At 61.2% G+C, this 55145-nt stretch carries 61 protein-coding genes and 1 pseudogene (1 of these 62 only partly in view); 8 read left to right on the top strand and 54 right to left on the bottom strand.

Annotation, left to right across the window (positions count from 1 at the left end; all coding sequences use genetic code 11):
• On the bottom strand, nucleotides 1–259 hold the beginning of the coding sequence (locus KBZ13_RS04805) for a DUF1643 domain-containing protein (RefSeq protein WP_255006967.1). Its footprint begins 326 nt before the window's first position; 259 of the gene's 585 nt are visible here — the first part of the coding sequence; its start codon is at nucleotides 257–259; its stop codon lies beyond the left edge, outside the window.
• Between the two features lie 14 nt (nucleotides 260–273).
• Between KBZ13_RS04805 and polA the strand changes: the two genes are divergently transcribed.
• Nucleotides 274–3261, top strand: a complete 2988-nt coding sequence (polA, locus tag KBZ13_RS04810; RefSeq protein WP_255006968.1) for a DNA polymerase I — start codon at nucleotides 274–276, stop codon at nucleotides 3259–3261.
• Here polA and KBZ13_RS04815 read toward each other — a convergent pair.
• The 3 genes from KBZ13_RS04815 to KBZ13_RS04825 are packed head-to-tail and all read right to left on the bottom strand — an operon-like array spanning nucleotide 3203 to nucleotide 5448.
• Entirely contained in the window at nucleotides 3203–3805 is a 603-nt protein-coding gene (locus KBZ13_RS04815; protein ID WP_255006970.1) for a hypothetical protein, read from the bottom strand. The genes polA and KBZ13_RS04815 overlap by 59 nt on opposite strands.
• A 1-nt stretch (nucleotide 3806) precedes the next feature.
• Complete coding sequence (locus KBZ13_RS04820; RefSeq protein WP_255006972.1) at nucleotides 3807–4661, bottom strand: archaeosortase/exosortase family protein; 855 nt, start codon at nucleotides 4659–4661, stop codon at nucleotides 3807–3809.
• Complete coding sequence (locus tag KBZ13_RS04825; protein WP_255006974.1) at nucleotides 4648–5448, bottom strand: hypothetical protein; 801 nt, start codon at nucleotides 5446–5448, stop codon at nucleotides 4648–4650. Before KBZ13_RS04825 ends, KBZ13_RS04820 begins: the two co-directional genes overlap by 14 nt.
• A gap of 78 nt (nucleotides 5449–5526) precedes the next feature.
• On the opposite strand from KBZ13_RS04825, the gene KBZ13_RS04830 reads away from it, so the two are divergent.
• Nucleotides 5527–7977, top strand: a complete 2451-nt coding sequence (locus KBZ13_RS04830; protein WP_255006979.1) for a polysaccharide biosynthesis tyrosine autokinase — start codon at nucleotides 5527–5529, stop codon at nucleotides 7975–7977.
• Nucleotides 7978–7992: 15 nt separating this feature from the next.
• Here KBZ13_RS04830 and KBZ13_RS04835 read toward each other — a convergent pair whose 3' ends face one another.
• From KBZ13_RS04835 to KBZ13_RS04850, 4 genes are read right to left on the bottom strand one after another with little or no spacing between them, the layout of a single operon-like run.
• A complete protein-coding gene (locus KBZ13_RS04835; RefSeq protein WP_255006981.1) occupies nucleotides 7993–8403 on the bottom strand; it encodes a type II toxin-antitoxin system tRNA(fMet)-specific endonuclease VapC in 411 nt (136 codons plus the stop codon).
• Nucleotides 8400–8690, bottom strand: coding sequence for an antitoxin (locus tag KBZ13_RS04840; RefSeq protein ID WP_255006983.1), 291 nt, complete (start codon nucleotides 8688–8690; stop codon nucleotides 8400–8402). The genes KBZ13_RS04835 and KBZ13_RS04840 overlap by 4 nt, the downstream gene beginning before the upstream one ends.
• A gap of 6 nt (nucleotides 8691–8696) precedes the next feature.
• On the bottom strand, nucleotides 8697–9086 hold the full coding sequence (locus KBZ13_RS04845; protein ID WP_255006988.1) for a PIN domain-containing protein: 390 nt from the start codon (nucleotides 9084–9086) through the stop codon (nucleotides 8697–8699).
• Nucleotides 9086–9319 carry an AbrB/MazE/SpoVT family DNA-binding domain-containing protein gene (locus KBZ13_RS04850; protein ID WP_255006990.1) on the bottom strand — a complete coding sequence of 78 codons (234 nt, stop codon included), beginning with the start codon at nucleotides 9317–9319 and terminating at the stop codon, nucleotides 9086–9088. Before KBZ13_RS04850 ends, KBZ13_RS04845 begins: the two co-directional genes overlap by 1 nt.
• Nucleotides 9320–9585: 266 nt before the next feature.
• Here KBZ13_RS04850 and KBZ13_RS04855 point away from each other — a divergent pair, with 266 nt between their 5' ends.
• From KBZ13_RS04855 to KBZ13_RS04865, 3 genes are all read left to right on the top strand, one after another.
• Entirely contained in the window at nucleotides 9586–10263 is a 678-nt protein-coding gene (locus KBZ13_RS04855) for a hypothetical protein (RefSeq protein ID WP_255006992.1), read from the top strand.
• Between the two features lie 758 nt (nucleotides 10264–11021).
• Nucleotides 11022–11261 carry an AbrB/MazE/SpoVT family DNA-binding domain-containing protein gene (locus KBZ13_RS04860; RefSeq protein WP_255006993.1) on the top strand — a complete coding sequence of 80 codons (240 nt, stop codon included), beginning with the start codon at nucleotides 11022–11024 and terminating at the stop codon, nucleotides 11259–11261.
• Nucleotides 11249–11590 (top strand): type II toxin-antitoxin system PemK/MazF family toxin, encoded by a 342-nt coding sequence (locus KBZ13_RS04865; protein ID WP_255006995.1) that lies wholly within the window; start codon nucleotides 11249–11251, stop codon nucleotides 11588–11590. Before KBZ13_RS04860 ends, KBZ13_RS04865 begins: the two co-directional genes overlap by 13 nt.
• A gap of 38 nt (nucleotides 11591–11628) precedes the next feature.
• Here KBZ13_RS04865 and KBZ13_RS04870 read toward each other — a convergent pair whose 3' ends face one another.
• Nucleotides 11629–11811, bottom strand: coding sequence for a hypothetical protein (locus KBZ13_RS04870; protein WP_255006996.1), 183 nt, complete (start codon nucleotides 11809–11811; stop codon nucleotides 11629–11631).
• A gap of 54 nt (nucleotides 11812–11865) precedes the next feature.
• Here KBZ13_RS04870 and KBZ13_RS04875 point away from each other — a divergent pair, with 54 nt between their 5' ends.
• Nucleotides 11866–12660 carry a peptidoglycan-binding protein gene (locus tag KBZ13_RS04875; protein ID WP_255007005.1) on the top strand — a complete coding sequence of 265 codons (795 nt, stop codon included), beginning with the start codon at nucleotides 11866–11868 and terminating at the stop codon, nucleotides 12658–12660.
• 16 nt (nucleotides 12661–12676) lie between these two features.
• Here the strand turns inward: KBZ13_RS04875 and KBZ13_RS04880 are convergent, their stop codons facing one another.
• From KBZ13_RS04880 to KBZ13_RS04900, 5 genes are all read right to left on the bottom strand, one after another.
• Nucleotides 12677–13069, bottom strand: a complete 393-nt coding sequence (locus KBZ13_RS04880) for a type II toxin-antitoxin system VapC family toxin (protein WP_255007007.1) — start codon at nucleotides 13067–13069, stop codon at nucleotides 12677–12679.
• Entirely contained in the window at nucleotides 13069–13326 is a 258-nt protein-coding gene (locus KBZ13_RS04885) for a type II toxin-antitoxin system Phd/YefM family antitoxin (protein ID WP_255007008.1), read from the bottom strand. Before KBZ13_RS04885 ends, KBZ13_RS04880 begins: the two co-directional genes overlap by 1 nt.
• Nucleotides 13327–13394: 68 nt before the next feature.
• Nucleotides 13395–14822: a glycosyltransferase family 4 protein gene (locus KBZ13_RS04890; RefSeq protein WP_255007010.1), complete on the bottom strand. Its 1428-nt coding sequence runs from the start codon at nucleotides 14820–14822 to the stop codon at nucleotides 13395–13397.
• A gap of 119 nt (nucleotides 14823–14941) precedes the next feature.
• Nucleotides 14942–15484, bottom strand: coding sequence for a WcaF family extracellular polysaccharide biosynthesis acetyltransferase (locus KBZ13_RS04895; RefSeq protein WP_255007011.1), 543 nt, complete (start codon nucleotides 15482–15484; stop codon nucleotides 14942–14944).
• Nucleotides 15485–15556: 72 nt separating this feature from the next.
• Nucleotides 15557–15898 (bottom strand): hypothetical protein, encoded by a 342-nt coding sequence (locus KBZ13_RS04900; RefSeq protein WP_255007013.1) that lies wholly within the window; start codon nucleotides 15896–15898, stop codon nucleotides 15557–15559.
• Between the two features lie 185 nt (nucleotides 15899–16083).
• On the opposite strand from KBZ13_RS04900, the gene KBZ13_RS04905 reads away from it, so the two are divergent.
• Entirely contained in the window at nucleotides 16084–16491 is a 408-nt protein-coding gene (locus KBZ13_RS04905; RefSeq protein WP_255007014.1) for a nucleotidyltransferase family protein, read from the top strand.
• Between the two features lie 36 nt (nucleotides 16492–16527).
• Here the strand turns inward: KBZ13_RS04905 and KBZ13_RS04910 are convergent, their stop codons facing one another.
• The 34 genes and pseudogenes from KBZ13_RS04910 to KBZ13_RS15785 form a co-directional block, all read right to left on the bottom strand.
• Complete coding sequence (locus tag KBZ13_RS04910) at nucleotides 16528–17226, bottom strand: class I SAM-dependent methyltransferase (RefSeq protein WP_255007016.1); 699 nt, start codon at nucleotides 17224–17226, stop codon at nucleotides 16528–16530.
• Entirely contained in the window at nucleotides 17223–18005 is a 783-nt protein-coding gene (locus tag KBZ13_RS04915; RefSeq protein WP_255007017.1) for a glycosyltransferase family 2 protein, read from the bottom strand. Before KBZ13_RS04915 ends, KBZ13_RS04910 begins: the two co-directional genes overlap by 4 nt.
• Nucleotides 17998–18936, bottom strand: coding sequence for a hypothetical protein (locus tag KBZ13_RS04920; RefSeq protein ID WP_255007019.1), 939 nt, complete (start codon nucleotides 18934–18936; stop codon nucleotides 17998–18000). Before KBZ13_RS04920 ends, KBZ13_RS04915 begins: the two co-directional genes overlap by 8 nt.
• A 106-nt stretch (nucleotides 18937–19042) precedes the next feature.
• Complete coding sequence (locus KBZ13_RS04925; protein WP_255007024.1) at nucleotides 19043–20275, bottom strand: glycosyltransferase; 1233 nt, start codon at nucleotides 20273–20275, stop codon at nucleotides 19043–19045.
• Nucleotides 20276–20312: 37 nt separating this feature from the next.
• Nucleotides 20313–21419, bottom strand: coding sequence for an acyltransferase family protein (locus KBZ13_RS04930; RefSeq protein ID WP_255007026.1), 1107 nt, complete (start codon nucleotides 21417–21419; stop codon nucleotides 20313–20315).
• A 25-nt stretch (nucleotides 21420–21444) separates the two neighbouring features.
• On the bottom strand, nucleotides 21445–21576 hold the full coding sequence (locus KBZ13_RS04935) for a hypothetical protein (protein ID WP_255007027.1): 132 nt from the start codon (nucleotides 21574–21576) through the stop codon (nucleotides 21445–21447).
• A 7-nt stretch (nucleotides 21577–21583) separates the two neighbouring features.
• Nucleotides 21584–22435 carry an FkbM family methyltransferase gene (locus tag KBZ13_RS04940; RefSeq protein WP_255007033.1) on the bottom strand — a complete coding sequence of 284 codons (852 nt, stop codon included), beginning with the start codon at nucleotides 22433–22435 and terminating at the stop codon, nucleotides 21584–21586.
• Nucleotides 22435–24237 (bottom strand): asparagine synthase (glutamine-hydrolyzing), encoded by a 1803-nt coding sequence (gene asnB / locus KBZ13_RS04945; RefSeq protein ID WP_255007035.1) that lies wholly within the window; start codon nucleotides 24235–24237, stop codon nucleotides 22435–22437. Before asnB ends, KBZ13_RS04940 begins: the two co-directional genes overlap by 1 nt.
• A gap of 3 nt (nucleotides 24238–24240) precedes the next feature.
• Nucleotides 24241–25413: a glycosyltransferase gene (locus KBZ13_RS04950; RefSeq protein ID WP_255007036.1), complete on the bottom strand. Its 1173-nt coding sequence runs from the start codon at nucleotides 25411–25413 to the stop codon at nucleotides 24241–24243.
• Nucleotides 25413–26597, bottom strand: coding sequence for a glycosyltransferase family 4 protein (locus tag KBZ13_RS15710; protein WP_255007037.1), 1185 nt, complete (start codon nucleotides 26595–26597; stop codon nucleotides 25413–25415). Before KBZ13_RS15710 ends, KBZ13_RS04950 begins: the two co-directional genes overlap by 1 nt.
• Nucleotides 26594–28030, bottom strand: coding sequence for a hypothetical protein (locus tag KBZ13_RS04960; RefSeq protein ID WP_255007039.1), 1437 nt, complete (start codon nucleotides 28028–28030; stop codon nucleotides 26594–26596). Before KBZ13_RS04960 ends, KBZ13_RS15710 begins: the two co-directional genes overlap by 4 nt.
• Nucleotides 28027–29310, bottom strand: a complete 1284-nt coding sequence (locus KBZ13_RS04965) for a glycosyltransferase (RefSeq protein WP_255007040.1) — start codon at nucleotides 29308–29310, stop codon at nucleotides 28027–28029. Before KBZ13_RS04965 ends, KBZ13_RS04960 begins: the two co-directional genes overlap by 4 nt.
• 238 nt (nucleotides 29311–29548) lie before the next feature.
• Nucleotides 29549–30163: a class I SAM-dependent methyltransferase gene (locus KBZ13_RS04970; protein ID WP_255007042.1), complete on the bottom strand. Its 615-nt coding sequence runs from the start codon at nucleotides 30161–30163 to the stop codon at nucleotides 29549–29551.
• A 322-nt stretch (nucleotides 30164–30485) separates the two neighbouring features.
• A complete protein-coding gene (locus KBZ13_RS04975) occupies nucleotides 30486–30764 on the bottom strand; it encodes a type II toxin-antitoxin system VapC family toxin (protein ID WP_255007044.1) in 279 nt (92 codons plus the stop codon).
• A gap of 122 nt (nucleotides 30765–30886) precedes the next feature.
• Nucleotides 30887–31123, bottom strand: a complete 237-nt coding sequence (locus tag KBZ13_RS04980) for an AbrB/MazE/SpoVT family DNA-binding domain-containing protein (RefSeq protein WP_255007045.1) — start codon at nucleotides 31121–31123, stop codon at nucleotides 30887–30889.
• Between the two features lie 40 nt (nucleotides 31124–31163).
• On the bottom strand, nucleotides 31164–32213 hold the full coding sequence (locus tag KBZ13_RS04985; protein ID WP_255007055.1) for an acyltransferase family protein: 1050 nt from the start codon (nucleotides 32211–32213) through the stop codon (nucleotides 31164–31166).
• 64 nt (nucleotides 32214–32277) lie between these two features.
• Nucleotides 32278–32991: an FkbM family methyltransferase gene (locus KBZ13_RS04990; RefSeq protein ID WP_255007056.1), complete on the bottom strand. Its 714-nt coding sequence runs from the start codon at nucleotides 32989–32991 to the stop codon at nucleotides 32278–32280.
• A 47-nt stretch (nucleotides 32992–33038) separates the two neighbouring features.
• Nucleotides 33039–33788 (bottom strand): FkbM family methyltransferase, encoded by a 750-nt coding sequence (locus tag KBZ13_RS04995; RefSeq protein ID WP_255007058.1) that lies wholly within the window; start codon nucleotides 33786–33788, stop codon nucleotides 33039–33041.
• A 144-nt stretch (nucleotides 33789–33932) separates the two neighbouring features.
• The gene (locus tag KBZ13_RS15715) at nucleotides 33933–35021 is read right to left on the bottom strand and encodes an exostosin family protein (protein WP_255007059.1); all 1089 of its coding nucleotides are present in this window, start codon (nucleotides 35019–35021) and stop codon (nucleotides 33933–33935) included.
• Nucleotides 35018–35452 carry a glycosyltransferase gene (locus KBZ13_RS05005; RefSeq protein ID WP_255007061.1) on the bottom strand — a complete coding sequence of 145 codons (435 nt, stop codon included), beginning with the start codon at nucleotides 35450–35452 and terminating at the stop codon, nucleotides 35018–35020. Before KBZ13_RS05005 ends, KBZ13_RS15715 begins: the two co-directional genes overlap by 4 nt.
• 1033 nt (nucleotides 35453–36485) lie before the next feature.
• Nucleotides 36486–37097 (bottom strand): hypothetical protein, encoded by a 612-nt coding sequence (locus tag KBZ13_RS05010; RefSeq protein WP_255007063.1) that lies wholly within the window; start codon nucleotides 37095–37097, stop codon nucleotides 36486–36488.
• Between the two features lie 380 nt (nucleotides 37098–37477).
• The gene (locus KBZ13_RS05015) at nucleotides 37478–38431 is read right to left on the bottom strand and encodes a hypothetical protein (protein ID WP_255007064.1); all 954 of its coding nucleotides are present in this window, start codon (nucleotides 38429–38431) and stop codon (nucleotides 37478–37480) included.
• Nucleotides 38432–38567: 136 nt separating this feature from the next.
• Nucleotides 38568–39461, bottom strand: coding sequence for a glycosyltransferase (locus KBZ13_RS05020; RefSeq protein ID WP_255007066.1), 894 nt, complete (start codon nucleotides 39459–39461; stop codon nucleotides 38568–38570).
• A gap of 450 nt (nucleotides 39462–39911) precedes the next feature.
• A complete protein-coding gene (locus KBZ13_RS05025) occupies nucleotides 39912–41186 on the bottom strand; it encodes a glycosyltransferase family 4 protein (RefSeq protein ID WP_255007068.1) in 1275 nt (424 codons plus the stop codon).
• On the bottom strand, nucleotides 41183–42226 hold the full coding sequence (locus tag KBZ13_RS05030) for a glycosyltransferase family 4 protein (protein ID WP_255007139.1): 1044 nt from the start codon (nucleotides 42224–42226) through the stop codon (nucleotides 41183–41185). Before KBZ13_RS05030 ends, KBZ13_RS05025 begins: the two co-directional genes overlap by 4 nt.
• A gap of 99 nt (nucleotides 42227–42325) precedes the next feature.
• Nucleotides 42326–43087 carry a class I SAM-dependent methyltransferase gene (locus tag KBZ13_RS05035; protein WP_255007070.1) on the bottom strand — a complete coding sequence of 254 codons (762 nt, stop codon included), beginning with the start codon at nucleotides 43085–43087 and terminating at the stop codon, nucleotides 42326–42328.
• Entirely contained in the window at nucleotides 43084–44070 is a 987-nt protein-coding gene (locus tag KBZ13_RS05040) for a glycosyltransferase family 2 protein (protein ID WP_255007072.1), read from the bottom strand. The genes KBZ13_RS05035 and KBZ13_RS05040 overlap by 4 nt, the downstream gene beginning before the upstream one ends.
• Nucleotides 44049–45017 carry a hypothetical protein gene (locus KBZ13_RS05045; protein ID WP_255007073.1) on the bottom strand — a complete coding sequence of 323 codons (969 nt, stop codon included), beginning with the start codon at nucleotides 45015–45017 and terminating at the stop codon, nucleotides 44049–44051. Before KBZ13_RS05045 ends, KBZ13_RS05040 begins: the two co-directional genes overlap by 22 nt.
• Nucleotides 45018–45020: 3 nt before the next feature.
• A complete protein-coding gene (locus tag KBZ13_RS05050; RefSeq protein ID WP_255007075.1) occupies nucleotides 45021–45968 on the bottom strand; it encodes a glycosyltransferase in 948 nt (315 codons plus the stop codon).
• Nucleotides 45959–46327 carry an acyltransferase gene (locus tag KBZ13_RS05055; RefSeq protein ID WP_255007077.1) on the bottom strand — a complete coding sequence of 123 codons (369 nt, stop codon included), beginning with the start codon at nucleotides 46325–46327 and terminating at the stop codon, nucleotides 45959–45961. The genes KBZ13_RS05050 and KBZ13_RS05055 overlap by 10 nt, the downstream gene beginning before the upstream one ends.
• 221 nt (nucleotides 46328–46548) lie before the next feature.
• Nucleotides 46549–47469 carry a glycosyltransferase family 2 protein gene (locus KBZ13_RS05060; protein WP_255007079.1) on the bottom strand — a complete coding sequence of 307 codons (921 nt, stop codon included), beginning with the start codon at nucleotides 47467–47469 and terminating at the stop codon, nucleotides 46549–46551.
• A 42-nt stretch (nucleotides 47470–47511) separates the two neighbouring features.
• Nucleotides 47512–48867, bottom strand: a complete 1356-nt coding sequence (locus tag KBZ13_RS05065; protein WP_255007081.1) for a glycosyltransferase family 4 protein — start codon at nucleotides 48865–48867, stop codon at nucleotides 47512–47514.
• A 138-nt stretch (nucleotides 48868–49005) separates the two neighbouring features.
• Nucleotides 49006–49956 (bottom strand): FkbM family methyltransferase, encoded by a 951-nt coding sequence (locus KBZ13_RS05070; RefSeq protein ID WP_255007083.1) that lies wholly within the window; start codon nucleotides 49954–49956, stop codon nucleotides 49006–49008.
• Nucleotides 49850–50149: pseudogene (locus KBZ13_RS15785) on the bottom strand (glycosyltransferase); the annotation flags it as partial. The pseudogene KBZ13_RS15785 and the gene KBZ13_RS05070, both read right to left, overlap by 107 nt.
• Before the next feature lie 485 nt (nucleotides 50150–50634).
• Between KBZ13_RS15785 and KBZ13_RS05075 the strand changes: the two are divergent.
• The gene (locus KBZ13_RS05075; RefSeq protein WP_255007085.1) at nucleotides 50635–50907 is read left to right on the top strand and encodes a hypothetical protein; all 273 of its coding nucleotides are present in this window, start codon (nucleotides 50635–50637) and stop codon (nucleotides 50905–50907) included.
• A gap of 303 nt (nucleotides 50908–51210) precedes the next feature.
• Here the strand turns inward: KBZ13_RS05075 and KBZ13_RS05080 are convergent, their stop codons facing one another.
• The 6 genes from KBZ13_RS05080 to KBZ13_RS05105 form a co-directional block, all read right to left on the bottom strand.
• Nucleotides 51211–52212 carry a glycosyltransferase family 2 protein gene (locus KBZ13_RS05080; protein WP_255007087.1) on the bottom strand — a complete coding sequence of 334 codons (1002 nt, stop codon included), beginning with the start codon at nucleotides 52210–52212 and terminating at the stop codon, nucleotides 51211–51213.
• A 482-nt stretch (nucleotides 52213–52694) separates the two neighbouring features.
• Entirely contained in the window at nucleotides 52695–52832 is a 138-nt protein-coding gene (locus KBZ13_RS05085) for a hypothetical protein (RefSeq protein ID WP_255007089.1), read from the bottom strand.
• Between the two features lie 262 nt (nucleotides 52833–53094).
• Nucleotides 53095–53502: a type II toxin-antitoxin system VapC family toxin gene (locus tag KBZ13_RS05090; protein WP_255007091.1), complete on the bottom strand. Its 408-nt coding sequence runs from the start codon at nucleotides 53500–53502 to the stop codon at nucleotides 53095–53097.
• 8 nt (nucleotides 53503–53510) lie between these two features.
• Complete coding sequence (locus KBZ13_RS05095) at nucleotides 53511–53774, bottom strand: type II toxin-antitoxin system Phd/YefM family antitoxin (RefSeq protein WP_255007092.1); 264 nt, start codon at nucleotides 53772–53774, stop codon at nucleotides 53511–53513.
• Nucleotides 53775–53860: 86 nt separating this feature from the next.
• A complete protein-coding gene (locus KBZ13_RS05100) occupies nucleotides 53861–54493 on the bottom strand; it encodes a Uma2 family endonuclease (protein WP_255007094.1) in 633 nt (210 codons plus the stop codon).
• Between the two features lie 193 nt (nucleotides 54494–54686).
• Entirely contained in the window at nucleotides 54687–54917 is a 231-nt protein-coding gene (locus tag KBZ13_RS05105; protein WP_255007095.1) for a type II toxin-antitoxin system VapC family toxin, read from the bottom strand.
• Between the last annotated feature and the right edge of the window lie 228 nt (nucleotides 54918–55145).

Consider the following 55145-nt stretch of genomic DNA (forward strand, 5'->3'; position numbering starts at 1 on the left):
CGAACAGGTTCACCACCGTGAGCGAGCCGTGGCCCCAGCGCCGGGCGAAACCGAGCAGGCGCCGCAGGGTCGGGTCGTCGCGGCGGCCATCGGCGCGGGAGGGGTTGAGGCCGATGAACAGCAGAGCTGGCCGGCTGGGGTCCCAGCTTCGGCGCAGCTGCCAGCGGTAGGCACCGCAGGGGCTGATCTCGGCACCCCCGCCTGCGGGAACGCCCTCCACCTGGGGGGTGGTGGCAGGCTGTGACGACGGTTCGGACATGGCGCGGAGAGCGGATGGCGGCGAAGCAGAAGCCCGAGGCACCCATGCTGCTGCTGGTGGACGGCCATTCCCTGGCCTTCCGCAGCTTCTACGCCTTTGCCAAGGGGGGCGATGGGGGCCTGGCCACCGCCGAGGGCGTGCCCACCAGCGTCACCTACGGCTTCCTCAAGGCACTGCTGGAGAACGTCAAGGGGCTGACACCCCAGGGGGTGGTGATCGCCTTCGACACGGCCGAACCCACCTTTCGCCACCTGGCGGATGTCAACTACAAGGCCCACCGCGACGTGGCGCCGGAGCACTTCTTCACCGACCTGGACAACCTGCGCGAGATCCTGGCGGGCCCCTTGAACCTGTCGTTGTGCCTGGCCCCCGGCTACGAGGCCGACGATGTGCTCGGCACCCTGGCGAATCGGGCGGCGAATGACGGCTGGCGGGTGCGCATCCTCTCGGGTGACCGCGACCTGTTCCAGCTCGTCGACGACGAACGGGACATCGCCGTGCTCTACATGGGCGGCGGTGGGCCCTACGCCAAGACCGCCGGCCCGGTGGTGATCGATCGCGAAGGGGTGATCGCCAAGCTGGGGGTCACCCCTGAAGGGGTGGTGGACCTCAAGGCGCTCACGGGTGATTCCAGCGACAACATCCCCGGCGTGAAGGGGGTGGGCCCGAAGACGGCGATCACGTTGCTCAAGGAGAACGGAACCCTCGATGGCGTCTACGCCGCCCTCGAAGCGCTCAGCGATGAAAAGGCCAGCCAGGGGGCGCTCAAGGGGGCGCTCAAGGCCAAGCTCAGCGCCGACAAGGCGAACGCCTACCTCTCGCGCCACCTGGCCGAGATCCTGATCGACATCCCCTTGCCGAGCGAACCGCGGCTTGAGCTGGCGGAGGTGGATGGCGGCGCCCTGGCCCGGCGGCTGACGGAGCTGGAGCTGCACAGCCTGGTGCGGCAGCTGGGGGCGTTCGAGCGCGCCTTCTCGGCCGATCACATCCCCCACACCGACCCTGCGGCGGCGCTGGCGGCGCCTGAGGCCACAGCCACCCCAACGCCCAACACCGCTCTACCGTCCTCCGGAGACGAACCGGCCCCAGCCGGCGCCCTGCCGGCGTTGCGGCCGCAGATCATCTCGACGCCCGAGCAACTGGAGGCCCTGGTGGCGCGGCTGCTGACGGCCAGCGATCCCGCCGCGCCCGTGGCCCTCGACACCGAAACCACCGCCCTCAACCCCTTCCAGGCCGAACTGGTGGGGATCGGGGTGTGCTGGGGCGAGGCGCTCGATGCGCTCGCCTACATCCCGATCGGCCACCAGCCACCGATGGCCGCCGATCTGCTCAGCGCCCCGCCCGAGGCGCCGGCCCAGCTCCCCCTGGAGGCGGTGCTGGGGGCGCTGGCCCCCTGGCTGGCGAGCGCCGAGCACCCCAAGGCGCTTCAGAACGCCAAGTACGACCGGCTGGTGCTGCTGCGCCACGGCCTGCCCCTGGCCGGGGTGGTGATGGACACGCTGCTGGCGGATTACCTGCGCGATGCCAACGCCAAGCACGGCCTCGAAGCGATGGCCGAGCGGGAATTCGGCTTTTCGCCCACCGCCTACGGCGATCTGGTGGCCAAGGGGGAAACCTTCGCCTCGGTGCCGATCGAGGCGGCGGCGCTCTACTGCGGCATGGACGTGCACCTCACCCGCCGACTCGCGCTGGTGCTGGCGGCGGAGCTGGCGGCCCTGGGGCCGGCGCTGCCGGCGCTGCTGGCGGAGGTGGAGCTGCCCCTGGAGCCGGTGCTGGCGCTGATGGAGGCCACGGGCATCCGCATCGACACGGCCTACCTGGCGGAGCTGAGCGTGGAACTCGGCGACCAGCTCGAGAAGCTGGTGAACGAAGCCCAGGAGCTGGCGGGGGTGGCCTTCAACCTCGCCTCCCCCAAACAGCTGGGGGAGCTGCTGTTCGAGACCCTGGGGCTCGACCGCAAGAAATCAAGGAAAACGAAAACCGGCTGGAGCACCGATGCGGCCGTGCTCGAGAAGCTCGAAGCCGACCACCCAGTGGTGGCCAAGCTGCTGGAGCACCGCATCCTCAGCAAGCTCAAGAGCACCTACGTCGATGCGCTGCCGCTGCTGGTGGAGCCGGAAACCGGCCGCGTGCACACCGACTTCAACCAGGCGGTGACCGCCACCGGGCGCCTGAGCAGCAGCAACCCCAACCTGCAGAACATCCCCATCCGCACGGCCTACTCTCGGCGGATCCGCAAGGCCTTCCTGCCCGAGGAGGGCTGGAGCCTGATCAGCGCCGACTACAGCCAGATCGAGCTGCGCATCCTAACCCACCTCTCGGGCGAGGAGGTGCTGGTGGAGGCCTACCGCCGCGGCGACGACGTGCATGCGCTCACCGCCCGGCTGCTGCTGGAAAAGGATGAGGTGAGCGCCGATGAACGGCGCCTGGGCAAGACGATCAACTTCGGGGTGATCTACGGCATGGGCGCCCAGCGGCTGGCGCGGGAAACAGCCCTCAGCCAGGCCCAGGCCAAGGAGTTTTTGAGCAAGTACAAGCAGCGCTACCCGAAGGTGTTCGCCTTCCTGGAGTTGCAGGAACGGCTCGCCCTCAGCCGCGGCTACGTGGAGACGATCCTGGGGCGGCGGCGCCCGTTTGAGTTCGATCCCAACGGCCTCGGGCGGCTCAAGGGCAAGGACCCGCTGGAGATCGAGCTGGAGGTGGCGCGCCGGGGCGGCATGGAGGCCCAGCAGCTGCGGGCGGCGGCCAACGCCCCGATCCAGGGCTCGTCCGCCGACATCATCAAGCTGGCGATGGTGCAACTGCACCACGAGCTGATCGCCCGGCAACTCCCAGCGGCGCTGCTGCTGCAGGTGCACGATGAACTGGTGCTGGAGGCCGCCCCCGAGGCGCTCGAAACGGTGCGCGAGCTCACCCGCACGGTGATGGAGAACGCCGTTCAGCTCAGCGTGCCGTTGGTAGTGGAGACGGGCGTGGGGCCGAACTGGATGGAGGCGAAGTGAGGCTCGTTGGTGGGGCAGCCGTGCGGCCGATCCACAGGCAAGCGTTGCTTCGCTGAGGCCGAAGCCCCGCCAGCCAGAGCCCCTGCTCGCCGCCCGTGGGCTGGCGGGCGCCGAGGGCGCGGCTCAGCTCGGCATTGGTGCGCAGCTCGGGGGAACCCAGGCCAAGCCTTGGCGGCAGCTGGCAGCTGCCCCGGGCTCCGGGCCCCAGCAGCGCCGGGGCGATCTTGCTGAGCTCGAAATCAACGCCGCGGCCGGAGGAGCCATGGCTGATCCAGCGCAGGGCCATGCGGGCGCCATCGGGGGCGCGGTAATCGGCGCCGGCCAGGGCGAACAGCTGGCCCGGCAAGGGCTTGCGGTTGGCGCCCAGGGGCACCCGGGCGAAGATCCGGCCGCCCTCCACCAGCTGAGCAGGAAACGGGGGCGATGCCTCCACGCCCGGGAGGCGGAACCAGCTCTCGAGGCTGAGCAGTGTCGCCCAGCCCGTGAACAGCACCAAAACCCCCGAGCGCAGATCCAGACGCAGACCCGACCACTGACCGGCCATCTCAGCCTCCGGAGCGCTGGCGGCTCAGCTTCCACTCCAGGGAGGCCACCACCAGGGCGGTGGTGCCGCCCATGGCCAGGAGTGAGAACAGGCTGGAGCCCAGGCCGATGTGCCAGAAGTCAAAGCCGCGCAGCTCGTTCCACCAGCCCGGGGCGGGCTCGGGATCGGTGAAGCCCAGCAGCGCCACCCGAAACCCATTGACCACAAAGGCCACCAGCACAGCGCCGGCCGCCAGGGCCAGCTGGGTGCGGAGCCGGTGGGCGGGCACCAGCAGGGCAAACAGCACCACCGCCGCCACGCAGAGGCTGATGGTGTTGAGCCCGAGGCAACCCTGGCCGACCTCGAGGCTGCGGCCGGGCAGCTGCACCACGATCCCCTCGGCCAGGGCCGGCTGGCCGCCGAGCCAGAGCAGGAAAGCCGAGAACTGGGCGGTGAGCCGCGCCAGGCCATCCGGGGGCAGCAGCGCCTGAAACAGCAGCATCGCCGGCGGCAACAGCCCCAGCAGCAGCAGCTGGCGGAACAGCCGCGCGCGCGGGCCGGCGGCCGACACCAGCGCCAGACCCAACAGTGCCGCCAGGGGCAGCAGGTGCACGAGCGGGTCATAGAGCCGCATCGCGAAGCTGAGCACCAGCAGGCACCAGAGCAGCAGCAGCAGCCCCGGCAGCAGCAGGGCGGGCGGAGCGGGGGGGAAGCGGCGCTGGTCGCGGTCGTCGTGCAGCAGCACGGCTCCCCCCAGCCAGACCAGGGCGGCCATGATCGCGTAATCGCCGGCGCCGGGGCCGCTGCGGGTCATCAAGGTGAGCTGGCATGCGGCCAGCCCAGCCAACAGAACCAGGGGCAGATCAGCCGGCTTCATCCGCCTCGGCTTCAGCAAGGTCCCGCGCCTGGCGGGTGGCCTTGATCTGATCGATCCACGATCCCAGGCGCCGCGGCCAGAGCAGGCTGACCAGGAGGTAGAAGCAGGCGTAGGTGGTTGCGGTCAGGGCGAGGCGCAGGTTCTCCTTGAACAGGTTGCCGGCGGCGTCGGAGCGACGGCGCAGGTCATCGGCGCGGAGGTTGGCCTCGGCCCGATCCAGCAGCAGCAGGGCCGCCTGGCGCTGCCGGGCGACGGTGGCATTGGCGTTGGCCAGGGGGGAGCTGGGATCGGCCAGAACGGCGCGGAAGGGGGGCTGCTGCTCGAGCAGACGGCGCAGGACGGTGGCGTCGGGGGCGGCGTTGAACTGCTGGCGCAGTTCGGCGAGGCCTGTGAGGTTGGCCTGCAGCTGCCCCTTGAACTGGGCCAGGCCCTGGCTCTGCACCTCCCCGGCCACCGCCACGATCGCCACGGCGGTGAGCAGATAGAGCAGGGCCACCAGCCGCAGCAGCGGTCGCAACCAGATGGCCAGGCGCGCCTCCCACAGCGACGGCGCCGCCTCACCGGAAAGGCCTGCATAAAGCACCACCAATGCCACCACCGGCAAGGTGGAGCGCTCCAGAATCTCGCGCAGGCTGCCGAACAGCCGCTCGGGCTGGGCGAGGGCAAAGGGCAAGGCCGCCGGCACGGCGCTGACCAGGAACAGGGCCAGCAGGGTGTAGGCGGTGACGCGTGCGAAGGTGCGGCCACGGCGCCCGCTGAACCCGGCCGAAGCGGAAGGGTCGGTCATGGCCGGGAGCCTATGGCAGTCGGATCAAGACGGCCAGCCTTGCGGGGCCCCATACGATGCAGCCACGATGGCAACCCCATGACCCGCAGCAGCGCCCCTGAACAGGTGACCTGGGAGGGCGGCGGCGCGCCGAACCCGGAGCTGCACGCCCCCCGGGAGCTGCCGAAGGCGGAGAAGGAGTCGTTCAACCTCACCACTCTGCTGCGGGTGATCCGGCGGCGGCGGCGGCCGTTCCTGCTCACCGTGGTGGTGGTGACCCTGTTTCAGGTGTCGCAGACGCTCTACAAGCTCTACTTCGATCCGGTGTACCAGGGGGGCTTCACCCTGCTGATCTCCCATCCAGTCAACGACCGTCCCAGTGCCAGCGGTGGCGGCAGTGGCGGCAGCGCCGGCAGCGATGGCGGCGGCGCGATCGAATCACTGGCGCGCAACAGCTTCTCGATCGATGTGCCCACCTTGATCAAGGTGCTCGAGAGCGGCGCGGTGCTCGAACCGGTGTATCTGGAACTGGGCAAGCAGGGCGTCAAACCGAGGCTGCTGCCGAGCATCAATGTGTCGCTGGTGCCGGTGGATGCGGTGCAGAAAAGCGGCCTGGTCGCCCCCGGGGTGCTCAACATCAGCGGCAAGGGCTCCGACCAGCAGGTGGTGGAGAAGGCCCTGAAGCTGGCCGAAACCACCTACCTGAGCTGGGCCACCAGCCAGCGCCAGGAGCGCCTCAACGATGGTCTGCGCTTCCTCGATCGCCAGGCGCCCCTGCTGCAGGCCAAGAGCAACGAGGTGCAGCTGGAGCTGGAGCAGTTCCGCAAGGCCAACAACCTGCTGCAACCCAGCGAGGAGGCCCAGGCCCTGCGCCAGCAGATGGAGACCCTGAGCACCCAGCTGCTCACCCAGGGCAGCGAGCGCAAGCAGTTGCTGGAACTGCAGCGCGACGTGGCCAGCGGCCGGCTCAGCGCCCGCAGCTTCTCGATCGGTTCCGGCTCGGGCGCCAATGGAAGCGGTGCCAGCACGGGCGGCACCGGCACCACGGCCAACAGCCTCGCGGCCAACCTGCCCAACCAGGCGCTGCTGGATGAACTGCAGCGCCTGGAGCAGGAGATCGCCGAAGCCCGCTCCCGCTATCAGCCCAACTCACCGGTGCTGGTGAGCCTGCTGGCGGCCCGCGACCAGCTCAAGCCGCAGCTGCAGCGCAAGCAGATGGAGGCGGTGGACGCCGCCCTGCGTCAGAACGCCAACGCGACGGCCTCCAGCCGCGCCCAGATGGGGCGGATGGTGGGGCAGTTCCAGCTGCAGCCGGCGCTGCTGCGCGAGTTCGACGCCCTCAAGCAGAAGCTGGAGATCGCCGACGGCAACCTGGCCAACTACCTGCGCACGCGCGAGCAGTTTCAGCTGGAGCTGGCCCAGCGCAGCACCCCCTGGAAGGTGATCTCCCCCACCAGCGTTTCGCTCACCCCGGTGGAGCCCTCCTTGAACAAGGGGCTGATCCAGGGGCTGCTGCTGGGGCTGGTGGCGGGCGCGGGCGTGGCGCTGCTGCGCGACCGACTCGACCATGTGTTCCACAGCCCCCAGGAGGTGCGCGAAGACCTCAAGGTGCCGCTGCTGGGCCACATGCCCTACGTGAGCTTCTTCGACGGGGTGCGGCGCGACAAGCGCTTCCTGCTCCAGGAACTCGACTTGCAGACTGACGAGGTGGGTGGCTACCAGCGCTTTTTTTACCAGGAGGCCCTGCGCAACCTGTTCACCAGCCTGCGCTTCCTCAACACCGACACGCCGCTGCGCTCGGTGGCGTTCACCAGTTCGGTGCCCTCTGAGGGCAAGAGCCTGCTGAACGTGCTGCTGGCCAAGACGCTCTCGGAGCTGGGGCAGCGCGTGCTGCTGGTGGACGCCGACCTGCGCAAACCGCAGATCCACCACCGGCTCGGGCTCGACAACCTGCGCGGGCTCAGCAACCTGCTCACCGAAGAGGCGATCGACTGGCGCGAGCTGCTGCAGGAGGTGCCCAACTATCCCGGCTGGAGTGTGATCACCGCCGGACGCCGCCCCCCCGATCCGCCGCGGCTGCTGGGCTCGGAGCGCATGGGCGAGATCGTGCGCACGTTCAAGGACAGCGGCGACTTCGACCTGATCCTGTATGACACCCCGCCGGCCCTGGGGCTGGCGGATGCGGCCCTGGTGGCGCAGCACCTGGAGGGCATCGTGCTGCTGGTGAGCCTGAACCGGGTGGATCGCTCGATGCCGGCGGAGGCGGTGGAGCGGATCCGCGATGCGGGTGTGCCGCTGCTGGGGGTGGTGAGCAATGCAAGGCGGCCCAGGGGCGAGAAGGCGGGGGCCTACGCCTACGGCTACGGCTATGGCTACGCCAGCGCCCGCTCCTACCAGGGGTACGGAGGCTTCGATCCCGGCTCGGCCTACAGCTACTACGAGAGCAAGGGCGCCGACCCCGACGCCGACGAAGGGGCCCTGGCCAAGGTGCCCCTCAGCCGGCGCCTGGACTCCTGGAAGCGAAAGCTCAGCCGCTGGCTGGATGGGTGAACAGGGGGCATGGCCTCATTCGCTTGGATCAGCCTTCCAATTCTCGATGGCGAGCTCCTGCACGCGTCTGAACTCCCGCTCGTTGTTGGTCACCAAGGTGAGGCCCCGGCTGAGGGCTTGGGCCGCGATCAAGGTATCGAGGGGCCCGATGGGTTGGCCCCGTTGTTCGAGGCGGGCGCGGACATCGCCGTAGACCATCGCGTCCTCGGAGTTGAACGGAAGGATGGCGATGGGCGAGAGAAAGGCCTCCAATCGCTGCAGGGTGGCCTGAGGGGAGTTGCTCTTGGACGCCCCTGACCTGAGCTCTGCTTCCGTGATCACGCTGATCGCCACATCCCAACGGCTCACCGAAAGGAGCCGTTTCAGCACCAGGCTGTTCCCTTTGATGGCGAAGATGCAGGTGTCGGTGTCCAGCAGATAGATCAAACCAGCCGTTCCCGTTCGTCCAGAAGCCCCTGATCAGGCCGAACGAAGTCGTCTCCAACACCTTGGAACGACTCCAGATAATCCTCGGGCCAATCCTCCAGCGGCTCAAGGATCACCGCTCGACCTTGCCTCCGCACCAGCACGGACTCGCCGGAAAACCGAAACTCCTTCGGCAGTCGCACCGCCTGGCTGCGGCTGGTCCAGAACAACTTGGCGATCTTGGCTTCGTCCATCGGCGGATCGCTGGTAGATACCATGATACGCACCACCGCAACAGAGTCTGCCACGCCCGATCAGCCCAACCACTCCTGATCCAGGCGCTGGATCGCCTTGAACTCCGGGTCCTTGTGCACGAGCACGGCACCCTGGGTGAGGGCCGCAGCGGCGATCCAGGCATCCACTACCGATAGGGCGTGGGTGGCCTTGATCCGCGCGGCCTCGCTCAGCAGAGGTTCGCTGGACTCGATCCAGCCCAGCGGCAAGGAGCAGAGCTGCTCATAGGCCAGGCGGCCAGCCTGCTCCCCTTCGTCTTTCCAGACCCGGTAAAGCACCTCCATGCGGGTCATGAAACAGGCCAGGCAGCGTTGCGGGCCGCCCAGCAGGGCCTCAACCCGTTCAGCGCCGGCCTCGTCGTCCCGCAGGGCGAGCAGGGCTGAGCTGTCGAGCAGCACCAGCGTGCCCATCAGCTCTCCAGCGAAGCGTCCCGCCTGCGCTCGGCCAGCAACCGGGCAACAGCGCCTCCTTGCTTGCCCTGGCCCCGAAAGGCCTGCACCGGTGAGGGATCCACCGGCACGACCCGGATCGTGCCGTCGCTCTCCACGCTCCACTCGAGCCGCTGGGAAGGCCCCAGCGCGAACCGCTGGCGGATGGCCGCCGGAATCACGGTCTGACCACGGGCGGTGATCGTGCTGCGCATGGTGAAGTACTGAATTGGCTCTATGGTAATTCATTTCAGCCTGTGCGACCCAGCTGACAGGCCTCAAGCCGTGGCTGGGGCGGCAGCAGGGGCGCCAGAGGCCTGCGGGATCCCTCATCGCAAGCTCTCGCCGAGCGGACCAACGAGCGGCGCTGAACGCTGATGGCGGCTCGGTTCTCAGGCGTTGCTCAGGTTGTTCTGAGCCTGGGCCCAAGCTTGGAGGTTGACGGTTGAACTAAGCTCGAGCCAACGATAAGTATTTTGACTTGAAGGCCCTCCTGCCAACCCTGCTCGGTGCCGGCTGTGTGGCGGGGCTGGTGTTGGGGGTGAGCAGCCCGGCGGAGGCGATTACTTATTGGATCAGGAGCGGAACCTACACCTATTCCGGCTCGACTGGAGCACCAACATTCAGTGGCTATTTCGACTGGGATGGTTCTGCGCTCAGCGGTGGATCGCTGACTGTTAGCGGCTCCAATCCTTTAGGTGGCACCAGTACAACGTATTCAAACGTTGCCTACAACGCCAGCAATCCTGTATCACCAAATTCATTCCTTACCTTCTTCAACAACCCTGGCCAGACTCCTTCAGGCATCACATTTCAGCTGACAGGCGTACTTTCTGCAGCCCCTAACGGCACTTCCACGGCAACATTTTCCCCTACCCTGACAAATACTTACTTTTGTAGCGATTATAAGTCAGGCAATAAGGTCCTAAATGCCAATACTGTAACCACAGGCAACGGAACCAATGGTATCAATACAGATAATGCACCTGTTGGGGGTTGCGAAGGCAATAAAACTGCACTAACCAGCCTCAGCGGCACGATCGCCGCTCCGGCCCCCACGTCCTGGCTGGGTCTCATTGTCTTGGCTCCTCTGTTTGCCCTTCGCCGTCGCTACGCCGACCTCAAGACCAAACTGGCCTCTTCCCCAGGCCTTGCCTGAGCTGAGGTCAAAAGCTCACACTCTTCCTGTTCGATTTGTTGGGCAATGGCAGAGCATCTTTCGTGATTGGAGTTGTCACCAACGATTGAGCCCAGCCCATCAATGCATCAGGCCAGTAAACCTCGATGGATGGATGCTCGATCCAACGATCTTGTTGCCCGATTCAGCACCCTTCAGATCACGATTCCCCCGATAGGTAGGAAGCACGCCCTCATGGAGCCAGGGAAATCACGGCCCGCTGCCAGGAATGGGCCCATCGTGCCGAAGGCTCCCAGCCGTTGATTCAGCTGGTGCAGCTAGTGCGGCTGGTGCAGCTGGTCGGGAGGTTGCTCCACCATCACCCAGGGCAACGCTGGGAATCCCAGGTTCACTGAAGCGATCTGGCAAGGAGCCGCTATCAAAGCCATGGCTCCCCATCGCCGTGAATCAGGCGATGAAAGCCCCGAAGCATTCGAGCTCAAGGTCCGCTCGATCCTTGTGGCCCACGACCAGAGCAAAGGTCTTGAGACCTTCATGGGCCGCAGCGGCCGGGTTTCAGAGCGGCTGAATCGATCGAGGCCCCTCAGCCTTGCCTGGATGGAAACCCTGCCGTTCGGCCCGGGGAGTCCTGCTGAGCTGCTCGTATACAACACCCATCCAACCGCCCGGGCAACAACGAACCGGCCGTCGGGGGCGAAGGTGGGGGCATCGAGAGGCGCAGATCCAATCAGGCGATGACGACGTGATTACAATGTGATTACGTCGTAGGGAGGGATGCCTTGAGGGCCAAGCTCATCAACATCGGCAACTCGAGGGGGATTCGCCTCTCCAAGCCCCTGCTGCAGGAAGCTGGATTGACGGATGAAGTCGAGATCCACGCTGCCCCAGGCCTGCTGACGATCACGCCCGTTGCATCAGGCCGTGCCGGCTGGGCTGAGGCGGCGGCCAGCTTGGGGGCCGAAACACTCCTGGATGAACCCAGCGCCACCCTCTTCGACGCTGGGGAATGGGTCTGGTGAGCGGCCTCCCTGTGGCCCGTGGGGATGTCTTTCTCGTGGCCTTGAATCCCACGCGCGGCCCGGAGATCACCAAGACCAGGCCCGCCTTGATCGTCTCCCCCGATGAACTGAATGCCCACCTTCGCACCTTCATCGTTGCGCCCCTGACAACCGGAGGGCACCCCTATCCGTTTCGAATCGCCTGCCGCTTCGAGGGCAAGGCTGGTCATCTCGTCCCCGATCAGTTGCGCACCGTCGATCGAGAACGGTTGGTCAAGAAGCTGGGCGTACTGCCTGAAGAAACGGTGTTACGCGTTCTTGAGGTCTTGCAGGCGATGTTTGCTCCTTGATCAGTCCATTCCCAGCCTGTAGCGATGCAGCAGCCAGCTCACCGATCCGCCCACTCCTGGCGCAGCTGATCCTCGAGCGTCAGAGCATCGCCTGGCCGATCGCTCCAGAGCCCGAACACAGTGCCGTGGCTGGGCTGCTGGCAGAGGGCCTCCAGCTGCCGCCGCTCCTCCTCGGGCCAATCGATGCTGCTGCCCACAATGACGTGATCTGGTGTCGACATTTTATGGAGGTCAGCCCCTAGATTCCGCCGTCGGTTCACGCCCCAGCCACCACCATGACCACCGCCGCCGACGTGTTGCGCCTCGCCGCCGGGGAGATCGGCTTTGGGGAAACCGCCTCCAACAACATCACCAAGTACGGCGCCTGGTACGGCCTGCAGTCGGAATGGTGCGGCCTGTTCTGCTCCTATGTGTTCCACCAGGCGGGTCTGCCCCTACAGGTCACCACCGCCAAGGGTTTCAGTTATTGCCCCTTTGCCGTGGCCTGGTTCAAAGAACGGGGCTGGTGGATTGAACCCCGAGCCGGCGCCCAACCCGGGGATCTGGTCTTCTTCGATTGGTACCCGGGAACGGCCGATTCCGATGCCTGGCATGTGGGCCTGGTGGAATCGATTCAGCCCAGCGGCCAGGTGATCTGCATCAACGGCAATATCGGCCCCTTCCCCGCCCGCGTGCGCCGCGATCGCCATCCGATGGCGAACGTCTACGGCTACGGCCGGCCCCGCTTCGATGGGCTCAGCGCGCCGGCGGAAATCACGGGCGCCCCCGCCTGGCCAGGGATCTACCGCAGCCTCACCAGTCCGCTCAGCGCCGGCCAGGACGTGCTCGCCTGGCAGCGGCGCCTGATCCAGCTGGGCTGGAACCTGGGCGCGTCCGGCCCCACCGGCCAGGGCGATGACGGCAGCTTCGGCCCTGTGTCCTACCAGCAGCTCATGGCCTTCCAGCGCGCCGCCGGCCTGGAGGTGGATGGCATTTTGGGCCCCGAATCCTGGCGGCTGGCCTTTGCTGAGAACGCGCCCAGGGGAGCCGAAATAGGATCCAACGCACAAGCGAGCAAGACGGCGGAGTGAGGGCAACAGAGCAACGTCACCACAGCCGTTGAACAGGAAAGGGCTCCAGGGCTGGATCCGCCGAGATCAGCACCAGTTGCTCCAGTTCCCCCTGGGCGGCCAGCAGGCGATCAAACGGATCGCGATGGGCCTGGCCGTAGGACCCTGCCCGCAGGCCATGGGCCGCTGAAATCGAAAGATGTCGAAAGCCCTGGCGATCCAGCAGACCCTGGTAATCCCCCAACAGCACGGCCGCCGTCGGCAGTTTGCCCAGGCGGTGCTTGGTGGCGATTTCCCAGGCGCTCGCGGCGCTGACGAGGACGTCTGAACCGGGGTCGTTCAACACGGCCAGCACCTTCGCGCTCAGGCGCTCCGGTTCGGCGAGCCACCACAGCAGCACATGGGTGTCGAGCAAATGACGCCGAGCCATCAAAGCTGGGGAAACAGCGCGCCTTCAAAGGCGTCAAGTTCCGCTTCGCTCAGCGGTTCCAGCAACACATCCGGTGGGGGGAGCGGCATCCGATCCCTGAGCACGCCCGGTTGGCGCCAACCGGCTTCCCCGTCTAACGGCATCAGCCGGGCCCAGGGCTTGCCAGCCTTGGCCAGCACAATCGTTTCGCCGCCATGGGCCGCATCCAACAGCTGGGAGAGCTGGGTCTTGGCCTGGTGAACGTTGACCGTGCGCATGGGACTGACACGTCTAACTTGACTTAGCTTAGTCCGGTTGATCAAGCCGTCATGTGAGCTTCCCTGACCTACACGGCCAGGGCATCAAACTCCTTTGCAGATCGTTCCTCGACCTCCTCATCCAGGCGGCGGGTTTCTTCAATCGCCACGAGCTTTTCGAGCGGCAGGTGACGGCGAATCAGGCTCCAGTACCTGTCGGTGACCAGCTCCGGGGAGGCCTCGGCCAGCAGCAGCTGCCGGGCCGCCTCGCCATGGCACTGGGCCACCTCGGGATGGTCGACCAGGTGGCGGATCCAATCGGCCAGGGCATCGGAATCGCCGTTGGCGAACCAGGCGCCGCAGCCGCTGGAGCGCACCAACTGCTGCAATTCAGAGCCCTCGGGCGTGATCGCGGCGATCGGGGTGCCCGCCGCCAGGTGGCCGTAGAGCTTGCTGGGGGCCACGAGCCCCTCCGCCTCGATGCCCAGGCTCACCACCGCCAGATCGGCGGCGGTGAGCGAATAGGGCAACACCTCCAGATCCTGGTAGGGGAGGAACGCACAGTTGCTCAGGCCCCAGTCGCTGACCAGAGCCCTGAGGCGCTCCCGCTGGGGGCCGGAGCCGATGAACAGAAAGCGGATGCGCCCGTCGTGGCGGAGCAGCAGGGCCGCCGCCATCAACGTGACCAGGTCGTGACAGCGGCCCTGGTTGCCGGAGTAGAGCACCGTGAAGCCGTTCTCCAGGCCGTGCTCGCGCACGAAGGGATTGTCGGCCTTGGCCAGGGGCTGGATGCGCACGGGATCCGCCCAGCTGGGAATCACCGACAGCTTGCTCGCCACCTCGGGGCAGAAGCGCGTCACCCGCGCCTTCATCGACTCGCTGAGCACGATCAGTTCCTCGGCCTCGGCAAACACCCAGCGGTTCAATTCACGCCAGGTGCGCGTGAGCCAGTGGCGCTCGCCCAGCACCTTGAGCTCCACCAGCACGTCGGGGTAGAGGTCGTAGAGCAGCACCATGTAGGGGGTGCGGGTGAACAGGTGCAGCAGCCAGCCGACCACCGGCAGGTAGGCGGGTTCGGTGGTGTAGAGGATCAGATCGCCGCGACGGGCATAGCGCAGCAGCCGGGCGCTGGTGCGCAGGCAGAACAGCAGCCCGTTGACGGCGCGGCCGCGGATGCGCCTGGGCCAGAGCCGCGAGACGCGCGTGCGGCGGATGCAGCGGTTGGGCAGGAACTCCAGGCCCGGGGCGTCCTTCTGGCGGAAGGCATAGGCAGGCTGGCCGCTGACCACCTGCACCTGGAGGCCCCGCTGGGCGAGGCGCACGCTCAGATCATCCAGCAGTTGGCCGGTGGCGGCGAAATCGGGGGGAAAGAACTGGCTCACCACCGTGAGCCGGGCGGTGCGGCTGACGCTGGAGCGCCAGGCCCAGCGGTGACGCAACTGGGCGCTCAGGCGGCGCAGGCCCCACAGGGGGGCTGCAGAGGCGCCGGAGGGTGGTGGGGAAAGACCGTTGCTCACGGTTTCAGGCGGCCGGTGGGTGCTGGGGGCAGCCTGGGGGATAGGAGTCGCTGCATCCTTAAGCCCCGGTGAGCACTTCATTACATCTGGCCCTGCTCAGGGCGTCAATGCTGGGGTGCTCAGCGGGGGCCGCTCAGGCGGGCCGGGTGCCCGGCATAGATCGCTCCCGGCTCAAGCACGCCACTGGCCACCGCCGCCAGGGCGACCACGGTGCCGGCGCCCACCCGGGTGCCGGGGGCGAGCACGGCCCGAGCACCGATCCAGACGTCATCGCCCAGTTCGATCGGCCCCAGCAGCAGATCAAACGTGGGCTGACGGAAATCATGGTTGCCGGTGCAGAGGTAGGCCCCCTGGGAGAGGCAGACTCGGTCGCCGAGGCGCACCAGGGCCAGGTTGTCGATCCACACCGCTTCCCCCAGCCAGCAGGCCTGACCCACCACCAGCTGCCAGGGGTACTTCACCCGCAGGCCGGGCTTGATCCGGCAGCCCCGCCCCAGCCGCGCCCCGAAGGCCCGCAGCAGGGCCACACGCCAGGCCGAACCCGGCAACCAGCGCGCCGCCAGCAGCGGGCTGCCGGCGCAGAACCACAGCAGCTGCACCGGCTTGGGGGCCCCGACGGAGAAGTCGGGAGGCAGGCGGTAGGCGGCGAGGTCTTGGAGCATGGGGGGTGTGGGGCCTGATCGAGCGGTTGAATCACCGCAAGGGCCCACCGGGGAGATCAGCCAGTTCAGCAGCTACGAGTTCGAGGAATCGCCGGTGGAGAGGAGAGGGGTCGAGCCAGACAAGTGCTCCCGCTCGAAGCGCTCTAGCCTGGAGTTGATCGCAGCGAGACGAGCGTTCTCGCTCTCGATCTGCACGATCTCGCTCTCGATCTGCGCGATCTCGTTCTCGAGCCGCTGCATCCGCTGCTCGCGCTCGATCGCTTTCTGCTCGAGCGCGTATAGCTGAATCCGCTTTTCGATCGTCGGATGCCAATTTAAGTTCGCCAAAAGCCGCCGCCAGGGCGACAGCGATGCAAGGAATTCCTGCTTGCTGCGGTAGTGGGAAGGAAGTGGCGACTCCAGGGACATCGACATGGTCGTAGCTCGTCAACAGGGTGATCAAAGCCAGCAGGATGGCGCCGCCAAAGGCTGCCCAGGCTTGACGATCGAGAAACCACACCGTAGCCAGCACCGAAGCTCACCACATAATAGTACAGACGTACTGCAAGTCTGAGCGGGGGTGCTTGAAACGCCCAGTGAAGCGGATCTAACCTGAGGCCATGGCTGTGATCCCAACGCCTCCGGCCCTTCCCTGGGAGCATCCCACCGACCTGCCTGCGGGGCTGGAGCTGGGCCCTGGGCTGGATGGCGATCGACTGCGCTCCGGGTTGTTGGCGCTGATCGCCGAGCCGGAGGTGAAGGCCGTGGTGGGGTTCGGCTCCAGAGCCCGCGGTGAGGCCCGCAGCGACTCGGATCTGGATCTGGTGGTGATCACCCGCAGCGCCCAGCTCACGCCCCAGCAGAAGCTGGCGGGCTGGCGCCGCTACCGGTCGCTGCTGGGCTCGGTGCCGGTGGGCGTTGATCTGCTGGTGACCGGCTGGCAGGACGCTGCGCGCATGGCCGGCTCCCGTTGGCACGTGATGGGCGACGTGGCACGGGAAGGGAAAGTGCTCTATGCCACCGGCTGACTTGCTCGCTCTCCAGGTGTTTGCGGTGGAGGCCCGCTACGAGGAGGGGCCATTTCCGTTGCCCGCCAGCTGTTTGGAGGCGGTGCGCAGGGCGGCTGGTTCGTTGGTGCGGGCCCGCAGGAGCATCGACTTCCAGAGGAGCGGCAGCCGGCCGGCACCACGGAACGCCTCCAGCTCGAAGCCCGCCTCCACCAGCAGCTGGCCGAGGCTGCGGCGGCTCCAGAACTTGACGTGGCCCCCATCCCAGAGGGCCGTGAAGTGGGCGTCGAGCTGGCCTGTGGCGGCGAGCGCAAGGTTCTTGAGGTAGCCGTGGTACGGCGTAGAAACGATGAGTTGGCCGCCGGGGCGCAAGGCGCTGAAGGCCGCCGCCGCCCAGTCGCGGGGGGCGTAGCAGTGCTCCACCACCTCCAGGCTCACCACCAGATCAAACGGCGCTTCGCCCAACGTTTCCAGGAGCTGCGGCGTGGCGATGAGGGGCTCAAAGCGCAGCTGGGGATGGGCGCGCCGGGCCTCGGCGATCCCGGAGGCGCTCGGGTCCACCCCCACCACCTGGAAGCCGCGCCCGGCCAGCCAGCCGCTCAACCAGCCGTTGCCGCAGCCCAGATCAAGCACCCGCAACGGACCCTGCGGCCCCTGGGCGGCCGGTAGCAGCTGTGCCAGGGGCGCCAGCAGGAAGGCCTCCTCAGAGGGAATCCGCTGGCTCCAGCCGTAGTCGCCGATCGCGGGTGCCGTCACATCCGGGCCTCCCAGAGCATCAGGCTTAGCAGGATTTCGGCATACATCCGCTGGAAGGCATAGAACCAGCCGCGCCAGCCATCGAGCAGGCCGCCCTTGAGCACCAGACACACCAGCAGCACCGCAAACGGGGCGAGCACATGGGTCTTGCGCAGGCGATCGGCGGCGGAGAGCTGACCATGGGGAGTGGTGAGCAACTTGCTGGCTTCCTGTTGGAGATAACCCTCCTGGGAACGCAGCCAACGGGCAAGAGGTTTGCGGTCGTCGTGGAGGATCGGCTGATTCAGCAAAGCTGATGCACCCTGGAGCTCATAGCGATGGGCATGGCCGTCGTTGACGTAGCGGCCGGAACCCAGCCGGTACAAGGCCAGTCGAGGGGGGAGAATGGATCCCCGCAAAGGCTTTCCATCGACGCAATAGCGAAAGGGAATGCGGAAACCTTTGATGGCATCAGAGACTTCAGCCAAGGCTGCTCGGATTTCAGCAACGAGCCCTAGGGAAATCCGGTAATCGGCATCAAGGCTGAGCACCCATGAGGTATTGATCTGTGTGAGGCCGAAGTTGCACTGCTCAGCAAACGAATCGAAGGCGCGGTGGACGACTTCCACCCGAGAATGGAGCGCCAGGATCTCCAGGGTGCGATCGGTGCTGCCGCTGTCGATGACCACGATCCGCTGCGCCCAGGTCAGGCCCTCGAGGGTACGGGCGATGTTGGGCTCCTCATTGTAAGTGAGCAGCAGTGGCGTGATCCCATCCAGAACCGAGCTGCAGTCAACCACGCCGAAATACATTAAGCAGAAGTAATCTCAGGGCCAACAGCAACTTAGCCACTAAATTAATGGGCGGATCCGGATGGGCACACAACAGAATAGGTTCGCTGTCCGCAGAGAAAGGGCGATTTCTGTCGACATAGATTACATCGAAATGCTGCTTAGAGAGACCAGAGAGATGCAACACCGGTGATGAGCCAGCCTGGGCAATCAGTTGCTGAGCCGTAAGCCGTTGCTTGGAGGAGATGAACTTAACCCGATTGGCTCGCACGTCCGCAGCGGAACGGGTGGCGAACCCTGAGAGAACGCAGGCCGACTGACCATCGAAGAACCTCGGCTCCACGTCACGCCCCGCCAGCAGCGACCAAGCTGATTGCTCGGACCACCATTTGTTGCGTAAACCCGCGAAGTAGCGCCTGACCGTGCGCTCGAGGAAATGGAGATCAATCGCGGCGGGCTGCAGCAGCACAAAACCTGCATTAAACGACAGCACCATCGCTTCCCGCAACGGCATTGTCCAATGAGCCCGGTAGGCCGGCACGTCCTCTCGCAGGTAATGGAGGCATGTTCCCTCGGGGAGCCGCACAGGGCAACGGATCAGAACATCGGTATCGATCAGCAGCACCCGTTCCAGATCTGCTCCGATCACCGCGACATCGAGAATCTTGCGCCAAGTGAGATCCTCCGCACGGATCTGACGCAGTAAAGGAAAGGGTTCCAACGCCACCGCAACGCGTTGCTCCTGATCCAGTTCGATGCGAAAGCGGAGGTGTCTGGGCAGCACAGACAGCGCCTCTGGCGTGAGTTCGCCGCCCCCATCGGAAAGCAGAAGAATCTCGTCCGAGCATCCTTCCATCAGCCCCCAGGACCGCACGCAATCGGGTACCCAGGAGTGCTGCAGGGGCCAAAGGCCAATCAATGAGACCAAGGTTGTGTTCATGAACGCAGGAGTTCTCGCTGGGACAGCTGGGGGCCTGCATGGCTCACCATGGATTGATCAGGCTGTCGGGTAACCACGAATGGATCGATGAGATAAACACAGGCCTTTAGATTTCAGTCCTTAGAGGGGATCGGGCCGATGGTCGACGCCCACCAGCGCCAGAGAAGTCCTTGAGGATCTCCTGGTAGTACTGCTCCAGCTGAGCAACAATCGATCCCCAGCAGTAAATGTTCGTGGCCAGAAGGCGCGCCGCCTCCGTCATCGCGGCAGGTGGTTGTTCCAGGGCGCGCTTTAACGCCCCGGCCAGGGCCTCCAAGTCGGCCTCCACCACCACACCCGCCCCAGCCCGTTCCACCGCAGCGGCGATGGCTACGCCTGGACAGAGAATCACGGGGGTGCCAGCGGCGAGGGCTTCGGCGGCGGCGATGCCGAAGTTTTCTGAAGCCGAGGGCAGCACGAACCAGTCGGCGCGCTGCAGCAGCTCCAGTTTGCGGGCACCAGCCACAAAACCCAGCCACTGGCAGCGTTCGGCAAGGCCCAGCCGCTGAGCGAGGGCCCTGAGCTCGGCCAGATAGGCGGGCTCCCCCTCCCCGGCGATCTGCAGCGTCCAGGGGGCCTCGGGGCGCTGGAGTTGCAGGGCGGCGAGGGCCTCCAGCAGCAGCGGCAGTTGCTTCTTGGGATGGAGGCGAGAAAGGAACAAAAAGACAATCCGATCAGACGCCCCACGCTCCCGCGCCAGCAGCAACTCCGGCAACTCCGGCAGCTCCACCCCCAGGGGCAACACGAAGGACGGGGTGGCCAGGCCCAGATCCGCCGCTTCCTGCTGCTCGGCGTCACTGGTGAAGTGCAAGGCCGCCGCCCCCTCCAGGTTGCGGCGCTCGATCAGCCTGAGCAGCAGCCGCTTGCGGCCAGGGCTCTGCTTCAGGCTCCAGCGGTTGAGCTGGCCGATGCTGCGCAGCAGGTAGGGCACCTTCAGGGCCCGGGCGACGGCCATGCCGCTGGTGGAGGGATAGGAGAACAGCGCATGCACGTGCAGCAGATCGAACTCACGCAGGTGGGCCCGCAGCCAGCGCGTGAGCCCAGGGGCCACGGCGAATTCCCGCAGGGGCCCCAGGGGCGGACTCCAGCGGGGAAAGGCCAGCACGGGTACGCCCTGGCGTTCGTGCCACTCGCCCAGGGGCAGATCCGCCAGCAGCCCCGGCCCGTCGTCGTTGGTGGTGAGGATGCGGGCGTCCACCCCCTGGCGGCGCAGCTCGGCGGCCATCGCCAGCACCGCCTGGCTGGGGCCACCGCGCAAGGGACTGATCGAGGGGATGAGGTGGAGGATTCTCAGCAACATGTACCAAGCCGAAACGATCGAATCCCAAAAGCTTGAATCACTCCCTTCTCAACGAGGCGCGTACGGAGAAAAACGGTTTCTCAAGCAAGGAATAAGATGCGACTGCTACTACAAAGGAAGGCACAAGCCAAATCCTCCAATCCCACAGGAATGGAATGGAGTAATCCTGAGAATGGCCGAAGAAGAAGTGCGAGAGAAAAAGTACGTGCCAAACATAAAGAGAATAGCTAATGACACCGATACTGATCAACCATTTAGCGGATAACGCCCTTACCAAAATCCCGCCTGTTTCCGAGCAGGCCAAAAATATTTCAAATAACATGATCAAACCGATCAGGGGCTGCCTCAGTGCATCGAGCAATAGTGGCCCCGCATGATAACAGTCCAGGAAGAACATGACAGGAACGAGAAGGATTCCTGCAACTTGAGCCTCCCCCGCGGAAAAGAATTTAGCAATCGACGAATTATTTAATCTTCTCCAAAGATAGGCGCCTGCGACGCCAATTACAAGAGAATCTGCATAACGCATCAAACCGCGGGGCCCCAGCAATCTTGCGATAACTGAACCGCCGGCCCCAGGATCTGGAGCGGCCAGTCGAACCAATACCACAACGGAAACGATTAAAAATATGCCTACGATGGCTTTCCTTGGTGAACCAAAGCCAAAGAGAATAAACATCATGGGCCACAACGCATAAAACTGCCACTCAACAGAAAGACTCCAGAAATGAACTGTCGCCGAGTTGCCAACACCAAGATAATTCCTTGTTTGACTCAAAGCACCTGCATACGAAGAAAGACTGTCCGAATAAATCAAAACGAGATCAAGAAGCATAAGAGTGGCAATGTAGACGACACAGACCGGCAGCAACCGATACGCACGTCGCAGGTAAAACTTGCGGAGATCCACAGACCCCTTGCATTGGAGCTCATCCAACAAAATACCTGAAATTAAAAATCCAGACAAGACAAGGAAAATTCTTACTCCAAGATCGCCAAAAGAAAATACCCAATGATAAGCATTGGCAATTTGCACAGGAAAATTGTTGGCATAAGGGAAGTGAGAGATCAATACCAAAATAATAGCGACTCCTCTAATACCATCCAAGCTCTTAATGCGCCCTGACTTTCTAAGGGAATTCATTTGAAGCAAATTCGTTGTTTATTGGTCATGAATTCAAGAGTTTAACTTGAACAAATTCCACCCCCTCACGGCGCAGCTCGGCGGTCATCGCCAGCACCGCCTGGCTGGGGCCGCCGCGCAGAGGGCTAATCGAGGGGATGAGGTGGAGGATGTTCATGCCGGCCTCAGATCGAAAGGCCCAGCACATCGAAGCAGGGCGCTGAGGCCACCCGGCCGCGGGCCCAGGTGAGATCTCGGATCCAGATCTGGTTGCCGGTGCGGGCATGGGGATCAACCGTGATCGTCCGGGTCCAGGGGTCGTAGCCGCAGGCCTGGTAGCCATGGCCCAACAGCACGCTCTGCACATCCGGGCTGCGGTCTTCGATCAACAGCGCCATCGGCGGCGCCTCAGCCAGGGTCTGCCGGGCTCCGCGCAGCACCTCCCGTTCGTGGCCTTCCACATCGAGCTTCCAGAGCGCGGCCTGGCGCAACCCCGCAATGGCATCGATCGGCAGCACCTCGACGCCGGCGGCGTGCCCGGCGTAGTCGTCTCCCACCACCTGATTCATTGGACCGCGATCGAGGCTGAAGCGCAGGTGGCCTGGCTCACTGCCGAGGGCGGCCTGATAGGCGCTGACCTGATCGAGCAGGCCATTGAAGGCGAGATTGCGCTGCAGCCAGGAGAAGGTGGCGGGGGCCGGCTCGAAGCTCAGCGAACAGCAGCCCACGGCCCCCGAAGCCAGCACGGTGTAGCTGCCCACGTTGGCTCCCAGGTCGGCGAAGCTGTCCGCAGGCCGGAGGAGATGCAGCACAAAGGCCATGTCGGGCCATTCATGCAGACCGCAGTAGAAGTTGCCGGTGGCGCCGGTCATGCCGCGGGTGATCACGAGGCTGGTGCCATTGACCCAGGGCACGGCCACGGGCCAGGGCAAGAGCCGGGCGCCGGGCTGCCAGCGCAGATAGCGGCCGGTCGCCTGAAGCCGGTCGCGACGGCTGAGCGGATGGCGCCAGATGTAGGGCAGGCCCCTTTGGAACATCACGTCAGCTCCACCCCCAGGTGCCGCTCCAGCCAATCGCTGAGCACCAGCAGCCCCCAGCGGCGGGCCCAGGGGCGCAGGTCGAGGTCGGCGGGGGTGGGGGGCAGCGGCGGCAGCCCCCAGGCGCGGGGTTGGAAGTCGTTGGCGTCGAACCAGCGCTGGAAGGGGAAGGAGAAGCCCTGCTTGGGGGCCCGGCCCACCAGCGCTTCGGCCTCGGGCACCGCCTGGCGCAACAGGCGCTTACGCGCCGCCAGGCGCTGGGCGGCCGGCTGACCGGCCACGGCCCGCAGCAGCTCCGCATCCACCAGCGGCAGGCGCAACTCCAGCGCGTGGGCCATCGCCATCCCATCGCTGTCGATCAGCAGTTGCTGGCCCATGTAGAGGCTGCTCTCCAGCCAGGCGATCTGATCCGCGGCGCTGGGGAAGCGGGAGGAATCCTCCACGGGTGAGGCCTCAGGGCCTTGCGGCTCCGGGGGCTCCAGGCCCCAGTGGCGCAGCAGGCGGGCCACCTCGCTGGGGGAGAAGATGCCGCGCAGGGAGCGGTAGCTGCTCTCGATCGAGGCCGGCCGGCGCAGGCCGTCGGCGATCCGCTGGGCACCGGCGCGGTGGCTGCGGCCGAGGGCGGCGGCGGCCAACGGAGCCAGGGCCTGCAGGCCGCGGTGCAGCCGCCAGGCCCGGGGCAGGCGCTGGAAGCTGGGGTAGCCACCAAACAATTCATCGCCGCCCAGGCCGCTGAGCACCACCTTGAGCCCCAGCCCCGCCGCCAGCTTGGAGACGCCGTAGGTGTTGAAGCCATCGACGCTGGGCTGATCGATCGCCCCCAGGAAGCCGGGGATGTGGGCGGCCGCATCGGCGGCGCGGAGCTGCACGTTGTGGTGGGTGGCGCCGAACTGACGGGCGAGGGCGGCGGCACGCCCGGATTCATCGAAGCCGGCCTCGGCGAAGCCGATCGAGATGGTGGTGAGCGGCTGCTCCGCCAACGCGAGCACGGCGGCGGAATCAAGACCACCGGAGAGGAACAGGCCCACGGGCACATCGCTGAGCAGGTGGGCCCGCACCGAGGCGCCCAGGGCCGTGCGGGTGTGGGCCACCAGATCGGGGCCCTCCAGCACCCCATCGGGGGCGTAGCTGGGCTGCCAGTGGCGCTGGATCTGCCAGCGGCCCTCCTGCCAGAGGCCCAGGTGGCCGGGGGGCAGCGGGGTGATCCCCTCCACCAGGGTGCGGTGGTGGGGGAGGCTGCCCTGGCTCAGGAAATCGGCCAGCCCCTGCCGATCCAGCCGCCGCGGCACCCGCCCGGTGGCCAGCAGGGCGCGCAGCTCGGAGGCGAACAGCAGTTCGCCATGGCTGCCGTGGTGCAGGTAGAGGGGCTTGATGCCGTAGGGATCGCGGGCCAGCAGGGCGCGGCGTTCCTGGCGATCCCAGAGGCAGAAGGCGTACATGCCCCGTAGCCGCTGCAGGGCGCCGAGGCCATAGCGCGCATAGAGCTCCAGCAGCACTTCGGTGTCGCTGCTCGAATGGAAGCGGTGGCCCAGGCGCTCCAGCTGACAGCGCAGCTCGCGCTGGTTGTAGATCTCGCCGTTGAACACCACCACGTAGCGCCCGCAGGCCGAGGGCATCGGCTGGTGGCCGGCGGGGGAGAGGTCCTGGATCGCCAGGCGCCGGTGAACCAGGGTGATGCCCCGCTCACTCCAGACACCGGCGTCATCGGGGCCGCGGTGGGCGAGGGCCTGGTCGAGGGCCGCCACCAGATCGGGAGCCGATGGCTCGGCGGAGGGAGACAACAGGCCAGCGATGCCGCACATCGCTCAGGTCTCCCGCACAAGCGCCGGCACATCAGCCAGCAACGTCCGCAGCCGCCCACAGAACGCCTCAAAGCCAAAGCGCTCCGCCACCGCCGCCGCCAGGGCCTCACGCTGATGCCAGAGGGGCTCGCCGTAGCCCTCGAGCAGGGCCTGGATGGGCGGGGCCAGGGGCAGGCGCGGGTCCACCAGGCAGCCGAAGGCGCCATCGGCGAGCGGATCCACCGAGCCATCGCGGTTACCGGCCAACACGGGCGTGCCGCAGCCGGCAGCCTCGAGAAACACGATGCCGAAGCCTTCTTTTTCACTGGGCAGCGCAAACAGGCTGGCAAGGCGGTAGTGGTCGGCCAGTTCAGCGGCGGCGATCCGGCCGGGCAACTGCACGGAATCGCTGAGATTCAGGGAGCGCAACAGGGCCCGCAGGCGGAGGACGTCATCGCCCTCTCCGCCGATCAGCAGGCGCAGGGCGGGGCGGCTGAGCAACAGCTCGGGCATGGCCGCGATCAGGCCGTCAACGTGCTTATAGCGATCGAGGCTGGAGAGCCGCGTGAGGCAGAAGATCAGCGGCTGATCGGGCTCCAAGCCATAGCGTTCGAGCAGATGGGGGGGCCGAGGGCCCGGGCAGAAGGTCCAATCGCTGTAGGTGTTGGGCAGCACCACCAGCTCCGGGCAGGGGCCGACTCGCCTGGAGCCCAGCTGGCGGCGTAGCTGGTGCTCGGTGTAGCGGCTCACCGGCAGCAGCCGCGACAGTCGGCGCAGGGCCCAGCGGCGCGGCCCCGGCCGCAGGTTCCAGACGTCGATGCCATGGGCCGAGGCCCAGGTGGGGCAGCCCGCCAGCCGCCCCAGCAGCAGTTGGATCGGGGCGAAGTTGGGATGGGTGGCGATCAGCAGGGCGGGTCGCTGGCGCCGGAGCGACGCCAGAAGGGCGCCGATGAAGCGCAGAAAGGCCCAGCCCCTGACGGGCGAACCCAGCAGGTGCAGCTCGATGCGGGGATCCAGCTGCGCGGGGCGGTGGCGGGGGCGGTCGTTGCGCACAAACACCCGCAGGCGAACGGCCGGGGGCAGCACCTGCAGCAGGCCGCGGATCATGGTGCGGCTGTAGATCTGCACGCCGCCGTCGCTGGCGTAGAGCTCAGGCACGATCAGGTCCACCACCGGAGCCGGTGAGCGGCGGGCCATCAGGCCACCCCCGCGATCGCCAGGGCCCGGCGCAGGCCGGCGGTGGCGGCCGCGTAGCTGAAGCCCTCGATGTGGGCGCGGGCCGCCTGGCCCATCCGCCGCAGGCGCGCAGGGTCGGCCAGGGCCTCGGCCAGGGCGGCGCGCAGGGCGATGGAATCGCCGGCGGGAAACACCCAGCCTGTGACCCCGGGGATCACCAAATCGGGGCCGCCGCCCACATGGCTGCTCACCAGCACGGGCCGCGCCAGGTTCATCGCCTCGTTGATCGCCAACCCCCAGGTTTCGCCAGGCCCCAGGGAGGGAAGCACGAACAGATCGCCCGTGGCATAGGTGCGCGGCATCGCCGACTGGTTCTGGAAGCCGGCGATCACCACCCGGCCGGGTGCCAGGGCGGCGGCGGCCTCCCGCAGCTGGCGCTCCAGCACCCCGGCGCCCACCAGCAGCAGCACGGCGGTGGGGTGGTTCAGGGCGGCAAAGGCCGCCAGGAGTTGCAGGGGTTGCTTCTTGGGTTCGAACTTCCCGGCGATCAGCACCACCGGCGCCCCCGGGGCGATGCCGAGCTCGGCGCGCCAGGCACGGGCCTCACGCTCGGCCTGGGGCGCGGCGGCCTGGAAACGGGCGTTGTCGACGGCGTGGGGGGCGATCACGATCCGCTGCGCCGACACTCCGGAGGCCCGCAGCCAGGCGACGTTGGCCGAACCCACAGCCAGGGCAACGGCCAGCCGGCGGAACAGCAGGCGCCGCAACAGGCGGGCCAGGCTTTGCCGCCAGCCCCTTGGCGCCACCAGATCATGGGAATCACCACGAAACAGGATCGGAATCGTCCTCAGGCGCGGATCGAGCAGCAGGCTCACGTGGGTGCGCCAGCCGTAGCCGAAGAGCAGCACGGCCTGGGGCCGCCAGGCCAGCAGCTCCAGCACCAGGGAGGGGTTGTGGAGCCCGCCGAAGTGGTGGGTGCCGGGGTCGAGGGAGACGTTGGCGACGAAACGGCTCGTGTAGCCCTCCAGTAGGGGCAGATCCCACTGGAGACTCTGGCCGAAGCCCCGGTCCAGTTGCTGGGTGACACCGAAATCCCAGAGGTGGAACACCTCGATCACCAGATCAGGCTCAGCCGCCAGCGCGGCAAACCAGGGGGCGTAGTACTGGATCGGATGGCTGACGACGATCGCAAGACGGGTGCTCACGCCGGCAGGAACTTGCGCACCAGCCAGATCACGGCCGAATACATCACCACCCACTGGAAGGCGGCGGCGGCGAAGGTGCTGGCCACGAATTCGTAGGAGACCACCCAGAGCAGCAGCAGGGTGAGGCTGATCACGCCCGGAGAGGTGAGCAGCAGCTGCTGGCGGCCCAGATTGGCGCTCAGGCGCAGCAGGGCGCCGCAGCTGATGCCCACCAGTAGGGGGCCGAAGAAGTCGCCGAAATTGCCGAGCGCTTCCGCCAGAAACCCCCAGGCGATGTAGGTGGTTTCGGTCTGCTCGCGGGTGGCCTGGCGGCCGAAGTGGAGGTTGAGCCGCACCTGGCCCTCCTGGCTGCGGACCTTCTCAGTGGCCAGCACCCGGGGCACCAGCACCTGGGGGATCAGCCCATAGCTTTCACCCTCCATCGGGGGAACCCCGGCGGCCAGCTGCCCCTGGATGAAGATCACGTTCTGCAGCGTGTTGAGGCGCTCGGTGGCCTGCTGGCCGGTGCCGGCGGCCTCTGAGGCGGTGCTGGCGGCGATCCATTCACTGATCAGTTCGATCGGGTTGGAGGGCAGGGGCAGTCCGCCGCCCCAGTAACGCTCACGGAGCACGAACTTGCCCTGGTTGAGGAAGGCCAGCAGCAGCAGCAGGGCCACTGTGATCGGCAGGGCCCGGCGGGCGGAGGCCAGCCACAACCCGAAGATCGTGCTCAACAGCATCGCCTGGCTGCTGGATAGCAGGAGCGAGAAGAGGCTCTGACCCACGATCGCCGCCCACAGGGCCCACCAGACGGCAGCGTTCTGGAGGCGGCCGGCGCCGAACTCGAGGGCACCGAGGAAACCGCCGATCAGCTCCATGGCTGCCGCCAGGGTGCGCACGGGTGAGAGCAGGGTGCTTCCCAAGCCACCCGCCAGCTGCCAGTAGATCCCTGAGCTGAGCAGCAGATCGATCAGCAGGCCGGCCGCCAGCAGGCCGTGGGGCAGCAGGGCCAGGCGGCGGGCATTGAGGGGCAGGGGCGGAGCCGGGCGCAACTGGAACCAGCTGGGCTGCACCAGCCACCAGCCCACGAGGAGGCTCAGGAGCCAGAGGGCCACCGCAAAGCCTGCCGCCACGATCTGGGATCCGCTGGAGTCATCCAGAGCCGCCGTGCTGAGGAGAAGCGGCAGGCCGAAGAGCAGGGTCTGGAAGCTGACATAGACGGGCAGAATGGGTAGTTCCAGGCCAGCGGAGCGCTCCCAGAGCACAAGCACGCTCCAGCAGGCGGCCAGGATCAGCGCCAGGGCCAGGGCCTGATCGAAGGAGCGGGACGCCACAAAGGCCACCGACACGAGGCTGCCGGCACCGAACCACTGCAGCAGCGGTTGCTGCAACGCTCGGTAGGAACGGGAGAGGTCTTCCGTGGTGGCGGTGGTGAGGGGCGGAAAGCCGGTCATCGGCAGCGGCGCAGGAAGTCCATCAACTGGGCGGCCTGGGCGGCGGCGGTGTGGGGTCTGATCGCCTGCGGATCGAGGGGCACGGGGGTGGCGTACTGATCCCGCTGCAGCCAGGCGTGGTCGATGGCGGCCGCAAGGGTGCCTGGGCTTTCGCCGCTGGGGAACGGCACCACCGTGCCGCCCCCGCAGCATCTGATCAAGGGCACCACCGGGCTGCGCTCGTGCATCAGCGCCAGCAGGGGGCGGCGGGCCAGCAGGTAGGGGATGAGCTTGGAGGCGGTGTAGGCCGGATCATCGGAGCCGATCACCAGCAGGGCATCGGCGGCCCTGAGGCTGGCGAGGGTGAGCGAGAGGGGCAGGCGATCGGTGCGCTCCTCCACCAGGTGGCCCAGCCCGAGGCGCTCGGCAACGGGGCGAATGCTGGGGATCCCGGACCCTGCGGCGGCGTAGGAGGTGCCGAGGAAATGGAGCCGCAGGCGGCTCAGCAGGCTTGCTGAAGCATGGCGCTTGAGGGCGAGGAACAGGCCCTCGAGCGCCGTGGTGAGATCAGCGCCGCCCCGGCCGATCGACAGCCAGTGGATCAGCCCGTCGCCGGGATCAAAGGGCAGGGCGCCGGGGGGGATCGCCTCCAGGCGTTCGAAATCCTCGGGCGCACCGGGAAACGGCAGCTCAAGGGAGGGCCGCCCAACGGTGAAGGGATAACGCCGATGCAGATCGTCGAGGTAGGCCGCACTGACGGCGATCAAACCGGAGCAGGTCTGCAGCACCCGGGGTTCGCGGCTGCGATTCAGGCGATCGGCGAGGGCGTATTTGAGGCGGCCGCCGGGCGGGCTGATCTGGGGGTGATCGCGGTAGTAGTCGTTGACCCAGGGATCCTGGTAATCCAGCACGAACGGCACCCCGAAGCGCTGGCGCCAGCGGGGCCCGAGGCGGAAGCAGCCGAAGGCGGTGCTGGAGACCAGCACCCGATCGAAGGGGCGCTCGTTGAGCAGACGATCACCGGCCGCAGCCAGGGCCCCGAGGCAGCGGGCCTCGACGCTGCCCAGGCCGGGCACACGGCTCCAGCGCAGGCTGCGGCCGCGGACCCGGTGGATCGGCACGGTGGCCGGCAGAGCGTCCGCCTGCCAGGGATCCATTGGGGAGGCCACGCAGACGGGATCCACCGCCAGCACCTCCGCCTCCACCCCCTGGGCGGCGAAGTGGGGCAGCAGCATGCGCAGACGCTGGCTGTCGGCGGCGCTGGTGGGGGGAAAGCGGGGGGAGACCAGAAGAACTCTCAAGATTGGCCCACCAGCAAGCAAGACTGAATTCCGGTCAAATACTCCGAGCCTCTATCACTTAAAATCTCAAAAATCAGTCATGGTAACGGCATGCACTTGTCGTTGATTGAATCAACCGCGAACAGTTTATGCGTGCTCCGACACTGCAGACGAAAACCCAGATCAGCTAAAAGAATTGATTCGATATTGTCAAAAGCTGAATTATGCACAATCTCAAACATGAATACTGGCAAGTATCTCAACGCTTGCGCACAAGCAGACCTTCGTAGACACCAACTTGAGCAGGAACATAATCGACAAAGTTCTGACAAGAAGAAATCTCCTCGATCAAATCAACCAGAATATAGTCCCGGCTCTTGCCCCAAAAATCATCATTGTCCCAGTTATCGCAATAAATAAATCCCCCCTTCTTTACCTTTGGAAATCCTTTTGTAAAGCATTCTGATCTTGGGCCTCCATCAATAAACAATAGATCTAAATGTCCATCAGGAAGCTCGGAAAAATCCGACATCACGCTTCCACGCCATTCATACCTTAAATCTACATTATCGATTTTCTCGCCTTCTATCATTATACATAGTAACTTAAACCATTCCTCCGAAGCTTCAATGCTGACTAAGGACTGAACGCGATCCGAGAGCCAAAGAGTACTAAAACCTGAGCCTACTTCCCATACCTTCCAATTACTCCGCAGAATCTCGTCTAATTTCTTGGAGGCGGCAAAAGGTATCCAAGGCTGTCGAGGAAAACGCCCGAAAAACTTACGTCGCAAAGCCTGAGAAAAAGAGGTTAGAGAGTGCGGAAGATTCTTCCAACCCACAAACTGACCCTTTCCAGTTTTCAAGCGACCCATAAATAGCAAATCAGTAGTTTGGCTTAAGCCAAGAAATGACTTCTTAAAGACAGTGAGATTGACCAGAAACCATCACAAGCATGTTTACCATAAACAAGCAAGCAACGTATGTAAATTACACCCACGAGAAATGCATGGACAATATCAAAAGCTTGAATCGGAGCAGGTGATTGTTAATTATCGTTCTAGATCTTCGTGCTAGCAATGCGGAAAGCGGCCGCAGCTCAGTGGACCGAACACCAGGCGTCGAAATAGGTCAGTGTCATGCTCACGCGCTGGCTGTCGACGGGGGGGGGGGGGGGCAGCAGCAGCAGGAGGCGCACTAGGCGGGGCAGATGATTTTTAGACCAGGAAAGGCCTGGCGGTAGCGGCTCTGATCACGGGTGAGGAAGGGAATCCCTTCCACCAGGGCATGGGCACCGATGAGGAAGTCTGGAAGGATCATTCGCCGCTGGCCGCCACGTTCGAGATAGGCCGCGTGGGCCCTGGCCGCCAGAAACGAGGTCTCTTTCGGAATGGGGCGGTAGTCGTAGAGATGGGCGGGCAGAACGTGCTCAACCTCTTCGATGCGCTGCACCGCAAAGGAAATTTTTGCGTACACGATCGCATTGATAACAACCGGGCCGGCATTCAGATGGTGCTAATATATCTAATTGCTCCAGAAACACCAGCTGGGATCAGCGGTGAACACATCCAGCAGCACACTGGAATCCACCAACACCATCAGGAGGCTTCTCCCCTGGTGAGGGAAAGCAATTCCTCAGTGGTCAGGCGGGTGCGCAGGCGAGCCTCACGCAGCCGGCGAATGCCCTCGTAGCCACGACTGGGCTGGTCGTCGTCCTTTTCGATCACCACGTGACCGTTCTCTTCCCGAAAGCTAACGGCCGTGTGGGGGAACAGCCCGAAGCGCTCCAGGATGGCCTGGGGGATCGTGACCTGGCCCTTGCTGGTGATGCGCATGTCCGCCCATCAAGTGTAAGAATCTTACTGTTGATGGGCCCTACGCCTGCAGCTGCGGCCGGCGGCTGAAGCGATGGCTTGGCCGCTCGATCAGAGCCCAGAACCCCCAGGCCACCAGCACCGACAGCACCAGGGCCAGCAGACACACCAGCAACTGAGACAGCGGAGAGAGTGGCCAGCGGCTGAGCAGATTCACCACGCGCCCGCCGATGGGCACGTGAGTGAGAAAGAGCGAATAGGAGATGCCCCCGAACCAGAGCAACGGCGCCGGGCCAAAGGCCGGAGCCGCCAGGGCCAGGTGCAGCAGCGCAACGCACACCGCGGCCACCAAGGCCTGCTCGATGCCGGCCAGCCTGGCCAGAAGGAGCAGCAGCCAGGCCATCGCCAGCCAGTGCAACGGCCGGGGCCGCATGGCCTGGTGGGCCGTGACCCAGCCGAGCGCGAACACCGGCAGCACCCGGAACACCAGCGTGTTCTGGGGGATCAGCACCGCCAGGGCCGAAACGGCCGCCACCCCCAGTGCGTAGAGCCAGGGTGAAAGAGCCTCACGCTGGGCGGGCCGGGCCCAGGGTTCGATCAGGCCGGCCACGGCGTAGAACTGCACCTCCAGGGCGAGGGTCCAGGCCACCACCAGGATCCAGCTGCCGCCCAGCAGGCCGGTGAGGTAGAGGTTGTCGCTGAGCAGGGCCGTGAACGCCTGCGGAACGGTGACGCTGAAGCTGCCCTGATACCCCGGTGCCAGGGTGGAGAGACAGTTGAGGCCCAGCGCCAGCACAGAGGCCACGGCGTAGGGAGGCTGGAGGCGCAACAGGCGGCGCATCAGAAACGAAGGCAGATCGCGAAGCGAACCCAGCAGACCATCCACCGGGGGTGCATTGCGGATGCTCCAGGGAATCACGAAGCCGGTGAGCACGAAGAAGAGCGTGATGCCGTGAAAGCCGATCGCGCCTAGGGCCGAGGCGGCCTGGAGGAGCGGGCTGGCGGCACCGGCCAACAGCTTGCCGCCGTGGGTGATGTGAAACCAGGCCACGGCAAGGGCCGCCACGCAACGAAGCACCTCCAGCGAGTGGATGCGGCCGGATGTGCTCACAGCGTTGAGCGCGCGAACAACTGCTTGGCCCGCAGACCGGGCCTCTCGATCCATTGGGTTGTCATCAGTCCCAAGCCGCCGAGGCAATCAGGTCAGAGCCTTGCCGTACATAGAAAGCATCCAGTTGCCACAGGGCCCCATCAAGCGGCCGGTCGTACTGAGGCAGCACGTCGTAAAGCCGGTAGCCATTTTCTTCGAAGAAACGGTTCACCTCCGCAAAGGTCGGCACATCGCCAATGGGGATCACTGAGAGTTCACAGATGATCACCTCAAAGGGTGAGAGGTGATCTACGGCTCCATGCAGAGCCTGCAGCTCATGGCCCTGGAGATCCAACTTCAGCAGATTGGGCAAAAACCCCGGCCGATCCTGCAGGATCGCCGCGAGGGTGGCGCAAGGAACCGTGATGCTCCCTTCATCAGGCGATCCGCCCTGTCGGATGCCGCTGTTGGACTCTTGCAGATGAAAGATGACCGAACCAGCCTGGTCCGACAGAGCTGCCGCGAGCACCTCACTCCCTGCCACCGATGCAGCCAGATCACGAAGCTGTGATTGAGGTTCTGGCTGGGGCTCAATCATCAGCACCGGCACCTGGGGAAACACATCCCAGAATTCACGCGTCCAGTCGCCGCGATAGGCAACGGCATCGATCGCACCACTGCAACGGAAGCCCGCCCGTCTGAGCTGCTGCAGGCGGGTGGTCATGTCGCGCACGGCGAACAGGCGACGCTTCAGCGCCTGGCGCCAGTGGTGCGGCACCAAAGTGAAGAACCTATTCATCACTGCCGTTGAGGAAACGATTTGCCTTCATGGCATTATACCTAATTTTATATAAACACAAAATTCCCGATTCGGCCAAGATCATCCACCGGACAGGCTAGGTAGTTGCATCGGCTGATCAGCGGATAGACCTCACCAACCTCGTGGAACAACAAATAACCCTCATCGGTGAATGAGAACAGACGGTAGCCCAAATCATTCTGCACTCTCAACAGCAATTGGCGGCCATCGTGCCCCCATTCCTTGCAGACATCATCAATCGATTCGATGATTAACAGGGGGCGAAATCTCCGGATGGTGTCGGTAGCACCATCGAGAAACTGCATTTCAGCCCCCTCAACATCCAGCTTGATCAGATCGATTTGCTCGATACGAGCAGCAGCGACCACATGGTCGAGGGTGTCGAGCCGCACCTGAATCGCCTTGAAGCGGCTCCGCGAATCGTTCGGGCGGCGCAGGCTGGCCGTGGTGCGCACACCGCTGACGGGCACGTGGAAGGTCACCTCTCCGGAGCGGTCGGCCAGGGCCAGGGGCTCGACGCGGAGGCGACCAAGGCCATTGAGGCAGGCATGCCAACGGAGGCGCCGGGCATCGGAAGGGTTCGGTTCGAAGGCCACCACTCGCCCGTTCGGACCACTCCTGCGGGCGGCGACCAGGGCATAGAGCCCATGGTGGGCGCCCACATCGAGCACGGTCATCCCCGGTCTCACGAAGCGCCACAGGAAGCGCAGCTCGTTGACATCCCAACCCCAGAGGTCATGGTTGAGCAGACCCTTAGACGCATCGAAGAAGGGCATCACCTTGGTCCACACCAGGCGGGTGAACAGCTCGTTCCGCCAACGCAGCGTGTAGACGACTGGAAGGAAGGGGAGCTTGGAGAGAGCGAAGCGGAGCTTGCAGCTCAGGCGGGTCAGCACAGGGGAATGGCGATGGTCAGAAGCTCAAGAAAAGACCCGTTCACGGGTGATCGCCTCAGCATCGGCAACGGTGCGTAGGCAATTGCTTCGCTCGACAATCTCCCGGCAGGTGGCCTCCATGGTGAAGTAGGCCGGCACGACCTCCACCAGGCGGCGCTGCATGGCGCGGATGTGCTCGGGGGAGAGCGCCGCCAGCCGATCCGGCAGTTCATCCATGGCATCGATCGGCAGGCTGATGGCGAATTCACTCCAATCAAGGCGGTCCTGGAAGGGAAGCCATTCGCGGTCGTCCCAGATGTAGATGGGGATCGAGCCCAGGGCCATCGCTTCGTAGAGACGGAAGCTGGCACGCCCGAGGCCCCGGGGACAGAGCGAAAAGGTGGAGCGGGCCATCCCATCACGCCAGTGGGGCCCCCTGCCGAAGAAGGCGAGATCCTTGAGTGCCGCATGCATCCTGGAGCGCACCTGGTTGAAGTCGCTTGGCCCTTCAAGAGATCCGAAAAACGAAACGGCGATGTCACGCTCGCCTTTGGCAGGTCTCGAGATGGAGCCAGGAAGGAGGGGAATCGGCAGGTCGCCTCCTCCATTCGCACTGAACACCACGACATTGCATGGGAAGGCATGCCAGTCCCAGATTGGAAAGTCATACATGCCCAGCACCGTGAAGTAGGGCTTGCTGGGATCCAGACCTGCCAGCGTCTCCTTCAGGGCCCGCTGGGTGCGCTCGAACCGGGAGGGCGTGTATTTGTGGGACTGGACCTGAAAGAAGAAGGGATCGAAGAAGATCGGCAGGTAGGTGGCCGCCGATCGGGCTCCGTTTCGCAGCCAGTGCTCGAAGAAGTACGACTCGATCCAGGGGCCCCGCAGGGCGCCGTAGCGGTAAGGGGGCGGCTGCAGGAGGGCGGGCACGTCGACCATCCCGCCAACCCAGTCCAATGACTTCTGGCGCTTGAGGGCAGCGAGCTGGCGGCGGTAGCGCCAGCACTGCACCCGGAACAGGGCCGCGCGCAGCCGGTGCTTGATCGGTTCAGCCGCCAGCCGCGCCCGGTAGCCCTCGGCGTAGGAACGGTTGGCGCCCTGGTTGGCGTCGTCATCAGGCCGGGGGGCGCTCACGGGTGAGTCTTCGCACCTTCAGCGGCTCCTGGAGCCAGGGCATCCTCCACCGCATCGAGCAGGCGAGCCTGCTCCAGCTCCCAGTTCAACCGTTCTTGCCCCAGTCGAAACGCCGCCAGCCTGGCCTGCGCCAAGGGGGCGCCCTCGTCTCCCCAGATAGCGTCGATGGCGGAGGCCAGGGAGCGGGGATTCTCCGTGGCGAACAGCCGCACCGACTCCCCTGCGGACTCGGCATAGCTCCGATGGGCGGGGATGTCGCTGATCAGAGCCGGAACCCCGGCCAGTACATAAGTAAAAAGCTTGTTGGCGAGGGCAATGCGGTGATTGGGGGTGGCTCCAGTTTCGGCCACCAGGCCCAGGTCGTAGGAGGCAGCCAGCCGCTCCATCTGCGGCGGCGGGGCAGGCGGGAGGAGGTGGACCCGATCCTCCACATCCTCAGCACGCGCCAAAGAGGCCAGGCGCTGGCGGTAGCCATCACTGATAAAGCCCCGAAGATAGAGGTGAGGCCGACACTCAGCCAGAGCAATAGAGCGAACAGCACACTCCAAGCCGCGATCGGGGCCAATGGTCTGGGAGAACCAATAGAGCGAGGGACCCGGTATTGCATTGCCCCTTGGGGTAGGGCCCTCAGGAGCGTGGGCTAAGGGAGAAACGTTTCGCAGCACTACTGGCAGCGTAATTCCGTAAGTATTAGCGTAAGCCGTTGCAATGCCCTGTGAAGAAGCGGTGATGAACGTGCAGCCAGGCAGATAGCGAGCTTCGAGCCGGTGCAACAACTGCCGTTGGATGTCGTAGGCTGGCTCTTCAGGAAAATCACCAAGATGAAAATCTTCGGCATCAAAGGCATAGCAGGCCCCATGGGCCCGGGCAGCCAGCGCCGCTGCAGGGAGGGCCGCCGGGTAGTGGGCTATATAGAGGTCAGCGTGAACACTCTGGGCTGCACGAATGAGTTCGGGACAGGCCGGATGCCAAGCGCGTAAAACCAAGGTCTGAGGTTCGATCTCTAGGCGGTAAAGCACCTTCGCAAGCTCTTGACGTAGACGCTGATACCAACGTATCAACCACGGGGCCAAGGAACCGAACCTTACTCTGGCTACCACTTGCCAAGAGCGTTGCGAGTAGGAAAGGATCTCATTGGCATAAGGTGGGAAGGAGTGCCCAATTATCACCAGAACTCGGTAACCAGCACCCGCGAGAGCATCGGCCTCTTTGATCAGCCGCGGATTGCTGCTGAGATGGCCGGGGCTAATCAGGCAAATTTTCACAGATTACAGCCACAAGGATTGCTAGAGTCGTTCACGGCATCGCCATAAATATCTTAAACAATTAATCTTTACTTTTATCACCAGGGATATCTTTTAGGAACAGAATAAAGCAGAGCCACTGCCTTCATGATAAGCTCTCTCTGCACGCCAATAACTTTTGCCAGCGATGGGCCTTAAGGCAAAAAGGCTATCATACTAATCATGAAACAATCTGAGACCTAAAGGCCAATACAAGAGCCAAAGCTTTAAGATACAGAGCCTCAACATATGAAATTCCGAAAAGAAGAATTAGGCCAAAAGACAATGGAATTAAGCTGTGACTCTTTTCAAGATTTACAGGATAGTCATGAGATCCATGAAAATATCGAATATCTCTTCTAACATTTAGCAGAATGGGGCTTGGCTGTATAGATAAATAAGCGCCCCACAATGGAAGGTCTCCCCAGCGATTTATGTGAATACAGCCAGAATCAATAACACGAGATGCGAATTCATGAAAAAGGCTGTCCTGCGCAAAGTGTGTTCGATTTATAATCATTACATTGGTGTATGGATTCATGTTGTAACTTGGTTTTCGCAAGCCATCATTATCGGAGCAGAAGTCATCCACAAACTCACTGAGCCCGATCGTGACATCCGAATCGTCTCTTGGACCTAATGAAGAACATATAAATGCTGATTTCTCTGAATCGAGTTCCTCGAGAATTTCATCCCATGGGCAAGACTCTATAAGGCAATCATCATCGATACGCGCAACATATCTGCAGCCTTTCGTTTCAGCTAAAAAATCATAAAACCAGAAAGAACACATGCACCTATAACCATACGAAGCTGCCCTTGAAAGTTTCGTTGCCCAGCAGTATTTGCTTGTCCTTGATTGCTCCTTCCATTTAAAAAGATGATCAACTGTCCTAAAATCTAGTCTCATTGGAAGCGAGAAGAGCTGTATCAACATCTTATGCCATATTAACATAGAGGTCTCACAAAAAATAATATGCCTAATCATACGATTACGCTGAACTGATGATCCATAAAGAGACCTTTGAATTGCGATATTTCTAGTGATAAGTGGAATATATTCCTTGAGGCGTGAATGGCTTCTTGCTAGAACACAGATCGTTAGCGAGTTCATTGTAATACTCCAAAAAGCGTTTAGCTAAAATGAGCAAATCTAGCGTTATGACTGCCCGCCTAGCAATTCTTAGACATAAAAAAGGTTAAGCGATCAAGATAGCGTATACCGAATCGTAAAAGCTTCATCAGGAATCGCATTGGTCCACCCATAATGACCATAATCCGAGAGCCAATAATAATTGCTCTCCCATTATTTAAGCGTTCGACTAATCTGTGATTTCCACGCAAAATATTTGTCGCAAGCTTAAACCTTTTAGAATGCACGTGAAGATTATAACACTTATATGTACTCAAAGTAGCCAAATCTAGCATTGAAAGAGAATCGTAATCTGCAATAAAATTATACTTGCTCCAATCTATAAGGCAGTTTTCATTTTTAAAACCATTGCGCTTGACTTGTAAGGGACAATTACGAGGATCGATGCCTAGCAGATATTGCCCTATCGCTGCCGCATCAAATATGCCTCGAGTATATTGTGGAGAGATCTGGTTCCACATATCTCTACTGATCGAAAATGATTCCGTAGGAAGGCTGAAAAAATGTCTACTATTCTGAGCCATAAGACCAAGCGCTTCCATTTCATTTGATGCATTAAATGGGGGCAAAAAAAACTTAAACACTTCGTACAGGACAGACGGCTTGTTTATGTAAACAAAGCTAGCAAGCGCTCTATTAAGAGAATCTCTAGGCGCAAAGATTCCTTGACCTAATAAGTCTAGGCACTCGTGAAGATTATCAAGGTCAAACACAACATTGTCGACTTCAGCATGATAAAAAGAGTTTATGCCATTCTGAATTGTAAAATCGGCTAGGATCGATAAACGCAAGGCGGTATGCCTCCAAAAAGTGTCAGAAGGTAGACCCTGCCAATCGTGATACTTCTCATACTGGTCAATATTTATCTTTCGTACAGACACTCTTGGATGCAATGGCTTTTTAAGCCCAGAATACTTATCAATCAGTAAAATAACCTCAGTCTCTGGATTTAGTAAGGCAGAATACTTTATCAACCAAATACAATTGGAGGGGAGCCTTGACCCAGTCCATGAATAGATCAATGGTGGTTTAGCAAAACACAAGGCTCTCATAAATGGTACATGAGTATATCTATAAGCACATCATTCAACTTAATAAGTATTTTGAATGTCAATTCCATCGCCTGCTAGCAATTTTTAGTTCATAAAGAGCCTTTCTTATTCGATTCTTTGAAGAGAGCTTATGCAGTGATTCTAGAAACTTACGTTCGAGATCAACTAAGGGTTTCGGGCTAAAAAGCCAAGGGTACAGAATGCCATTTAGAGCAGCATCACTCTGCCATGAGTCTGCCCATCTAGAAGAGTAAGACTTAGCATTAGAGTGAATTCTTACTGCTCCGATTGGGCGAGGAATATAACGTCTGTTAGATTGGGGCACGATACGAAGCCACAACTCATAATCCATGGCACACTGGTATCTTTCATCAAGCGGTTGATGAATAGATGCTGACCAGAAAGTTGCATGGGATGCAAGAAGGCCGCCATCCTTAAGATATCGATCTCTAATCAAAGGATTCAAGTGATAGCTTATCTTAGTTCCTTCGGAATTCATTAAAACACTATCTGCATAAACTAAACTATATTTCCTACGCTGGAAGCAGGTCGCAACATAATTTAGTGCATTTGGCAGATAAATATCATCTGAATTGAGCCAGCCAAGCAAAGCTGATGCTGAGTGATATCTGGAAAGAAAAAGATCAAAGCCCTCATTAATGGCCGCTGATTGACCGTCATCTGGGCCGATTCGAATGTGAGACAGCCATGGTTTATACCTATTTAAAACTTCTGTGGTTTCATCAGAGGATCCCCCATCAATGACAGCAAAAAAAAGCCTGGGATAATTTTGAAGAAGCACAGATCGTATTGATTCTTCAATATAGCATCCCTGATTGTACGATGGCATTATTACAGCTATAGCTGGCAGTAGTTTGTTTGTTTTATTGTTATATGCTGAGGATTGCTCGGACCAAGGCCATCCACGAACTTTGCTGACGGGTGATGGCAAGTATTTGAGATTGCCCTCAGGGTGGCAGGGTACTAACTTCATTTTTTATGGTTTAATAAGCCATTTTTGGTGCTAGATAGAAAAGTAAAAATGATATCTTACTGGAATTGGCGGATCTGTAGCCGACATTGCATTGGACCGAAAATATTTGGTATTATCTTTCATACTTGAAAGCTTGTCAAGCACACTTCCCACCAATCCCGAAACAGATTCCAATCTCATGCGAAAGCGATTTCAGGCTTATTCAATATCTTAAAAGATCCTAACAGCCATATTCTTCGCAAGGAGAGAGTCATGAAATCTAAGTTAGTGTTGCAAATACATTCTCGTAAAACAGTCATTGAGGCTATCGCTCTTCATGAGTCTATCCGTTGCAGCCAATCAGGCAAGTAAAGCAGCATTTTGTGGCATTCATTAAGAAGCCTACATTTAACGCTTTGATAATCATCCTCATGATGAATCAGCTAAAGCGATCCAGCCCTGCACAGCTTTTGAAATGCTCTTGCGATAGTCACTCCACTGCCATGAAGCAGCTGATATCAATGCAGCTGCTCGCATAGCCTGGAGCTGGCTGCGATTGGTAAGAACGGAGTAAATCACATCTGCAATAGCTTCGCAGCTGCCAGCTTCGATGAGGAAACCATTCACACCTGTCGTTATCAGGTCAGCGGCACCGGCTCGATCAGTTGTTATTACTGGGAGGCCACATGAGAGGGCTTCATTGACCACCAACCCAAAGCCATCGCAAAGGGTGGGAAAGATCAGGGCATCAGCCTTTGCCATGTACTCAAGGAGTTCAGACCGGGGGATGCTGCCACAGAAGCGCAGCGATTTCGGCGCACGATCCAGCATGGCTTGGGGCAGAGCCTGGGCGCCATAGACCTCCACCACTAGGTGATCAGCCGAAGCGGCAAGCGCCACTAATGCTTCCACCAGCAGATGGGCTCCCTTTCGGATTGAGAAGGTGCCTGCCCAAACCAGCCGCAGCGGGCCATCGGTTGGCCGCTCCACAGGCTGGGCGATCAGTGGGGGGGCTCCATAGGGCACTACGGCTACTGGCTTGTCAACCCAGCCGGCGGCCTGCCAGCTGTTAGCCGTAAAGCTGGAGTTGGCGATCACCAGATCGGAAAGCTCCCACTCCCGGTGCCGGCGTTCGGTGCGCTCCGCCTGACGTGCGGCGATGTGGCGGCGGTAGGGGGTGATCAGCTCAGGAAAGCGCTCATACTCGGGGGCGAGCAGCCGCTCAACGAAATCGTGCTCCGGCGAAGGCAGATCGTAGACGGTGCGAATCCCCAAGCGCTTGGCCTCTCTGAAGATCTGGAGCGATCCGTATTCATAGCCATAAATAAGTTCCAGGCCATCGCGCTGGAGTTCCTCCAGCTGGCCCGCCACCCAGGCTTCGAAGCCATCGCGCGCCCAGTGGAAGATCCGATCGCCCAGCACTGGATCCCCCAGCAACCGCACCTGGGCCATGCGTAGCAGCTCGCGGCGGCCATGGCTGCGCACGCGCTCGACCGGCACCTCCGTTACCGCGCGGCGGGCGAGATCCCGGCCCAGATCCACGCCCACGGCGCCAGCCAGGCCCGTGGCCAGGCGCTGCCAGGGGGCTTCAGGCTGATCCACCAGCGTGCAGAAGAAGGCAGCCAGGGCGCCGCGCTCATCAAAAGCCCGCGCCACCTGCTGGGTAAAAGGCGCCGGGTTCAGGTGGGCGACGGCGGCCTTCACGGCTGGCCTCGCTGGGCCATCGCCACACCATTCAGCATCTGGCCGTAGACATCCAGATACCCCTGGGCCACCGCTTCGGCTGAGTAAAACTGCTCCACCCGCTCACGGCTGGCCTGGCGGTGGCGGGGCTCCAGCTGGCCAACCGCCTCGGAGAGGGCCTCCACGCCCTCCAGCACGAAACCGCAGACGCCGTGCTCCACCACCTCGGGCACCGACCCACGGGGGAAACCGAGCACCGGCGTGCCGCAGGCCATCGCCTCGGCCATCACGATGCCGAAGGGTTCATCCCAGAGGATCGGCATCAGCAATGCCCGAGCGGAGCCCAGGAGCTGGGCCTTCTGGACGTCGTCAACGGGGCCGATGTAGGTGATCTGGCTGTCGAGTTGCGGGGCGATCGTGGCTTCGAACCAACCCTGGTGCTCAGCCGGCACATTGCCAGCTAGCACCAATGGCAGGCCGGCGCGCCTGGCCACCTCGATCGCAAGGTGGGGCCCCTTGATCGCCTCCATACGGCCTAGGAACACCAACGGCGCCTTGGGGCCGGGATCGGCAACAAAGGGATAGGTGGCAAGCTCCACGCCGTTGGGCACCAGATGCCAGCGGCCGATGTCGGCCACCGGCTGCAGCATCCAGAGGCTGATGGCGGTGAGGGTCAGTGTGCCGTGGGAGAGCCGATGGGCCAGCTGCACCGGGCGGCGGCTGATCGGCCGCTGGTAGCTCATCAGCTTGGGAATCGGCAGGGGCAGCAGTGGCAGCAGGTAGGCGATACGCGAAAAGGAATGCACCAGATCAAAACGGCCCCGCAGCACAGCCGCCGCAAGGGTGGAGGCATTGAGCAGGGTGTCTGCGCGGGAACGGCTGGAACGCCCCGGCCAGGGCACCAGCTCGGCGGCGGTGTGCGAATCGGGATGGGCGAACAGGGTGACTGCATGGCCCCGATGGGTGAGTTCGCGGGCCAACAGATCGATGATGCGCTCGATGCCGCCATAGAGCCGGGGCGGCACCGGCAGCTCAGGATCAGCGGTGAGGGCGATGCGCATTACCACCGATGAAACCTATACTTACTAGCCAAGTTATAGCGGGCTGCTCTAGAGAGAAATGAAATTGACTCATGCGTGAAGTGCCTGCCAAGTGATGACCTAAATCTCAATGGATGAATAAGGTCTTGAGATCTCTACAATTTTCTCCCACCAGTCAGAATCAACCTTACCATTATACTTGGCTCGTCGAAGCAGCCTCACGAGAGAATCGGTTGTCCTGTCCCAAAGCTCGAATTCAACCTGCGCCGCATACTCTTGAGCAACACTTGAACATAGATCAACTTGGTCATACATACAAGAGTTGATTGAGCCTTTCCAGTAGTACTGGCTGCTTTGTTTATGACCATTTCGGAACATGCGCTCCGAGACTCGAAAAGGTATTTGCGAGCTACTCTCAAGTTTACTGGAATCTTTCGAGTAAAGATAAAGCTGCTCAGCCGTTACATCGACAATCCAATGATGATGCTGATAACCAACAATTTTACTCATCCGGTCTGAGATGCCGATTGTTTGCTCTGCAAGGCGAGAAGGGCATTCAATAACTCCCGCTTTTCCGACCCTGGTCATTTCATTGAGCACCGGCCTGGGGTTGATCAGATCCTCAATTGTATGGCCACACAAAACCAGGTCAAAGAAGTCATCCTCAAATGGCATACGAAAATTTGGATCCAAGAAATTGGCTTGGAACCATGTTTCTTTTGAAAAGTTTTCATCAGCTTGCTGTTCAGCACACAGCCTTGCACCCCTAGTCTCCCACGGCATTAAGTCTATAACATGAGAAGCTATTGATGCTGGCTTAAACCATCCCCCAACGTCTAATATTCTTTTGGATTCGGCAATAATAGAATCAGGAAGCTTCATTGGAAGCGGTACTTAGAGGTGAACTTCTGTAGACGTCGGGCTGCTTTCCAGCCGAACAGGCGCCGGACATGCTGGAACCATGGGCCGCCAGGCGGGGGCAAATGACTGCCGCCCAGCTTGGCTATCTGTATGCTCATGGCGGCACGCAGGCCGGGATACTCCGGATAGAAGGTGTATAAAAAGTTCTGCATAACGTTTGCGCACGACAATCTGGCTTCGACATCAGAACGGCGGATGAGCAGGTGGCCAGTTCCCCTGAGAATCGAGTTGAAGGCAGATTCAGCGGCAACCTGAGTTTTGCAGGATGAGAGGCTGCCGGGAATGCCCGAGCGGTAGTAGAGGCAAGCACTAGGAGTGAAGCGCACCTCCTCGGCATGACAGAGCACACGGGCAAAGAATTCAAAATCATCGATCAACGAGAGCGATTCATCCCAACCGCCCGCCAGCTCGAGCAGGGTTCTCGGGATCAAAAACATGCCGGGCTGGGTCATCGGCTGGGCATCACGCCAAGCTTCCACCAACCAATCCGTAGCCTGCATGTCACGCCATACGCTTTGGGGATTGGGCTGAAAGCTGGCAGGGTCGTCGCGAAAAAAGCGCCCCCAGCTCGCCATGGCCACCGCATCGCTACGGCCAGCCAGGCGATTCAGCAGGGCCTCGAGCGCTGAGGGCGACAAGAGATCATCGGCATCAAAAAAGATGATGTAGCTGCCCTGGGAAGCGGCAAAGGCAACATTGCGGGCGCGGGCGGCTGAGCCGTAGCGGCCTGAAAGAATCCGCAGACGCGGATCACTGAACAAACGGATCCGCGCCAGGCTGTGATCGGTGGAACCATCATTGACCACGATCAACTCCAACTGCCTCCAGCTCTGCTGCAGCACCGAATCAATCGCTGCCGCCACATAGGGCCCTGCGTTGCGGCAGGGCATGCAGACAGACACCAGGGTGTTCTGATGAACCATCAGCGGCTCGCCAACCTCCAAGCCTCCCGGAAGTACCAGGGCTTGCTATCAGCCACGTAGTGCTGCAGCACCCCCAGCCGCGCCAGGGTCTGGGGGCGGCTGGGGAAGGTGATGTACTGCTCCCGAGGCAGCACGTTGGGGGAAAGCCGGGCCGCCAGCATCGCCACCAGGGCCTGCTCCAGGTAGTAGCTGGTGCCTTCGCATTCCCTAAGGGTGTGGCACCAGCTCTCCAGCTCATCCCAGTCCAGCGTCTCGCTGGAGAGCCCGCAAACCCCCACATTCAGCAGTGGTGGAATCGGCACCCCCGCCAGCTCCCGCATCAGCTCTGGCGAATAGCCGTAGGCCTCCTCGCAATCCACCATCAGGCACGGCTGCACCGGTTCCCCGGCCGCCGCTGACGTCAACGTCCCATCCCACCAGCTGAGCAAAGCGTTTGGCCGGGCGAAAAAGAGCATGTCTGAATCGAGCAAAAGCTTTGGGCCGCTGCTGCCCAGATGAATGGCGGTGAGCTTGTGCAGGTTGATGTAGTCGTGCCAGCGGGCGTGCAGGGTGGGGTAGCGAGGCTCCGGCAACAGATGCTGGAACTGCTCGCTACTGGTGTGCCGCCAGATGGTCTTGCCAAGGGTAAACAAGCGCCGCAGCGCCTGCTCCTGGGCAATGCTGAGGCTGCCGTCATCGGCCAGGTTGAGCACCAGCCGGCGGCCGCTCCAGCGGGCGAGGGTCCAGGCGCAGAACGCCGTCTGGTACCAGAAGCGCGCCCCGGTGAGGTACCACACCTCCAGAGGGGGAGCCCCCGGATCCGTGGCCACCAAGGGCGGCAGCCGATGGGCCGCCGTCTCCATGCGTGCCTGCCAGGCACCGAGGCGCAGGTAGGCGTGGGGGCCCCAACGGCGCAGACGGCGCAGTTCGTCCTTGGGCTTGCGGTAGAGGGCCGTTTTGAGGTCGCTCAGCAAGGTGCGTGCGCTCACCGTTCAGCGCCTGAGCAACGAAGCCCTGCCCTCGTACTGGCCGATGGCTGACTGCCAACGCAGGCGTTCCCTGGGGCCGCTCCAGACCCTGTAGCTGAACCAGGCCTTCAGAGCCCGAAGGGGAATCGACCAGCCTGGAATGGCGCTCCAGGGCCGTAGACCGTGGAGATCGAGCACCCGAATGAAATCACGGTAGGCCGCTCGAGAAATGGCCTCCAGATACCCAGGATCGACACGACCAGCAGCCATCAGGTGGGTCAGCGAGAGGGAAGGGACATAGCCAACGGACCAGCCGCTCTCCAGCACGTGCAACACCAGATCGCAATCTCCTGCAGAACTCAGCGAATTGCCGCGACGATCCGTCACGGGTGACTCCAACGCCGTGGCCAACCAGCTGTCAACAGCCGACCTGCGTAATGCCATCCCCGCACCGATGGGTGCAAACGGTGGATAAGCCGGTTGGCGTGCATAGTGGCTGCCGTCCATGATTTGTTCCTCGTTCCCCAGATCCCGACATCCCAGGGGAGCCGCCCCCTCCTCAAACCATGGAGGTGGTGACACTTCATAGGCAGGCAGGGCCTTCCCTCCAGCGGCCCCCAGCTTCGGACAACGATCAAAGGCACGGCACACCTCCTCGAGATAGGAGGGATCAAGCACGTTGTCGTCATCCACAAGAACGATCAACCCTGCAGAAGCTTCTGAGATGCCCCGCCAACGGGCAGTGGTGAGTCCAAGCCGTGGTTCGCGGATGAGTTTCAAAAAGGGCTGGTCGTTCGCCTGATCCGCTGACAGCTCGATGGGTGTTGAAGAGGCATTATCAACAATCACCAGTTCCCACTGCTCCAGCGGCAACGTTTGCTGGCGGAGTGCCTTGAGGACCTGCCCAAAGCGGAGGGGATGGGGATTATGGGTCGGGATGACGACCGATACCGCCAGGGGCTTCATCGCCATGGCCCCGATGCATCAACGACAGCACCAGGGCGATAACGGACCACACGAGCAGGCACACCAACAGCGATGGCGTGGGCAGGTAAGTCATGGGTTACGACGGCTCCTGCGCCGACAATGGCACCTGTGTGAATGTGCACCCCCCCCAACACCGTGACACCCGCTCCTAGCCAAACATCATCGCCGATCACAGTGGGTTGCAGCACATCTGGCTGAGATCGGATGGACACGCCTATGGGAGGGATGGTGTGATTGGAAGAAAGAACTCGGGAATGCATGGAGATCAGGCAGTTTCGACCAATCTGTACACCACCGTGACCATAAATCACCACGTAGGGGCCAACAAAGGTGTTTTCTTTCAATTCGATGCTGCCTCCCCACGTCTCCAATCTTGCGCCATCCTGGATGTCGCACCCTCTGCCCACACGGATGGATCCTGTCTTGGAGTCTTGGCGCGTTCGCAGCACCACCCAGCGTCCAATCCGAACATCAGAATCAAAGGAGGCCTGCGGGTAACGCAGCTGGAGAATCCTGGAATCCATTCGCTTGCGAAGAGCAAATAGCCAATTTCGAAAGCGTAAAATCACTTCTGAACTTTGAAGTATTGCCCCAGCGTCTGCCGCAGCCACTGCTGCAGCATGATGGCCAAGGGGGGTGGCAGAAAAGCCATAAGGCGGCGGACCAATGCTCGGTTTGATTTGGGTTGAATGGGGTGAGCACGGTGGGCCAACTGGAACGCTTCCAAGGCCTCGCCATAGCGGCGCTCCCCAAGAAGCAAATTGCCGATGGCCAAAAACTCATTGGCCATGGCCGCAGGTTCAATCGGCAGTTGCTGCTGGGCGTAACGCTTTAGAAACGCAAGGCGGCAACGGTGACAGTACAAATGATTGGAAGAGGCACCACGATCATGGCGAATTGCCGTCGTCAGAACATCATCCATAACAGCTATCCGAGCTCCATGCGCGACCAATCGAAGATGAAGGTCGCCATCCTCCCAGCAACGACAAGAAGAATCGAAACCACCAACGGCGCGAAACTTATCAATACGCACAATAGAACAGCAGGTGGGAATGGGTGAAGTCAAGGTATAGAGCAAGGGGTCTTCGGCAATATCCTCCAGACTGAACGACCATTCGCTGAGGAGAGCATCACTGCGTTCATCGACCCAGCTGGCACCAATCAAGAGAACATCTACAGAAGTACAGAGATAGCTTTGACTCTTACGCAAGACGGCAGCCGACAGTACATCATCCGCATCAAGAAAATGAACCCATTCACCACTCAGTCGCTCAACGCCATAGTTGCGTGCCCCGCCAGGGCCCAAATTGCGTGGGGTTTGGATGATTGGAAGCCCAAGGGCCACCGCCTTTTGATGGCTATCGTCGGTGCTGCAGTCATCAACCAGAAGGATCTCACCGGCAAAAGGAGAAATGTGGGCAATAGTTTCCGCCAAACGCGACAGGTACCGGGACGCATTAAAACATGGAATAACAATGCTAATCACAACAGGTTTTGATTAACCATAAATTGATTCACTGCCACAAGTTCAGGGAGAATCAAACAATGCATGGAGAGGCATCTGGGCTTGCTTCATCGCAATGGCTTTTTCATAAAGAGCCACATGATGATTCATTAATCGGTCCGAGCGATAACAGCTCTCATATCTTTGCTGTGCAGCATGGCCCAGTTGTTGGCGAAGCTTAGAATCACTGATCAAGCGCTGAATGGCTGCTCGAAGAGGCCGATAACGGCCAGGCGGCACCAATAAGCCGCTTTGACCATCACGAAGCATCTCGGCCATGCCGCCACTGCGGGTAGCCACGATGGCCTTGCCTACCGCCATCGCTTCCAAACAGGCTCCAGGAAAATTGTCATAGCGGCTAGGAAAGACACAAAGATGGGCCTTTGCCACCAGCTGCTGAATCTCCCCGCTGGTCTGCCACGGAAGGATCCTCACAGCGGACCCGAGCTTGGCTGTCTTGGCCTCCAACCAGGGCAGCATCTCTCGCCACTGACAGATGGTTCCTCTAAGAAAATCGGAAAAGCTGATATTTGCCAGGGGAGAAGGAGATGAGCCGCCCGCTAGGGTCAACCTAAGCCTTGGGTTACGGCGCAGAAGAGGAGCCATCGCCCTTACGAGCACATCAACCCCCTTTAAAGTCTTCAAACCTCCGTAGTAAAGCACCTCAATGGTGCGATCACTGCTAGGTGTCTTGCCAGATTCAAGCAAAAGCTGGTTGGTTTCCTCATCCAGAAGATGCTGACGCAATGGATTTGGTGAAACCTCAACACTTTGGCTAGGCAGGTGCCAGATCTTCTCCACCTTCCTCGCTAGCATTGCAGAGGGCGACACAAGGAGCGTGGCCCGCAACGCGGCTTGACGTTCAGGATCCAACAAGGGATCGTAGAAAGAGCTTGGATTCCATCGTCCTCGGGCCATCCGTAGGGCAACAACTGGATAGCGTCCGTGGATCAATTCGGAAAGACCCACCCGCACAATCTGAAGGCCAACCGCAACCCAGGGCAACGTACTCGCATCAACCCAGGCGCTCACCACCAAGGGCGTATGGAGGCGCATGACACTGGGGAGAGCAGGGAATTCAAACAGAGCAGAGAGCCCTTCGGCGTATAGATCGGGAACCTCCAGAACATCAAACGACTGGCTGTCCAGAAGAGTGGTCAAAGCCTTAGTGGCAGCTCTGTGGAATCCTTGCCTGTCTGCGCAGTCAACTGGATAGACATATGCACCATCAATGGGACCAAGAATCGGCTCTTGGCCATAACAGATCACGGTGACCTCATGGCCCGCATCTGCCAACATGCGAGAAGCATGGTGGACGTAGGTTCCGATTCCTCCCATGGATGAGGGAAGAAACTCAAAGCTAATAAAAACAACCCTCATCAGCTTTGACGGCAGGCCGATCCTGGCGTTCCAGGAGAATGCCTCAAATCGATGAGATCTAATGAGCAAGCGATATTAACAACCTTGTGGAGAAGCAGAGAAAAAGCCATGGCATATGAGCTGATCACAGACACCAACCTAAGCTCGAATGAAATAGGCATCCGCTTCAATCAAACCGAGACCATCTTTTGTGAAGGCAATCGGGAAAAATCCAGCAAGGATGAATCCTTGATCGGCAAGAAACGAGACGATCTTGTTTGCGTTTGCTTCAGTGCTGTAGATCGGTGCGTAAGAAACTTCCACAAGCACGATGGCAGCAAGGCTGAGAATTCCACCAGCCCCTTGAAGCACCTCCAGATCATTCCCTTGGGTATCAGATTTCAACAAGATACGGCCAGGCTCAGGCAGGGGTATCGCTTCCTGCTCAAGCCATGAGTCCAAGCGCTGGGCGTAGGCCCGAATCAACTGCTGGCTCGATAGAAACTCACCAAATTCCCGCATCCCGAGCGGAGACGGGCTGTGAAGAGATGAAAAGTCAGAACTACCAAACACGTGGAACTCACGCTCTCCAGGATCGATGTCCACCAATCCTTCAATCACATTCCAGCAGGGGGCATCCTTGGCGCGCCTGAGCAATTCCTGGGCCAGCCAGGGAATGGGCTCAATCGAAACCAATTGACGGCGATAACTAAGCTCTCGCATCATGGCAACGAACTGCCCTTCATTGGCCCCTACATCAATGCAGAGATCGATGGTGTAGCGGCGTAGAAGTTGCTGGAGATACAAGGCACTGAACACCTTGCCGGCGCGCCCCAACCGAATTGAAATCGGCTCAGATGAGGCCTCCAGAGTTCCGTAGCAGGAGAGAAGCAGCCTGTCTGATGGGCCACTGGGGCTTCGCAGAAGCTGATATCCAGCATGTGAAGCGAGAGTCTGAGCGATGCGTGAAAGGATCGATTTCAAGCCCATACGATAAACTTTTCTACCGAATAAACTCAGAGATTTGCAGAGCAGTCTTATCCCAGCCAAATCGCCTTTCCGCATGAGCACGGCAATTCTTTCCGAGCTCGGCAAGATAATGCCTGTCATCAAGAAGACTCAGCACTGCAAAAGCATGAGCCTCAGGTGATCCAGATTCCACCAAAACCCCTACCGATGAATCCACATAATCACGCACCGATCCAACATCCGACACAACGACTGGAACACCACATGCAGTGGATTCCAGGATTGCATTGTTTGCCACAGTGTCAATCAAGGGGAGCAGTAAAAGATCTGAATCGTGATAAAGGTCTCTAAGCTCAAGAGAGGAAAGACCCGCGTGGAAATGACAATGACGGTTAGATGTGTTTTCTCACCTGGTTATTCAGCAATCAGCAGCCGCTGGAGGCACTGCTGAGAGCTGAGGCTACTAAGAGCCATATGGCACCTGTTGCCCCATTACAGATGCCGAGATAGCCGGGTAGCCTGCGGCCTGGAACAGGCGCGCAGGCCAAGTGGTTCCCATTTTACCGTTGCGAGGGCAAGGAGTAAGACTTATCGGTACTCTGCTCAAAAAGTGGTACCAATGGAGAAGCGGACGCCATCAGGCCACCTTGACGGCCGGCACCATCCAAGGGCCGACCAAGTTACTGCTGTCCACCTTGGTTCCTCGCTTTCTAACTGATTGGACAGGCCAAGACCGGCATTTCTTATCTCGCCCTGATGCGCAACCTCGGGGTGAACTGCTGCACAGCAGAGTTGGTTTAGAAATAGATCATGTAGGCGATGAGCAAGCGGGAGGAAATCAATCGTCTGTGGGGAAAAGCAAAGGTGGAATATGCTTGCCTTGGCAGAAAATACTATGCGAGCATGGCAGGTCGCGGATCAGAGAAAAAGGTGCCGATCGTGGCGGCCGTCGAACTCGATGACACAGGTCAATCCCGACACGAGAAGCTTGCCATTATGGCATTCTTCTTCTTCGCCGCCATCGCTGACAGGGCGCACAATTCACTCGCGATGGAATGTGAGACGATCTCTGACGAGCTTTTCTGCTTCTAGTCTTTGGAAGAAGTCAGTTGCTTCCATCACCTATGGTCGCGAAGTACCGCTATCCTATCAACTGCGTGAATCTCGCTGAATCAACACAGCACTGGCAACCCAAAAACCAGCATCACCGGCACTTTTCCCACATTGCGCTTCGAAAAGTACGCTGAACATTACCCAGGAGCCTTCAATTGCCACTTCAATCAGTGCTTAAGTTTGGCAACGATTACTGAGCAAGTAGTCTATGCTGTTGCAGCTGCAGTGCACGACCAAAATATTTTTAAAAAACCGCTATTTTATCCCTCTATTCAAGAAAAATTATGCAGTAAATATACTAGTTGCAGTAAATATGCGTCTTCTTAGCCAACCCAGAGACATTCTTATTATCATTACTTTTTTATAAACATCAATTCGCACTAGAATCAGGCTAGAAAACCTCAGCATAGCAACGAGCGGGCCTTGCACTTGGCAAGAGTGGCTGACGTGCCTAAACACCAAATTCCACCAATTGGAGCCCAATGAATGTTCAACCACTACTTCTTCCTGAGCAGAACAAAAGGCCCAATAGCATCCAGGCCATACAAATGAATCAACGAGAATCTTATTTTTATGTATCACCGGATGTGCAAACATTGCCAGTATTCGATCCAAATAGTCCAAGCGACTCCATCGAATTTCGGGCCGTGTGTTGATCAACTTTCCTCTACATATCATCAATGAGTTGCGACTCTCACATAGTGAAACGATATGAATAATTGCTTGCGAAACTCGCGTGAAGGAATAGTCGACTAGGATTTCTAGATTTTCCCGTAGATACTTCGCCTTCCAAATGTTAGCTGATATAAATAGGCAATCAGAGAATCCAGAAACAACAGAAAAGTTGTGAAAAGTTCTTACATGAAACCACTTACTATCAAAAGGTTCAGAAAAATGATTAAAAATTGCAGCGCTAGCCGAGAATGTACTGCATTTCTCTATTGCCATACTTATTAGCTCATATGCATCACTCCTCAGGAGATCGTCATCCCCAAGGATCCAGACATATTCGGTTGAAACGGAGCCAAGTCCTTGCAATATATTAACAACAAATCCGTGATTAACAGCATTTTCAAATATCGCCGTGTTTGCCATTGACGCAGGCACATCTATATCATCTGAGTTATACAGTCCAGGATTAACTTGAACGACAACACATGTATTGGCGCCAAAAAACTTATTTATCTCTTGCAGCCTGCTTGATACCTCTGCCGGTCGATCCCAGGTGGGTATTAAGATTGTGAGACTTGATAATAAATCAGGCCCATTGTAATCTTGATCCATTAGAAAAACTCCAGCAGGCTGACGGCTTACATCAAATTATTTTCGTTTCCTAATGTTGCATATTTTACTAATATTTTTCAATGTTTTTGCTCTCCACAACTTGTACATATCGGGCTAGCTTCTATCTCAATCCGCTCAGCGTTGTCAAGAATTGAGAGTGCCAGCATGTCTGTCATTCAAGCAGCTCGCTTAGCCTAGGCCTCGACCTTCTATCGGCATCTAGAGGCTCGATATCCTTGACAATCATTTGCCCGGCAGTACTCTTGCTCAATACGATTTATAAATAAAAGACTGATTCAACTGATTTGATGGATGGATTTTGGGTGTAGTCACCCATCAATCGACGACATAACTAGGCACTTGATCTCACCAGTCGAGAGCGTGTTGAGGGCGTACTTACTGAGTTAAGGCATAACCTCACCCCACCCAAGGCCCCATCTGATTGAGCCACAGCTGCCGAACCAAACTCCCTGCCCGGGCGCTCAGGCTACGGGTTGATCCAACTTCTCCAACACCCCGATCACCGCTCCTGCCGTTGCCAGGGCCTCAACCGCATCGCGGCTCTCGAACAGCTCCGATGGCGGCGTTGCGTCGATCGGGTAACGGCTGGTGATCGTCATCCGCGTGAGCGCTTTCAGGGGCGAGCGTTCATGGCCTGTGGACCACCAACGGACGGGCCTCCCGGAAGATCCTGCGCCCATGGGGCGGATGGACATCAGTCACCAAGGGCCCTGGAGCCAGACAGCAAGACCTCGACGCCCCCTCTCGTCTCCAGAGGAGTGGCCTCCAGGCTCGCCTGCACCCGCTCCCTGAGCGCCACCTCAAAGCGTTCCTGGACACCCTCGCGGAGCTTCGCGTAGGTGGAACGGGCGGAAATGGGTATTATTCAACGCTGATGGGGTCCTGATGCCAGGGATTCAAGGTGGCCACACCCGTGGGCTGAAAGTGCTCCAGATTTCGGGTCACCACCGTGAGGCGCCGCTCCAGGGCCGTCGCCGCGATCATCAGGTCAGCACCGCCGTGGCCCAGCTTGGCCGACAAGCTTCCCCATCGCCGGGCGATGGCCAGGTCAACAGGGAGGATGCGTTGCCCATAGGCCTGCAACAATCCATCCAGCCAGCTCGAAAGTCGTGCGGCAAAGGCCGGATCCTGCGAACGCTTCCTGCTGATGCCCCGCTCAATCTCGCCGAGGGTGATCACGCTCAGGAAGAGATCCTCGCTGCGTTGGCCCGACAACCACGACACCACCCCGCGATGGCGCTCCCGGCGCCTGAGTTCCGAGATCACCATCGTGTCGATCAGGAACATTCCAGTTCGCGGGCGTTGATCTCCAGCCGCTCAAAGGCTTCATCGTCCTGGGGGATCTCCATCAGCAGGGCGGGCAAGGAGGGGGCCATCGCCTGTTCCAGGCGGCTCAGCCGCTCGAACGCATCGGCTGAGATCACCACACTGACCAGGCGCCCTCGGCGCGTGACCATCTGGGGTGTGCCAGCCAGGGCGGCCTCCACGACGGCACTGAAACGGTTCTTGGCGTCCTGGAGCGTCCAGACGGGACGGTTCACGGGGACCTGACTGGCTAGCTGATCGATCTAGCCTATCTAGACGGCGGGCGATGCCCTCGAGCACGTGGGGGCGGCGCTGCCGTCCTTCAGGCCTGCCAGATCTCCGCGAGGTTCAAGCGAAGCCCCGGCAGCCCATCGCCACCATCAAGTTCTCTGGCACCCTCCAGTCGCTGCATCTCACCATGGGCTGGCCAGATCTCCACGGCCTGCTCCTCGGGTAGCAGCAACCAGCCCAGCTGGGCGCCGTTGGCCTGGTAGGCGGCCAGCTTGCGCCGCAGGGCGCTGATGCCACGGGGACCCTGATCGCTGGGGCTGGCCAGCTCCACCACCAGATCGGGGCAGAGGGGCGCGAAGCCACGGCGCTGCTTTGGGGTGAGCGACTCCCAGCGCTCCGTGCGCACCATGGAAGCGTCGGGGCTGAGCACCGAACCATCGGGAAGGAGGAAGCCTGCACAGCTGTCGAACACCTTCCAGCCGCCGTGCTGATCGGCCCAGAGGAGCAGGCGCATCACCAGCCGGGAGTTTCGGGCGCCGGTTTCGCTTCCTGTCGGGGTCATCGAGATCACGCGGCCATCGGCGGCCAGCTCCAGCACCGCCTCACGGTTTTCGGAGCACACCAGCGCGAACTGCTCAGGCGTGAGTGGCAGATCAGCAGGCAACCGCAGCGGAGCCGGGGCATCAAACGAGAGGCTGGTGGCTGGGCTGGTGGTGAACGTCATCGCCGAAGGCCGGCTGAGGATTTCAGCGTAGCGAGGTTGACTTGGATCGCTCCAGCAAGACTGCGACGCTGCCTGCCGGCGCCGATCAGGCAGCGTATCTCGACATCCTCTCTGTGATCGCCAACCTGGCTCACGAACGGTGAAGGCCTCAGATCGCGGGGTCGATCCATGGGCACGGCAGAGCGTGGCACCATTAAGCCAGCAGCCGCACCTCAAGCCCCTCCAGCCTCTGGAACGCCGCATCTCCTGTGAGCATCCATGCCTGGTTTCGTCCCAGCAGCTGACAGCAGGCTGCCTGCAGGGCGTCGGGTGTGCGCAGGCCGTAGCTCAACCTCAGCTCAGTCGCGGCTTCCACCACCGAACGGGTGAGTTCCACCCAATGCAGATCAGGCCTTGCAAAGAAGGCATCAAACCCACGCGGCATTCAAGCCAGGTGAGCCGGCTCAATCCAAGCTGCACATCCCCATGCCGCTCCACCAGATCGGCGAGCACACCTAGGCAACGGGCCAAGAAGGGAGATCACCAAGCCCACCCATCCGTGAGTTCGGCATCGATGCCGGTTTTCGATCGGCTGCCACTGGAAAGGGTTGGACAACAACCACACCGGTGACTCCATGGGCCTGTGGCGAACCGCAGGTCAGATGTAATCAGT

This window comes from Cyanobium sp. ATX 6F1 (genome assembly GCF_024346315.1).
In the GTDB taxonomy this organism is placed as follows: domain Bacteria; phylum Cyanobacteriota; class Cyanobacteriia; order PCC-6307; family Cyanobiaceae; genus ATX-6F1.

What these genes read in the sequence shown, in the direction of transcription:
- polA (WP_255006968.1), top strand. Translation starts at nt 274, where the DNA reads ATGGCGGCGAAGCAGAAGCCCGAGGCACCCATGCTGCTGCTGGTGGAC.
- KBZ13_RS04815 (WP_255006970.1), bottom strand. Translation starts at nt 3,805, where the DNA reads ATGGCCGGTCAGTGGTCGGGTCTGCGTCTGGATCTGCGCTCGGGGGTT.
- KBZ13_RS04820 (WP_255006972.1), bottom strand. Translation starts at nt 4,661, where the DNA reads ATGAAGCCGGCTGATCTGCCCCTGGTTCTGTTGGCTGGGCTGGCCGCA.
- KBZ13_RS04825 (WP_255006974.1), bottom strand. Translation starts at nt 5,448, where the DNA reads ATGACCGACCCTTCCGCTTCGGCCGGGTTCAGCGGGCGCCGTGGCCGC.
- KBZ13_RS04830 (WP_255006979.1), top strand. Translation starts at nt 5,527, where the DNA reads ATGACCCGCAGCAGCGCCCCTGAACAGGTGACCTGGGAGGGCGGCGGC.
- KBZ13_RS04845 (WP_255006988.1), bottom strand. Translation starts at nt 9,086, where the DNA reads ATGGGCACGCTGGTGCTGCTCGACAGCTCAGCCCTGCTCGCCCTGCGG.
- KBZ13_RS04850 (WP_255006990.1), bottom strand. Translation starts at nt 9,319, where the DNA reads ATGCGCAGCACGATCACCGCCCGTGGTCAGACCGTGATTCCGGCGGCC.
- KBZ13_RS04865 (WP_255006995.1), top strand. Translation starts at nt 11,249, where the DNA reads ATGGGTCTGGTGAGCGGCCTCCCTGTGGCCCGTGGGGATGTCTTTCTC.
- KBZ13_RS04870 (WP_255006996.1), bottom strand. Translation starts at nt 11,811, where the DNA reads ATGTCGACACCAGATCACGTCATTGTGGGCAGCAGCATCGATTGGCCC.
- KBZ13_RS04875 (WP_255007005.1), top strand. Translation starts at nt 11,866, where the DNA reads ATGACCACCGCCGCCGACGTGTTGCGCCTCGCCGCCGGGGAGATCGGC.
- KBZ13_RS04880 (WP_255007007.1), bottom strand. Translation starts at nt 13,069, where the DNA reads ATGGCTCGGCGTCATTTGCTCGACACCCATGTGCTGCTGTGGTGGCTC.
- KBZ13_RS04885 (WP_255007008.1), bottom strand. Translation starts at nt 13,326, where the DNA reads ATGCGCACGGTCAACGTTCACCAGGCCAAGACCCAGCTCTCCCAGCTG.
- KBZ13_RS04895 (WP_255007011.1), bottom strand. Translation starts at nt 15,484, where the DNA reads ATGCTCCAAGACCTCGCCGCCTACCGCCTGCCTCCCGACTTCTCCGTC.
- KBZ13_RS04900 (WP_255007013.1), bottom strand. Translation starts at nt 15,898, where the DNA reads ATGTCGATGTCCCTGGAGTCGCCACTTCCTTCCCACTACCGCAGCAAG.
- KBZ13_RS04905 (WP_255007014.1), top strand. Translation starts at nt 16,084, where the DNA reads ATGGCTGTGATCCCAACGCCTCCGGCCCTTCCCTGGGAGCATCCCACC.
- KBZ13_RS04920 (WP_255007019.1), bottom strand. Translation starts at nt 18,936, where the DNA reads ATGAACACAACCTTGGTCTCATTGATTGGCCTTTGGCCCCTGCAGCAC.
- KBZ13_RS04925 (WP_255007024.1), bottom strand. Translation starts at nt 20,275, where the DNA reads ATGTTGCTGAGAATCCTCCACCTCATCCCCTCGATCAGTCCCTTGCGC.
- KBZ13_RS04930 (WP_255007026.1), bottom strand. Translation starts at nt 21,419, where the DNA reads ATGAATTCCCTTAGAAAGTCAGGGCGCATTAAGAGCTTGGATGGTATT.
- KBZ13_RS04935 (WP_255007027.1), bottom strand. Translation starts at nt 21,576, where the DNA reads ATGAACATCCTCCACCTCATCCCCTCGATTAGCCCTCTGCGCGGCGGC.
- KBZ13_RS04940 (WP_255007033.1), bottom strand. Translation starts at nt 22,435, where the DNA reads ATGTTCCAAAGGGGCCTGCCCTACATCTGGCGCCATCCGCTCAGCCGT.
- asnB (WP_255007035.1), bottom strand. Translation starts at nt 24,237, where the DNA reads ATGTGCGGCATCGCTGGCCTGTTGTCTCCCTCCGCCGAGCCATCGGCT.
- KBZ13_RS04950 (WP_255007036.1), bottom strand. Translation starts at nt 25,413, where the DNA reads ATGGCCCGCCGCTCACCGGCTCCGGTGGTGGACCTGATCGTGCCTGAG.
- KBZ13_RS04960 (WP_255007039.1), bottom strand. Translation starts at nt 28,030, where the DNA reads ATGACCGGCTTTCCGCCCCTCACCACCGCCACCACGGAAGACCTCTCC.
- KBZ13_RS04970 (WP_255007042.1), bottom strand. Translation starts at nt 30,163, where the DNA reads ATGGGTCGCTTGAAAACTGGAAAGGGTCAGTTTGTGGGTTGGAAGAAT.
- KBZ13_RS04980 (WP_255007045.1), bottom strand. Translation starts at nt 31,123, where the DNA reads ATGCGCATCACCAGCAAGGGCCAGGTCACGATCCCCCAGGCCATCCTG.
- KBZ13_RS04990 (WP_255007056.1), bottom strand. Translation starts at nt 32,991, where the DNA reads ATGAATAGGTTCTTCACTTTGGTGCCGCACCACTGGCGCCAGGCGCTG.
- KBZ13_RS04995 (WP_255007058.1), bottom strand. Translation starts at nt 33,788, where the DNA reads ATGCCCTTCTTCGATGCGTCTAAGGGTCTGCTCAACCATGACCTCTGG.
- KBZ13_RS05010 (WP_255007063.1), bottom strand. Translation starts at nt 37,097, where the DNA reads ATGTGTTCTTTCTGGTTTTATGATTTTTTAGCTGAAACGAAAGGCTGC.
- KBZ13_RS05030 (WP_255007139.1), bottom strand. Translation starts at nt 42,226, where the DNA reads ATGCGCATCGCCCTCACCGCTGATCCTGAGCTGCCGGTGCCGCCCCGG.
- KBZ13_RS05035 (WP_255007070.1), bottom strand. Translation starts at nt 43,087, where the DNA reads ATGAAGCTTCCTGATTCTATTATTGCCGAATCCAAAAGAATATTAGAC.
- KBZ13_RS05050 (WP_255007075.1), bottom strand. Translation starts at nt 45,968, where the DNA reads ATGGCGATGAAGCCCCTGGCGGTATCGGTCGTCATCCCGACCCATAAT.
- KBZ13_RS05065 (WP_255007081.1), bottom strand. Translation starts at nt 48,867, where the DNA reads ATGAGGGTTGTTTTTATTAGCTTTGAGTTTCTTCCCTCATCCATGGGA.
- KBZ13_RS05070 (WP_255007083.1), bottom strand. Translation starts at nt 49,956, where the DNA reads ATGACAGGCATTATCTTGCCGAGCTCGGAAAGAATTGCCGTGCTCATG.
- KBZ13_RS05075 (WP_255007085.1), top strand. Translation starts at nt 50,635, where the DNA reads ATGAGCAAGCGGGAGGAAATCAATCGTCTGTGGGGAAAAGCAAAGGTG.
- KBZ13_RS05080 (WP_255007087.1), bottom strand. Translation starts at nt 52,212, where the DNA reads ATGGATCAAGATTACAATGGGCCTGATTTATTATCAAGTCTCACAATC.
- KBZ13_RS05085 (WP_255007089.1), bottom strand. Translation starts at nt 52,832, where the DNA reads ATGACGATCACCAGCCGTTACCCGATCGACGCAACGCCGCCATCGGAG.
- KBZ13_RS05090 (WP_255007091.1), bottom strand. Translation starts at nt 53,502, where the DNA reads ATGGTGATCTCGGAACTCAGGCGCCGGGAGCGCCATCGCGGGGTGGTG.
- KBZ13_RS05100 (WP_255007094.1), bottom strand. Translation starts at nt 54,493, where the DNA reads ATGACGTTCACCACCAGCCCAGCCACCAGCCTCTCGTTTGATGCCCCG.
- KBZ13_RS05105 (WP_255007095.1), bottom strand. Translation starts at nt 54,917, where the DNA reads ATGCCGCGTGGGTTTGATGCCTTCTTTGCAAGGCCTGATCTGCATTGG.